36 protein-coding genes and 1 pseudogene are annotated in these 40,747 nt (G+C 72.9%); 29 read left to right on the top strand and 8 right to left on the bottom strand.

Going from position 1 to position 40,747, the window contains the following annotated elements:
* A pseudogene (locus AB0O21_RS36090) lies at nucleotides 1–691 on the top strand (hypothetical protein); the annotation flags it as partial.
* A gap of 156 nt (nucleotides 692–847) precedes the next feature.
* Complete coding sequence (locus AB0O21_RS36095) at nucleotides 848–1,681, top strand: tetratricopeptide repeat protein (RefSeq protein WP_365178852.1); 834 nt, start codon at nucleotides 848–850, stop codon at nucleotides 1,679–1,681.
* Nucleotides 1,682–1,736: 55 nt separating this feature from the next.
* Here the strand turns inward: AB0O21_RS36095 and AB0O21_RS36100 are convergent, their stop codons facing one another.
* Nucleotides 1,737–3,008, bottom strand: a complete 1,272-nt coding sequence (locus tag AB0O21_RS36100) for a DUF1015 domain-containing protein (protein WP_365178762.1) — start codon at nucleotides 3,006–3,008, stop codon at nucleotides 1,737–1,739.
* Between the two features lie 86 nt (nucleotides 3,009–3,094).
* Here AB0O21_RS36100 and AB0O21_RS36105 point away from each other — a divergent pair, with 86 nt between their 5' ends.
* The 4 genes from AB0O21_RS36105 (at nucleotide 3,095) to AB0O21_RS36120 (ending at nucleotide 7,127) form a co-directional block, all read left to right on the top strand.
* The gene (locus AB0O21_RS36105) at nucleotides 3,095–4,132 is read left to right on the top strand and encodes an HAD-IIA family hydrolase (protein WP_365178764.1); all 1,038 of its coding nucleotides are present in this window, start codon (nucleotides 3,095–3,097) and stop codon (nucleotides 4,130–4,132) included.
* A gap of 63 nt (nucleotides 4,133–4,195) precedes the next feature.
* Nucleotides 4,196–5,254, top strand: a complete 1,059-nt coding sequence (locus AB0O21_RS36110; RefSeq protein ID WP_365178767.1) for an iron chelate uptake ABC transporter family permease subunit — start codon at nucleotides 4,196–4,198, stop codon at nucleotides 5,252–5,254.
* Complete coding sequence (locus AB0O21_RS36115) at nucleotides 5,251–6,291, top strand: iron chelate uptake ABC transporter family permease subunit (RefSeq protein WP_365178769.1); 1,041 nt, start codon at nucleotides 5,251–5,253, stop codon at nucleotides 6,289–6,291. Before AB0O21_RS36110 ends, AB0O21_RS36115 begins: the two co-directional genes overlap by 4 nt.
* A 17-nt stretch (nucleotides 6,292–6,308) precedes the next feature.
* Nucleotides 6,309–7,127, top strand: a complete 819-nt coding sequence (locus AB0O21_RS36120; RefSeq protein ID WP_365178772.1) for an ABC transporter ATP-binding protein — start codon at nucleotides 6,309–6,311, stop codon at nucleotides 7,125–7,127.
* A gap of 71 nt (nucleotides 7,128–7,198) precedes the next feature.
* Here AB0O21_RS36120 and AB0O21_RS36125 read toward each other — a convergent pair whose 3' ends face one another.
* Nucleotides 7,199–7,546, bottom strand: a complete 348-nt coding sequence (locus AB0O21_RS36125) for an SCP2 sterol-binding domain-containing protein (RefSeq protein WP_365178775.1) — start codon at nucleotides 7,544–7,546, stop codon at nucleotides 7,199–7,201.
* Between the two features lie 64 nt (nucleotides 7,547–7,610).
* Here AB0O21_RS36125 and AB0O21_RS36130 point away from each other — a divergent pair, with 64 nt between their 5' ends.
* The 5 genes from AB0O21_RS36130 to AB0O21_RS36150 all read left to right on the top strand — a co-directional run bounded on the left by AB0O21_RS36130 (nucleotide 7,611) and on the right by AB0O21_RS36150 (nucleotide 12,724).
* Nucleotides 7,611–7,835 (top strand): hypothetical protein, encoded by a 225-nt coding sequence (locus AB0O21_RS36130; RefSeq protein ID WP_365178778.1) that lies wholly within the window; start codon nucleotides 7,611–7,613, stop codon nucleotides 7,833–7,835.
* Between the two features lie 7 nt (nucleotides 7,836–7,842).
* A complete protein-coding gene (locus AB0O21_RS36135) occupies nucleotides 7,843–8,658 on the top strand; it encodes a TlyA family RNA methyltransferase (protein ID WP_365178781.1) in 816 nt (271 codons plus the stop codon).
* Complete coding sequence (locus AB0O21_RS36140) at nucleotides 8,655–9,563, top strand: NAD kinase (protein WP_365178784.1); 909 nt, start codon at nucleotides 8,655–8,657, stop codon at nucleotides 9,561–9,563. The genes AB0O21_RS36135 and AB0O21_RS36140 overlap by 4 nt, the downstream gene beginning before the upstream one ends.
* 107 nt (nucleotides 9,564–9,670) lie before the next feature.
* Complete coding sequence (gene recN / locus AB0O21_RS36145; protein ID WP_365178854.1) at nucleotides 9,671–11,395, top strand: DNA repair protein RecN; 1,725 nt, start codon at nucleotides 9,671–9,673, stop codon at nucleotides 11,393–11,395.
* Between the two features lie 216 nt (nucleotides 11,396–11,611).
* Nucleotides 11,612–12,724 (top strand): glycosyltransferase family 4 protein, encoded by a 1,113-nt coding sequence (locus tag AB0O21_RS36150; protein ID WP_365178786.1) that lies wholly within the window; start codon nucleotides 11,612–11,614, stop codon nucleotides 12,722–12,724.
* Between the two features lie 245 nt (nucleotides 12,725–12,969).
* On the opposite strand, the gene AB0O21_RS36155 is transcribed toward AB0O21_RS36150, so the two are convergent.
* On the bottom strand, nucleotides 12,970–14,595 hold the full coding sequence (locus tag AB0O21_RS36155; RefSeq protein ID WP_365178789.1) for a PucR family transcriptional regulator: 1,626 nt from the start codon (nucleotides 14,593–14,595) through the stop codon (nucleotides 12,970–12,972).
* Between the two features lie 185 nt (nucleotides 14,596–14,780).
* Between AB0O21_RS36155 and AB0O21_RS36160 the strand changes: the two genes are divergently transcribed.
* Nucleotides 14,781–16,352 (top strand): APC family permease, encoded by a 1,572-nt coding sequence (locus tag AB0O21_RS36160; protein ID WP_365178792.1) that lies wholly within the window; start codon nucleotides 14,781–14,783, stop codon nucleotides 16,350–16,352.
* Between the two features lie 12 nt (nucleotides 16,353–16,364).
* A complete protein-coding gene (locus tag AB0O21_RS36165) occupies nucleotides 16,365–17,996 on the top strand; it encodes an NAD(P)/FAD-dependent oxidoreductase (RefSeq protein WP_365178795.1) in 1,632 nt (543 codons plus the stop codon).
* Nucleotides 17,997–18,002: 6 nt separating this feature from the next.
* Here AB0O21_RS36165 and AB0O21_RS36170 read toward each other — a convergent pair whose 3' ends face one another.
* Nucleotides 18,003–19,385 (bottom strand): FAD-binding oxidoreductase, encoded by a 1,383-nt coding sequence (locus AB0O21_RS36170; RefSeq protein ID WP_365178798.1) that lies wholly within the window; start codon nucleotides 19,383–19,385, stop codon nucleotides 18,003–18,005.
* 99 nt (nucleotides 19,386–19,484) lie between these two features.
* Complete coding sequence (locus AB0O21_RS36175) at nucleotides 19,485–21,296, bottom strand: glycoside hydrolase family 15 protein (RefSeq protein ID WP_365178857.1); 1,812 nt, start codon at nucleotides 21,294–21,296, stop codon at nucleotides 19,485–19,487.
* A gap of 453 nt (nucleotides 21,297–21,749) precedes the next feature.
* Here AB0O21_RS36175 and AB0O21_RS36180 point away from each other — a divergent pair, with 453 nt between their 5' ends.
* The 14 genes from AB0O21_RS36180 (at nucleotide 21,750) to AB0O21_RS36245 (ending at nucleotide 37,189) form a co-directional block, all read left to right on the top strand.
* A complete protein-coding gene (locus AB0O21_RS36180; protein ID WP_365178800.1) occupies nucleotides 21,750–23,402 on the top strand; it encodes a CTP synthase in 1,653 nt (550 codons plus the stop codon).
* 80 nt (nucleotides 23,403–23,482) lie between these two features.
* Complete coding sequence (locus AB0O21_RS36185; protein WP_365178803.1) at nucleotides 23,483–24,121, top strand: NUDIX hydrolase; 639 nt, start codon at nucleotides 23,483–23,485, stop codon at nucleotides 24,119–24,121.
* Between the two features lie 323 nt (nucleotides 24,122–24,444).
* Entirely contained in the window at nucleotides 24,445–26,418 is a 1,974-nt protein-coding gene (locus AB0O21_RS36190; protein WP_365178806.1) for a tetratricopeptide repeat protein, read from the top strand.
* A gap of 152 nt (nucleotides 26,419–26,570) precedes the next feature.
* Nucleotides 26,571–27,686: an alanine dehydrogenase gene (ald, locus tag AB0O21_RS36195; protein ID WP_365178809.1), complete on the top strand. Its 1,116-nt coding sequence runs from the start codon at nucleotides 26,571–26,573 to the stop codon at nucleotides 27,684–27,686.
* Nucleotides 27,687–28,054: 368 nt separating this feature from the next.
* Nucleotides 28,055–29,173: a ParA family protein gene (locus AB0O21_RS36200; protein ID WP_365178812.1), complete on the top strand. Its 1,119-nt coding sequence runs from the start codon at nucleotides 28,055–28,057 to the stop codon at nucleotides 29,171–29,173.
* The gene (locus AB0O21_RS36205) at nucleotides 29,158–29,664 is read left to right on the top strand and encodes a hypothetical protein (protein ID WP_365178814.1); all 507 of its coding nucleotides are present in this window, start codon (nucleotides 29,158–29,160) and stop codon (nucleotides 29,662–29,664) included. Before AB0O21_RS36200 ends, AB0O21_RS36205 begins: the two co-directional genes overlap by 16 nt.
* A 221-nt stretch (nucleotides 29,665–29,885) precedes the next feature.
* Entirely contained in the window at nucleotides 29,886–30,866 is a 981-nt protein-coding gene (locus tag AB0O21_RS36210) for a segregation/condensation protein A (RefSeq protein ID WP_365178860.1), read from the top strand.
* The gene (gene scpB, locus AB0O21_RS36215; protein WP_365178817.1) at nucleotides 30,863–31,486 is read left to right on the top strand and encodes an SMC-Scp complex subunit ScpB; all 624 of its coding nucleotides are present in this window, start codon (nucleotides 30,863–30,865) and stop codon (nucleotides 31,484–31,486) included. Before AB0O21_RS36210 ends, scpB begins: the two co-directional genes overlap by 4 nt.
* Nucleotides 31,486–32,844 (top strand): pseudouridine synthase, encoded by a 1,359-nt coding sequence (locus tag AB0O21_RS36220; RefSeq protein ID WP_365178820.1) that lies wholly within the window; start codon nucleotides 31,486–31,488, stop codon nucleotides 32,842–32,844. The genes scpB and AB0O21_RS36220 overlap by 1 nt, the downstream gene beginning before the upstream one ends.
* A gap of 166 nt (nucleotides 32,845–33,010) precedes the next feature.
* Nucleotides 33,011–33,607, top strand: coding sequence for a nicotinamide riboside transporter PnuC (pnuC, locus tag AB0O21_RS36225; protein ID WP_365178823.1), 597 nt, complete (start codon nucleotides 33,011–33,013; stop codon nucleotides 33,605–33,607).
* Complete coding sequence (locus AB0O21_RS36230) at nucleotides 33,604–34,683, top strand: AAA family ATPase (protein ID WP_365178826.1); 1,080 nt, start codon at nucleotides 33,604–33,606, stop codon at nucleotides 34,681–34,683. The genes pnuC and AB0O21_RS36230 overlap by 4 nt, the downstream gene beginning before the upstream one ends.
* On the top strand, nucleotides 34,680–35,420 hold the full coding sequence (locus AB0O21_RS36235; RefSeq protein ID WP_365178828.1) for an NUDIX hydrolase: 741 nt from the start codon (nucleotides 34,680–34,682) through the stop codon (nucleotides 35,418–35,420). Before AB0O21_RS36230 ends, AB0O21_RS36235 begins: the two co-directional genes overlap by 4 nt.
* Nucleotides 35,417–36,427, top strand: a complete 1,011-nt coding sequence (locus AB0O21_RS36240) for an ADP-ribosylglycohydrolase family protein (RefSeq protein ID WP_365178831.1) — start codon at nucleotides 35,417–35,419, stop codon at nucleotides 36,425–36,427. Before AB0O21_RS36235 ends, AB0O21_RS36240 begins: the two co-directional genes overlap by 4 nt.
* 3 nt (nucleotides 36,428–36,430) lie before the next feature.
* Entirely contained in the window at nucleotides 36,431–37,189 is a 759-nt protein-coding gene (locus tag AB0O21_RS36245) for a nucleotidyltransferase domain-containing protein (RefSeq protein ID WP_365178834.1), read from the top strand.
* 2 nt (nucleotides 37,190–37,191) lie between these two features.
* On the opposite strand, the gene AB0O21_RS36250 is transcribed toward AB0O21_RS36245, so the two are convergent.
* The 3 genes from AB0O21_RS36250 to AB0O21_RS36260 all read right to left on the bottom strand — a co-directional run bounded on the left by AB0O21_RS36250 (nucleotide 37,192) and on the right by AB0O21_RS36260 (nucleotide 38,803).
* Complete coding sequence (locus tag AB0O21_RS36250; RefSeq protein WP_365178837.1) at nucleotides 37,192–37,872, bottom strand: nucleotidyltransferase domain-containing protein; 681 nt, start codon at nucleotides 37,870–37,872, stop codon at nucleotides 37,192–37,194.
* A gap of 27 nt (nucleotides 37,873–37,899) precedes the next feature.
* Nucleotides 37,900–38,376 carry a Rieske (2Fe-2S) protein gene (locus AB0O21_RS36255; RefSeq protein WP_365178840.1) on the bottom strand — a complete coding sequence of 159 codons (477 nt, stop codon included), beginning with the start codon at nucleotides 38,374–38,376 and terminating at the stop codon, nucleotides 37,900–37,902.
* 82 nt (nucleotides 38,377–38,458) lie between these two features.
* Nucleotides 38,459–38,803, bottom strand: a complete 345-nt coding sequence (locus AB0O21_RS36260; protein ID WP_365178843.1) for a DUF952 domain-containing protein — start codon at nucleotides 38,801–38,803, stop codon at nucleotides 38,459–38,461.
* Nucleotides 38,804–38,939: 136 nt separating this feature from the next.
* Here AB0O21_RS36260 and AB0O21_RS36265 point away from each other — a divergent pair, with 136 nt between their 5' ends.
* Both AB0O21_RS36265 and AB0O21_RS36270 read left to right on the top strand, forming a co-directional pair.
* On the top strand, nucleotides 38,940–39,374 hold the full coding sequence (locus AB0O21_RS36265; RefSeq protein WP_365178846.1) for a YidB family protein: 435 nt from the start codon (nucleotides 38,940–38,942) through the stop codon (nucleotides 39,372–39,374).
* Between the two features lie 136 nt (nucleotides 39,375–39,510).
* Nucleotides 39,511–40,599, top strand: a complete 1,089-nt coding sequence (locus AB0O21_RS36270; protein WP_365178849.1) for a prephenate dehydrogenase — start codon at nucleotides 39,511–39,513, stop codon at nucleotides 40,597–40,599.
* Nucleotides 40,600–40,747: the final 148 nt, after the last annotated feature.

Here is a 40,747-nt window from a genome sequence, read left to right on the forward strand (position 1 = left end):
CCGCGGTGGTCGTGACGACCGTGGTGGGGACCGTCCGTCGTACCCGCGTCGTGACGACCGGGGCGAGCGTCCCTCCTACCCGCGTCGCGATGACGAGCGTGGTGGGCGTCCCTCGTACCCGCGTCGTGATGACGAGCGTGGTGGGTTCCGCGGTGGTCGTGACGACCGTGGTGGGGACCGTCCGTCGTACCCGCGTCGTGACGACCGGGGCGAGCGTCCCTCCTACCCGCGTCGCGATGACGACCGTGGTGGGCGTCCCTCGTACCCCCGCCGTGATGACGACCGTGGTGGGTTCCGCGGTGGTCGTGATGACCGTGGTGGGGACCGTCCGTCCTTCCCGCGTCGGGACGACCGGGGTGGCGACCGTCCCTCGTTCCGTCGTGACGACCGGGGCGAGCGTCCGTCCTACCCGCGTCGCGATGACGAGCGTGGTGGGCGTCCCTCGTACCCGCGTCGTGATGACGAGCGTGGTGGGTTCCGCGGCGGTCGTGACGACCGTGGTGGGGACCGTCCGTCGTACCCGCGTCGTGACGACCGGGGCGAGCGTCCCTCCTACCCGCGTCGCGATGACGACCGTGGTGGGCGTCCCTCGTACCCCCGCCGTGATGACGACCGTGGTGGGTTCCGCGGTGGTCGTGACGACCGTGGTGGGGACCGTCCGTCGTACCCGCGTCGTGACGACCGCGGGGGTGACCGTGGTGGGTTCCGTGGTGGCCGTGACGATCGCGGTGGCTACCGTGGTCGCGATGACCGCGGCGGCGACCGTGACTACCGTGACCGCGACCGGGACCCGGTCAAGCGGCTCCCGATCGACGAGGACGTCACCGGCCTCGAGATCGACGCCGACGTGCGTCAGGAGCTGCTGAGCCTGCCCAAGGGGCTGGCCGAAGAGGTCTCCAAGAACCTGGTCATGGTCGCGCGGCTGATCGACGAGGACCCCGAGCAGGCGTACGCGTACTCGCGCATCGCCCTGCGTCTGGCCTCCCGTGTCGCCGCCGTCCGCGAGGCCGCCGGCTTCGCCGCCTACGCGACGCAGAAGTACAGCGAGGCGCTGGCCGAGTTCCGTGCCGCCAAGCGGATGACCGGCTCGGTCGAGCTGTGGCCCGTGATGGCCGACTGCGAGCGCGGCCTCGGCCGTCCGGAGCGGGCGCTGGCCATGGCCGGTGAGCCCGAGGTGCAGAAGCTGGACAAGGCCGGCCAGGTCGAGATGCGGCTGGTCGCCGCCGGTGCCCGGCGGGACCAGGGGCAGCTCGACGCCGCCATCGTGACCCTGCAGAGCCCGGAGCTGGCCTCCAACACCGTCCAGCCCTGGACCGCGCGCCTGCGGTACGCCTACGCCGACGCCCTGCTGGCGGCCGGTCGTGAGGACGAGGCGCGCGAGTGGTTCGCGAAGACGCTCGAGGCCGACAAGGACGGGGCGACCGACGCCTCCGACCGCCTTGCCGAGCTCGACGGCGTCGAGTTCGTCGATGCCGCGGTCGACCTGGCCGACGACGCCGACCTGGACGACAGCGACGACGAGGACGACGAGGACGAGGACGCGGCGGAGGTCGCCGCGGCCGAGCGCGCTTCCGACGTCACCGAGTACTACGACGAGGACGACGAGGAGTACGAGCCGCTGGAGCAGTCCGCGGCCGACGCCGACGTCGATGCCGATGCCGAAGGTTCCGACAGGGGCTGACGCAGGGTGAAGTGAAGAAGGGCGGTACCCCGGTCGGGGTACCGCCCTTCTGCGTTCAGCCCAGGCCGCGCAGGACCAGGCCCGTGGCCGGTTTCGGGCCGAAGGAAGTGGACTTGCGGGGCATGGTGACTCCCTGGCGGGCCAGGTCCCGGACGACTTCCTCTCGTACCGGGTGCAGGAGGACGGCGGTGCCCCCGTGGCGCTCCGCCTGCTCCACGGTGGCCGCGGCGTCGTGGATGTACGCGATCTGGTCCGGGGTGTCCGGGACGTGCCACAGGGCGTCGAGCAGGGTCGCGTGCAGGACCGTCGCGTCCAGCCGGCGCCAGGCCTCGGGGCGGTCGTGGCGGACCGTGCGTTCGAGGAGGGCCAGGTCGGGGTCGGTGACGAGGTGGAAGGCGCCGTCGCCGGTGAGGAGGAAGGCGTTGCCGCGCTCCGCGGCGTCCGCGAGGGCCTCCAGGGCGAGGGGGAGGGGGCCGTCGACCCGGCGGACCCGGAAGCGGCCGGTGAGTGCCGCCAGGGCGTCCGCGAGCGGCAGGCGGCGCAGCATCCGGTGGATGGCGCGGACCTGGAGGGGGTAGCGGGCGGTGTCCACCAGCAGGACGAGGCCGAAGTCCCACGCGGTGGGGGAGCCGTGCTCCTCCTGGAGGCGCAGGTACGTGGCCCAGCGGTGGTGGCCGTCGGCGATGAGGGCCTGGCGGTGGCTGAGGTCGGCCGTCACGGTGGCCAGTTCGGCCGGATCCGTGATGGCCCACAGGCGGTGCTGGAAGCCGTCCTCGGTGGTGGTGGAGAGGAGGGGGGCGCGCGTTGCCGCCCGCTCCACTACGGCTGCCGCGCCCGCGGCGGGGTCGTCGCCGCGGTAGGTGAGGAGGAGGGGTTCGAGGTTGGCCGCCGTGGCCCGCATCAGGCCGGCGCGGTCGGTGACCACGTCCGGCATGACGTCCTCGTGGGGGAGGACGATGCCCTCCTCGGCGGTGGACAGGGCGAGGGCGCCGATGATTCCGCGCTGGAGCAGACCGGCCCTGCGCTGCTCGTACACGTACAGCGCGGGCTCGGGGTCGGCGCTGAGGATGCCTTCGGCGAGCCAGTGGTGCAGGGTGCGCGCCGCCTGTTCGTTGCGCGCGGCCGGGGTGCCGGCCTGCGGAAGGATCAGGCGGACGATGTTGTGCGGGTCGGCGGATTCGAGGTGGTCGACTCCGTCGGGGCGCACGACCACGTCGTAGGGCGGCGAGGTGACGGCGGCGAGGCTGCCGACCCGCTCCGGGACGTAGCGCAGGCCGTGGAAGGGGATCAGGCGCAGGCCGTGGTCCTCGGTGCCAGATGAGGTCATTAGTGCATGGTAAGTCGCGTCTCGCCATGCGGGATGATCGGGGGAGTGCGGAATCGGACAAGATCGATCGGATGAGGAGCGGACGGATGACCCGGCAGAGCAGGACCAGTCCCGCGGCGAGTGAGCGGAGACTGCACCAGGCGTACGACACCGCCCTGCTGGACCTCGACGGCGTGGTGTACGCGGGCGGGGAGGCCATCGCGCACGCCGTGGAGTCCCTCGCCGTCGCCCGGGCGGAGGGGATGCACCTGGCGTACGTCACGAACAACGCGCTGCGCACCCCGGACGCGGTGGCGGAGCACCTGGGCGAGCTGGGCATCCCGACCGAGGCGGGCGAGGTGATCACCTCGGCGCAGGCGGTGGCCCGGCTGATCGCGGAGCAGGTGGGGCCGGGGTCGAAGGTGCTGGTGATCGGCGGGGAAGGGCTGCGGGTCGCGCTGCGCGAGCGCGGGCTGGTGCCGGTGGAGTCCGCGGACGAGGAAGGGCTGGCGGCGGTCGTCCAGGGGTACGGGGGGCCCGACCTGGCGTGGGGGAGGTTCGCGGAGGCCTCGTACGCGATCAACCGCGGGGTGCCGTGGTACGCGTCCAACACCGACCTGACGATCCCGGGGGCGCGGGGGATCGCGCCGGGCAACGGGGCCGCGGTGGAGGTCGTGCGGATCGCCACGGGCGCGGAGCCGCAGGTGGCGGGCAAGCCGCTGCCCCCGATGCACCGGGAGACGGTGCTGCGGACCGGGGCGGAGCGGCCGCTGGTGGTCGGGGACCGGCTGGACACCGACATCGAGGGCGCCTTCAACGGGGAGGTGGACTCGCTGCTGGTGCTGACCGGGGTGACGGACGCGGCGCAGCTGGTGCGGGCCGAGCCCCGGCACCGGCCGACGTACGTGGACCGGGACCTCCGGGGGCTGCTGACCGGGCAGCCGGCGGTGGAGCCGGCCGGGGAGGGCTTCCGCTGCGGGGGCTGGACCGCGGTCGCGGTGGACGGCGGCGAGCTGGAGCTGCGCGGGGAGGGCGGGGATCCCGTCGACGGGCTGCGGGCCCTGTGCGCGGCGGCGTGGACGGCGGCCGGGGACGGGGTCTGCACGCTGGACGCGGCGAAGGCGCTGGCCAAGCTGGGCCTTTAGCGGCCGCAGCCGGGGCCGTTCGGGTGATCCGGAACGGGTGCAGGGTAGGCTAACCTAACTTGCGTGTTGGTCGAGAGTCCCCCTGAACCCGAACCGAGCGCGGCGCCCGCAGAGGCCGCCGTCGCCCGCCCGCGGCATGCCCCGCGCGTCGCCGGTCTGCTCGCGGCCCTGGCCGTGCTGGCACTGATCGCGGTGCTGAGCATCGCCGTGGGCGCCAAGCAGATGCCCCTCGACGAGGTCTGGCACGGCCTGTTCGGCTACGCGGGCACGCCCTCCGACGTGGTGGTGCGGGACCTGCGGGTCCCGCGCACCCTGCTCGGGCTGATGGTCGGGCTGGGCCTCGGCCTGTCCGGCGCGGTGATGCAGGCGCTGACCCGCAACCCGCTCGCCGAACCGGGCATCCTCGGCGTCAACGCGGGCGCGGCCGCCGCCGTGGTCTCCGCGATCAGCTTCTTCGGGGCGAGCTCGCTGAGCGAGTTCGTGTGGTGGGCCTTCCTCGGCGCCGCCGTCGTCTCCGTCGCCGTCTACGTCCTCGGGGGCAGCCGCAGCGCCACGCCGGTACGCCTCGCCCTCGCCGGTACGGCGGCCAGCGCGGCCCTCGTCGGCTACATCAACGCCGTGCAGCTGATGGACAGCAAGGCGCTGGACAAGCTGCGCTTCTGGACGGTGGGTTCGCTGTCCTCGGCCAACATGGACACCGTCCGCCAAGTGGCCCCCTTCCTGCTGGCCGGCGCGCTGATCGCGCTCACGCTGGGCCGCTCGCTCAACGCGATGGCCCTGGGCGACGACACCGCGCGGGCGCTCGGCGCCCACCTGACGCGGACCCGGATCGGCGCCATGGCCGCCATCACGCTGCTGTGCGGCGCCGCGACGGCGGCCTGCGGGCCCATCGTGTTCATCGGGCTGATGATCCCGCACCTGGTGCGGGCCTTCACCGGTCCCGACATGCGCTGGGTGCTCGCGTACTCGGCGGTGCTCTCGCCCGTGCTCCTGCTCGGCGCCGACGTCATCGGCCGTGTCGTCACCCGGCCCGCCGAACTCCAGGTCGGCATCGTCACCGCCCTGATCGGCGGGCCCGTCTTCATCTACCTCGTCCGGCGCAAGAGGATGGCCCAGCTGTGAACGCCAAGGCACGCAGGCTGAACCTTCCCGGCGGGATCTCCCTGCGCGTCGAACGGCGTGCGCTGGGCGTCGGGGTGCTGCTCGCCGTGGCCGCGTTCGCGCTGGCCGTGCTGCTCATCGGCACCGGCGACTTCCAGATCGCGCCGTGGGACGTCGTACAGACGCTGATGGGCAACGGCAGCCCCGCCAACGACTTCATCGTCAACGACCTGCGGCTGCCCAGGGTCCTGGTGGCGCTGCTCGTCGGCGCGGCCCTGGGGATGGCCGGGGCCGTCTTCCAGTCCGTCTCCCGCAACCCGCTGGGCTCGCCCGACCTGCTCGGCTTCGGCTACGGGTCGGCGGTCGGTGCGCTCGTCGTCATCGTCCTGTTCAAGGGCGGTGCCACCGAGGTGGCCGCCGGCGCGCTGCTCGGCGGCGTACTGGCCGGGGTCGTCGTCTACCTGCTGGCGTACAAGCGGGGCATCAACGGCTACCGGCTCGTGCTCGTCGGCATCGGCGCCTCCGCCATGCTCATCGCCGTGATCCAGTACCTGATCACCAAGGCCCAGATATTCGAGGCCACCCGGGCCACGGTATGGCTGACCGGTTCGCTGGCCGGCCGGGACTGGGCGCAGGTGTGGCCGCTGCTCGGGGTCTGTGCGGTGCTGTTCCCGGTGATCCTGGCCCAGGGCCGGGCCCTGCGGATGATGGAGATGGGCGACGACGCCGCGTACGCCCTGGGTGTACGGGTGGAACGCACGCGGCTGCTGCTGATGCTCGGGGCGATCCTGCTGACCACCGCGGCGGCCGCGGCGGCGGGGCCGATCAGCTTCGTGGCGCTGGCCGCACCGCAGTTGGCGCGGCGGCTGACCCGGTCGCCCGGGGCGAACCTGCTGTCCGCCGCGCTGATGGGGTCGGTACTGCTGCTGGTGTCCGACTGGGCCTCGCAGCGGGCGTTCGGCGCCGACCAGCTTCCGGTGGGCGTGGTGACCGGGCTCGTCGGCGGTGTCTATCTGCTCTGGCTGCTCGTCACCGAGCGCAAGGCAGGACGTATATGAACCTCAGGAGTACTCAAGTGCAGCGGCTGACCGCGGAGAACGTGACCCTCGGCTACGACCAGCGGGTCATCGCCGAGAACCTGTCGGTGGAGATCCCCGACAACTCCTTCACCGTGATCGTCGGGCCGAACGCGTGCGGCAAGTCCACGCTGCTGCGGGCCCTTTCGCGGATGCTGAAGCCGACGCAGGGGCGGGTGCTGCTCGACGGGCAGGCCATCGGGTCGTTGCCGGCGAAGAAGGTCGCCAAGACCCTGGGGCTGCTGCCGCAGTCCTCGATCGCGCCGGACGGGATCACGGTGGCGGACCTCGTGTCGCGCGGGCGGTACCCGCACCAGGGGCTGCTGCGGCAGTGGTCGCCCGAGGACGAGCGGATCGTGCGCGAGTCGATGGCCTCGACGGGGGTCGCGGAGCTGGCCGACCGGGCCGTGGACCAGCTGTCGGGCGGGCAGCGGCAGCGGGTGTGGATCGCGATGGCGCTGGCGCAGCAGACGCCGCTGCTGCTGCTGGACGAGCCGACCACGTATCTGGACATCCAGCACCAGATCGACGTGCTGGACCTGTGCGCGGAGCTGCACGAGGAGCAGGGGCGGACGCTGGTGGCGGTGCTCCATGATTTGAACCACGCCGCCCGTTATGCCACGCATCTGATCGCGATGCGGGGCGGGGAGGTCGTGGCCGAGGGGGCGCCGGGGGAGGTGGTGACCGCGGAGCTGGTGGAGCGGGTGTTCGGGCTGCCGTGTCGGGTGATCCCGGATCCGGAGACGGGGACGCCGCTCGTTGTGCCGGCGGCGCGTGCCGCGCGTGCCGGTGCGCGGGTCCGGGCGGGGGCCGAGTAGCGGGTGCGGGTCCGCTTCCCGGGGCTCCGCCCCGGACCCCGCGCCTCAAACGCCGGCGGGGCTGGATTTGGCTAGAGCAGGGACTTGAGGCGGAGGAGGTCGCGGAAGCCGGCTTCCAGTTTTACTCGGCCCGCCGTCCAGGCCTTGGCGAATTTGAGCTCGCCCGCGACCAGGGCGACCAGGTCGTCGCCGGTCATGGCCAGGCGGATCTCGGCCTTCGTGGCGGGTGGGCCCGGGGAGACCGCGTCCACGCGGATGCGGCCCCCGTCGAGGCGGCCAGTGAAGGTCCGGTCGAGGTCCGTGATGTGGCAGCTCAGGGAGCGGTCGAGCGCGGCCGCGCCGCGGACGCCGCCGTCCGCCCCGGCGAGGTTGTCTGAGAGTTGGTCGAGTGCGGCTCGGCACTCATCGATCGTAGCCATCGTGATCACGACGGTACCGCAGAGCCGTGCGTGGTCGCGGGGCGCTTCGGGGTAGCGTCTGGGCATGGACGACGAAGCCGACGAGGTCCGGGCCGCACCGCTGGGGCTCGTACGCACGCCCACCGGGCACGATGGCGTGGACGCGCACCTGGCGCGACTGGCGGACGCGGACCACCTCGCGGCGGACGGGCACGTCGGGGTGTACGAGGATGTGCACAGGGGACTGCGTGACGCGCTGGACGCGCTGGACGCACCGCCCGTCCTCGGACCTTACGAAAACAGGAGCTGAACCGAACGTGGCAGGAGTGGCACGCCGCCGCCTGGACGCCGAACTGGTACGCCGCAGCATGGCCCGCTCGCGCGAGCACGCCGCGCAGCTGATCGCGGCGGGCCGGGTGACCGTGGGCGGTACCACCGCGACCAAGGCGGCCACCCAGGTGGAGACCAGCGCGGCCCTGGTGGTGCGACAAGACGACAGCGACCCGGACTACGTGTCGCGCGGCGGCCACAAGCTCGCGGGGGCGCTCGCCGCCTTCCAGCCGCAGGGGCTGCTCGTGGAGGGGCGCCGGGCGCTGGACGCCGGGGCGTCGACCGGCGGCTTCACGGACGTGCTGCTGCGGGCGGGCGTGGCCCACGTCATGGCCGTCGACGTCGGCTACGGGCAGCTCGCCTGGTCGCTGCAGAGCGACGACCGGGTCACGGTCAAGGACCGGACGAACGTCCGTGAACTCACGGTGGAGCTGATCGACGGGGTTCCGGTCGATCTGGTGGTCGGCGACCTGTCCTTCATCTCCATCGGGCTGGTGCTGCCGGCGCTCGTGCGCTGCTGCGCGCCGGACGCGGACCTGGTGCTGATGGTCAAGCCGCAGTTCGAGGTCGGCAAGGACCGGCTGGGTAGCGGCGGTGTGGTGCGCAGTGCGGAGCTGCGGGCCGAGGCCGTGCGCGAGGTGGCGGCGCAGGCGTGGAAGCTGGGGCTGGGCGTGCTCGGCGTCACGGCGAGTCCGCTGCCGGGTCCCTCGGGCAACGTCGAGTACTTTCTGTGGCTGCGGGCGGGGGCACCGGCACTCGACCCGGCGGATGTTGACCGTGCAGTGGCGGAGGGGCCGCAGTGACAGATTCTTCGGGGGAACGGACTGTTTTTCTGCTCGCGCACACCGGGCGGCCGGCGGCCATCCGCAGTGCCGAGCTGGTGGTGAAGGGCCTGCTGCGCTGCGGGCTGGGCGTGCGGGTCTTCGCGCATGAGGCGGCGGACCTGCCGCTGCCGCCCGAGGTGGAGCTGGTGACGGAGTCCACCCCGGGCGTGCTCGACGGGTGTGAGCTGCTGATCGTGCTGGGCGGGGACGGGACGCTGCTGCGCGGCGCCGAGTTCGCGCGCGCCTCGGGGGTGCCCATGCTGGGCGTCAACCTGGGGCGCGTCGGGTTCCTCGCCGAGGCCGAGCGCGACGACCTGGACAAGGTCGTGGACCGGGTGGTGACCCGGGACTACGAGGTCGAGGAGCGGATGAGCCTCGACGTGGTCGTGCGCAGGAACGGCGACGTGGTCCACCGGGACTGGGCGCTGAACGAGGCCGCCGTCCAGAAGGTGTCCCCGGAGCGGATGCTGGAGGTGGTCCTGGAGATCGACGGGCGCCCGGTGTCCGGCTTCGGCTGCGACGGGATCGTCTGCGCGACTCCGACGGGCTCGACGGCGTACGCCTTCTCGGCGGGCGGGCCGGTGGTCTGGCCGGAGGTGGAGGCGCTGCTGATGGTGCCGATCAGCGCGCACGCGCTGTTCGCGAAGCCGCTGGTGACCTCGCCGGACTCGGTGCTGGCGGTGGAGGTGCAGACGGGTACCCCGCACGGGGTGCTGTGGTGCGACGGGCGGCGGATGCTGGAGCTGCCCGCCGGGGCCCGGGTGGAGGTCCGGCGGGGGGCGGTGCCGGTGCGGCTCGCCCGGCTGCACCACGCGTCGTTCACGGACCGGCTCGTCGCGAAGTTCGCGCTGCCGGTGTCGGGTTGGCGCGGGGCGCCGCACTGACGGACCCGAGCCGTGTAGTTAATAGCACATCCGTTCGGAGAACTTGGGGCGGGTGACGTCACATGGCACCGGTGAAACCTCGGTATCGTCGTCCCGTGCTTGAGGAGATGCGGATACGGTCGCTCGGGGTCATCGACGACGCGGTGGTCGAGCTGTCGCCCGGTTTCACCGCGGTGACCGGCGAGACCGGCGCGGGCAAGACGATGGTCGTCACCAGCCTCGGGCTGCTGCTCGGCGGTCGCGCCGACCCGGCCCTCGTACGGATCGGCGCCAAGGCCGCGGTGGTCGAGGGCCGCATCGTCATGCGCCCGGACGCCCCCGCCGCCGTACGCGCCGAGGAAGCCGGGGCCGAGCTCGACGACGGCGCCCTGCTGATCAGCCGGACGGTGTCCGCCGAGGGGCGCTCGCGCGCCCACGTCGGCGGCCGCTCCGTGCCCGTCGGCCTGCTCGGCGAGCTCGCCGACGACCTGGTCGCCGTCCACGGCCAGACCGACCAGCAGGGGCTGCTGCGGCCCGCCCGGCAGCGGCAGGCCCTCGACCGGTACGCCGGTGACGCCGTCGCCGTCCCGCTCGAGAAGTACGGGGCCGCCTACCGGCGGATGCGCGCGGTCGCCGTCGAGCTGGAGGAGATCACCACCCGGGCCCGGGAACGGGCCCAGGAGGCGGACCTGCTGCGCTTCGGGCTGGACGAGATCGGGGCCGTGGAGCCGGTGGCCGGCGAGGACACCGAGCTGGCGGCGGAGGCGGAGCGGCTCGGCCACGCCGAATCGCTCGCCTCGGCGGCGCAGCTAGCGCACGCCGCGCTCGCCGGCAATCCCGAGGACCCGGAGGGCATCGACGCGAACACGCTCGTCGCCGGAGCCCACCGCGCGCTGGAATCAGTACGCTCCCACGACCCGGCGCTCGGCTCGCTCGCCGAGCGGATCGGAGAACTGGGCATCCTGCTCGCCGATGTCGCCGGGGAGCTGGCGGGCTACGCCGACGACCTGGACGCCGATCCGCTGCGGCTGGCGGCGGTGGAGGAGCGCCGGGCCGCGCTGACCCAGCTGACCCGCAAGTACGGCACCACGGGCACCGTGGACGGCGTACTGGAATGGGCCGAGCAGGGCTCGACGCGGCTGCTGGAACTGGACGGCGACGACGAGCGGATCACGGAGCTGACCGCCGAACGTGACGGGCTGCGCTCCGAACTGTCGCAGCTGGCACAGGCGTTGACGGACGCCCGGGTGGAGGCGGCCACGCGCTTCGCCTCCGCCGTGACGGCGGAGCTGGCCTCGCTGGCGATGCCGCACGCACGGGTGACCATCGACATCCGGCAGGTCGAGGACCCGGAGGGCGTCGAGGTCGACGGCCGCCCGGTCGCCTACGGGCCCTCCGGCACCGACGAGGTCGAGCTGCTGCTCGCCCCGCACCCCGGCGCCCAGCCGAGGCCGATCGCCAAGGGCGCCTCGGGCGGTGAGCTGTCCCGCGTGATGCTGGCCGTGGAGGTCGTCTTCGCGGGCTCCGACCCGGTGCCGACGTACCTCTTCGACGAGGTCGACGCGGGAGTCGGCGGCAAGGCGGCGGTCGAGGTCGGCCGGCGCCTCGCGAAGCTGGCCAAGTCCGCCCAGGTCGTCGTCGTCACGCACCTGCCGCAGGTGGCCGCCTTCGCGGACCGGCAGCTGCTGGTCGAGAAGACCAACGACGGGTCCGTGACCAGGAGCGGTGTCACCGTGCTGGAGGGCGAGGACCGGATCCGGGAGCTGTCGCGGATGCTGGCCGGCCACGAGGACTCGGTGTCGGCTCGGGCGCACGCGGAGGAACTCCTGGCGGCGGCGCGCGCCGACGGGTGAGCGGTACTCGTGAAGGGCCCGGAGCGTACGCGCTCCGGGCCCTTCGCCGTGTCCGGAGGGGCGCCGGGGTGACGGCGCGCTAGCCCGTGTGGGTGAGCCTTCGCGGTGTCCGGCGGTATCTCTCACGGGATCCGCACCCGTATGGTCCCGGAACGCGCGTGCGGACTGGCATCCTGGGCGACGTCTCTGACTCCCCTCACCCTGGAGCTTCGGCCCGTGAGCAGCTCCCCGGTTTCCGCCTCCCTCCCGGCACAGCCCTACGGGCGGCCGCCGCTGCGCACCGTGCAGGTGCTCGGCGGCGCCGCCGGCACGGGCAGTTGCGCGCACGTGCGCTCCCTCACGACGGGGCTCGCCGCGCGCGGGGTCCGGGTCACGGTGTGCGCGCCCGTGCGCGCGGAGGGGGAGTACGACTTCACGGGCGCGGGCGCGCAGTTCGCGCCCGACGCGGTGAGCGTGCTGCGGGCCGCGTGCGCGGGCGCGGACGTGGTGCACGCGCACGGCGTACGGGCCGGGGCGCGGGCGCTGCTGGCCCTGCGGGGGCGGCGGGTGCCGCTGGTGGTGAGCTGGCACGGGGACGGCCCGGTGGCCGACGGGGGGCTCGGGCGGCTGAGCCGGCTGCTGGAACGGCAGGTGGCCCGTGCCGCGGCGGTGGTGCTGGGGGCCTCCTCCGACCAGGTCGACCTCGCCAGGCTGCGGGGGGCGCGGGACGCGAGGCTGTCGCCGGTCGTCGTGCCGGCCGGCTCCGCCGTGGCCGAACCGGGCAAGGCGCGGGCGGAACTCGGCGCGGTGGAGCGGCCGTTGCTCATCGCGGTCGGGAGCCTGGTGCCGCACCGGGGGTACTCCGTACTGCTGGACGCGGCGCGGGAGTGGCGCTGGCTGGACCCGGCGCCGCTGCTGGTCATCGCGGGGGAGGGGCCGCTACGGGCCGAACTCGCCCGGCGGATCGAGGCGGAGGCCCTGCCGGTGCGGCTGCTGGGGCGGCGCCGGGACGCCGCGCGGCTGCTGGCGGCCGCGGACGTGGCGGTGCTGCCGAGCCGGTGGGAGGCGCGGGCCCTGCTGGCGCAGGAGGCGCTGCGGGCCGGGGTGGCGCTGGTGGCCACGTCGGTGGGGGGAGTGCCGGAGCTGGTGGGGGACGGGGCGGTACTGGTCCCCTCCGGGGACGCGGGGGCGCTGGCCGAGGCCGTGTCCGGGCTGCTGGCGGATCCCGGCCGGCGGGCGGCGGTGGCCGCGGCGGGGCTGGCGCAGGCCGGGACGTGGCCGTCGGAGGACGACACGGTGGCGCAGGTCCTGTCGGTGTACGACGAGCTGATGGAGCGGGCCCGACGGTAGCCGCCTGCGGCGCCGCCGCCGGGGCGCTGCCCCGGACCCCGCTCCTCAAACGCCGGAGGGGCTGGATTTCGCTGCCGTAGTCCGCCTGGCGCGGCTGGGTTGCCCGCAGGAGCACCATCCAGCCCGTCCGGCGTTTGAGGACCGGGGTCTGGGGCGGAGCCCCAGGGAACGGTGGAAGGGCGGGTAGGGGACGGCTCCGCGCAGCGGCGGCCCGCAGACGGCGGCCGGACGACGGACGGAGCGCGTCAAGAAGGAGAAGGCACGTGCCGGCGGGCGCGGAGGGCCAGGCTGAGGGAGAGGACCGTCTCGGGGTCGTCCAGGTCCGTGCCCAGGAGCTCCGAGATGCGGGCCAGCCGGTTGTACAGCGTCTGCCGGTTCAGGTGGAGCTCGCGGGCCGTCTCCGCCTTGCGGCCCGCGTGGGCCAGGTACGTCTCCAGGGTGGGGAGGAGGGGAGGGCGCGAGGACGCGTCGTGGACGCGCAGCGAGCCGATCGCGCGGTCCACGAAGGCCGCCAGGTCGGGGTGCTCGCGCAGCCGCCACAGCAGGAGGTCGATGTCCAGGCGGCGGGCGTCGTACCAGGGCCGGGCCGGCAGGCCATGGGCCGCCGTCGCGGTCTCCGCCGCGTGCCGCAGCCCCGCGGAGGCGGCCGCCCAGCCGCCCGCGACGCCGACGACCACGGCCGGCGGGGCGACCGCGCGCTCCAGCCCGGCCCGCTCCACGCCCGCCCGCAGCGCGGCCGCGACCCGGTCGGCCACCGCCGTGCGCTCCGATTCGGAACGCAGGGAGACGAGGAGGGGCACCCGGCCCTCCACCGGGCGGACGCCCAGCAGCACCGGGACCCCGACCGAGGCCAGCTCCTCCAGCACCGCGCGGGCCAGTACCGCCCAGTTGCCGGACGGGCCGAGGTCCGAGCCCAGCCGCATGACGACCGGGAGCAGCGGCCCGGCGCCCGGTTTGAAGCCGAGCACGCGCGCCTGTGACGGGGCGTCATCGGCGCTGATGCGGCCTTCCGCGAGGTCCGTCAGGAAGTCGCCCCGGCCGCGCGCCGCCAGTTCCTCCTCCTGCCGTGCCTGCATGAGGACCACGGCCAGGACGCCCGCCGTGCGTTCCGCGGCCATCCGGTGCACGGGCTGCAGCGGGGTCGTGACCCCGACCAGGACCACCCGGGCCCGGACCGAGCCGGTGCCGTGGCCCCCGCCCGGTACGTCGATCACCACCGTGTTCCCCGACGGCTCGGCCTCGCGCTGGCCCCGTAGCCCCTCCCACACCTGGAGCGGGTCCGCGCCCGCGTCCGCCGCCGAGCTGCCGGCGGCGTACAGCAGCTGCCCGTCGGGGGTTTCCAGGAAGACCGGGTTGCCCGTGAATCCGGCCAGGATCCGCAGGACCTGCGGGATGCCCCCGCCGCCCAACAGGGCCTCGGTACATCGCCGGTGGACCTCCTCGGCGCGCTGGAGCAGGGCGTAGTGGTGGTTGACGATCTCGGTGTGGATCTCCTCCGTCACCGCTACGAAGGGGACTTCCCGGTGGAGCTGGACGAGCGGGAGGCCGGCCGCGCGGGCCGTTTCCACGAGGGTCGCCGGGAGCCGGGTGAAGCGCGGGCCCAGCTCGACCACGAGCGCGGCGATGCCCCGGTCCGCGAGACGGCGTACGAAGGCGCGCTGTTCGGCGGGCCGGGTGCCGAGGCCGAGGCCCGTGGTCAGGAGCAGCTCGCCGCCCTTGAGCAGGGAGGCGATGTTCGGCACCTCGCCCGCGTGCACCCAGCGGACGGTGCGCCCGAGGCGGTCGGCGCAGGCCACCACCTCCGGCAGTCCGCTGCGCAGCCCCGGCAGCTCAAGTGCCCGCTGAACTGTGATCCCGCCCTGGTCGTCCATATGGCGGGACGGTACCGGCCTGGTTGTTCCCACGACATCACCTACGGGTTACAAATGCCGCGCTCTGCCCCATCCGGACCGACAACTCGTCTTCCCCGCAAGGAGATTATCGGACCACATGCCGATTGTGGTCTGCGTCACGCGGGGAGAGAGTGGCGGCCACCCATTCACAGGAAGAGGACGCCATGAGCATAGGCACGACCAGCGGGTCATCAGAGACACCCGCGGCCCCGCAGGTGCAGCGACTCAAGGCCAACTCGGTCGGGCTGGTCGGCGTCGTCTTCATGGCCGTCGCCACCGCCGCCCCGATCACGGCGATGACGGGCAACCTGCCCATCGCCGTCGGCTTCGGCAACGGCACGGGCGCCCCGGCCGGTTACCTCTTCGCCACCGTCGTGCTGACCGTTTTCGCGGTCGGTTACGTGGCCATGGCCAAGCGGATCACCGCCGCCGGAGCCTTCTACGGATACATCTCGCACGGCCTCGGCCGGATCGCCGGCATGGCCTCGGGCATGCTCGCCGTCCTCGCGTACATCGTCTTCGAGGCCTCGATCGTCGGCGTGTTCTCCTACTTCACGAAGACCACCGTCCACGACCAGTTGGGCATCGACCTGCCCTGGATCGTCTACGCGGCCGGCATGCTGGCCATCACGGCGGCCCTCGCCCACTTCGACATCAACCTGACCGCCAAGGCGCTCGGCGTGATGCTCGTCGCCGAGATCGCCGTGCTGTTCGCGGTGGCCACCGCAGTCCTGATCGCGGGCGGCGGCCCGGACGGCATCCCGCTCGAGCCGGTCAACCCGAAGAACGCCTTCACCGGCACCTCCGCGGGCCTCGGCCTCTTCTTCGCCTTCTGGTCCTGGGTCGGCTTCGAGTCCACCGCCATGTACGGCGAGGAGTCCCGCGACCCCAAGCGGGTCATCCCCAAGGCCACCCTCATCTCCGTCGTCGGCGTCGGCCTCTTCTACATCTACGTCTCCTGGATGACCATCGCGGGCAACGGCCTGGCCAAGTCCGTCGAACTGTCCGCCTCCACCAGCCCCCTCGACCTCTTCTTCGCCCCCACCCAGACGTTCATCGGCGCCTGGGCCGTCGACGCCTTCCAGTGGCTGCTGCTCACCGGCTCCTTCGCCTGCGGCATGGCCTTCCACCAGTGCGCCGCCCGCTACCTGTACGCCATCGGCCGCGAGGGCTTCCTGTCGCCGAAGCTGGGCCACACCCACGCCAAGCACGGTTCCCCGTACATCGCCTCGGTCGTGCAGACCGCCATCGCCACCGCGCTCGTCGTCGGCTTCTGGCTCACCGGGCAGGACCCGTACCTGCACCTCTACACGCTGCTCGCGATCCTCGGCACGATGGCGATCCTGATCGTCCAGACGCTGTGCTCCTTCGCCGTCATCGGCTACTTCCGCAAGAACCACCCCGAGGACCGGCACTGGTTCAAGACCTTCACCGCCCCGCTCCTCGGCGGCATCGGCATGACCGCCGTCGTGGTCCTGCTGGTCCTCAACATGGAGACCGCGGCCGGCAGCGCGGCCGGATCCGTCTTCTTCAAGCTGATCCCGTGGATCGTCGGCGCCGTCTTCCTCGGCGGCCTCGGCCTCGGCTTCTGGCTCAAGGCGAAGGCCCCCGCCCGCTACGAGATCATCGGCCGGATCGTCCTGGAGGACGCCGCCGAACGCGCCGACGACGGCCGGCCCGGGCTCTCCGCGGTGCCCGCGCCGACGTCGACCGACACCCCCACCGCGAACCTCTGAGGAGCCACCGCCATGGCCCGTACCCCCCTCATGCACGCCCTGCGGCGGCTCGCCGCCGAGCACGCCGCCGCCCAGCGCCTGGGCATGCCCGCCGCCGAGGTCCGCGGATCCACCCGCCGCGAACTGCTCGGCCGGGCCGCCGCCCTCGGCCTCGGCACCGCCCTCGCCGGCTCCGCCGCCGGGGCCGCGTACGCCACCGAGACCACCCCCGACAAGAAGCCCGTCGCCCCCGCCCGCGTCGCCGTGGTCGGCGCCGGCATCTCCGGCCTGACCGCGGCCCTCACCCTCAAGGACGCGGGCGTCAACTGCACCCTCTACGAGGCCAACCCGAGCCGGGTCGGCGGCCGCATGTGGACCCAGCGCGGCCACTGGGCGTACGGGCAGACCTCCGAGATCGGCGGCGAGCTGATCGACACCAGCCACAAGAAGATCCTGGAGCTCTGCCGCCGCTTCAACCTGCCCACCGAGGACTTCCTCGGCGGCGGCCCCAACGGGGCGGAGGAGGTGCTCTGGTTCAACGGGGAGTACTACTCCCGCACCCAGGCCGACGAGGACTTCAAGGCCGTCTACCAGGCCCTGCGCCGGGACCTCTCGGAGGCCGGGGAGGTCTCCTGGAACAACACCACCCCCACCGGCACCGCCCTCGACAACATGACCCTGTACGAGTGGATCGAGACCCGGGTCCCGGGCGGCCACGGTTCCCAGCTCGGCCGCTTCATCGACGTGGCCTACAACGTCGAGTACGGCGCCGACACGCAAGCGCAGTCCGCGCTCGCCCTGGTCCTGCTGATGGGCTACCAGCCCAACCCGGGCAACTTCAACGTCTGGGGCCTGTCCAACGAGCGCTACCACATCACCGGCGGCAACGACCGGCTGCCGAACGCCATCGCCGCCGCCCTGCCCGCCGGAACGATCGTGATGGGCCGCGAGCTGGTCGCCGTACGCGCCAACGCCGACGGCACCCAGACCCTCACCTTCAACGACGCCGGCGCCACCCGCACCGCCGTCGCCGACCACACCATCCTGTGCCTCCCGCTGCCGATCCTCCAGCGCATCGACACCTCGCAGGCCGGCTTCGACCCGCTCATGCGGAACCTGCTGCGCGACGCCCGGATGGGCTACTGCACCAAGCTCAACATGCAGTTCACCGCCCGCCCGTGGCGCGGCACCGGCCCCTGGCCCGGCGTCTCCGCGGGCGACTGCTTCACCGACTCCGACGTCCAGCAGACCTGGGACACCACCAAGGTCCAGCCCGGCACCGGCGGCATCCTGCTCCAGTACGGCGGCGGCTCCCTCGCCGGGGCGCTCACCCCCGGCAGCCCCTTCGCCACCGAGGCCGACCCGTACGTGCGCGACCTCGCCGGCCGCATGCTGACCGGCATCGACGCCTTCTACCCGGGCACCAAGGCCGTGTGGACCGGCAAGGCCCAGCTCTCCGCCTGGCACCGCAACCCCTACTCGCTCGGCGCCTACTCGTACTGGCCCACCGGCTACCTGCACCGCTACGCCAAGTACGAGGGCACCGCGCAGGGCAACGTCCACATCGGCGGCGAGCACTGCAGCTACGACTTCCAGGGCTTCATGGAAGGCGGCGCCACCGAGGGAGAGCGGGCGGCGCGGGAGGTGATCACCGCCCTCAGCTGACGGGTGTCAGGCCGGCTGGATGTTGTGGTTGAAGCGGAAGACGTTGTCCGGGTCGTACTGCCGCTTCAGCGCCGCCAGCCGCGCCATGTTCTTCTCGCCGAGGCCCGAGACCACCCGGTCCGGGCCCTCGTCGCCCGTGAAGTTCAGGTAGACCGCGCCGGTGCTCCACGGCCGGACATCGGCGCGGACGTCCTTGACCCACTGCCGGCACCGCTCGTCGTCGGCCTCGTCCTCCCAGATCCCGAACGGGTGCACCGCCCAGGGCGCGTCGCGGAACGGCACCGGATAGTCGGCGGGGCCGGAGGCGACCGCGCCGCCCTGAGGCCACACCACGTGCTGGGTGCCCGTCGGCACCGGCATCGAATCGGCCCGGGCGCAGAACACGTCCACGAACGCGTCGGGCACCCCCGTGAGGTACTCCGCCGACCAGTAGTTCCGCATGTCCGGCGGGTCGTCGAGCATGCACTGCAGCTCGGCGTAGGGGAGGGCCGTCACCATCTCCGCCTCGTGCGGGATCGCCAGCAGCGGCGCGACCAGCCTGCGCAGCTCCTCCTCGGGACCCGCGTACGTCACCAGCGCGCCGCACACCAGCAGCCCCACCAGGTGCGGCGGCACGAACTCCTCGGGCGGGCCGGTCATGTAGATGGCGCCGCCGGCGGCCTCGGGCGGGCCGGCCTCGATGACGTCCCGGTACGTACGGACCACCTCGGGCCCGCGCTCCGGCAGGTACAGCAGGAACGCGATCGACATCACCGGCAGTTCGTGCAGCCGCAGGGTCAGCGAGGTCGCGATGCCGAAGTTCCCGCCACCGCCGTGCAGTCCCCAGAACAGCTCCGGGTGGTCCTCCGCCGTCGCGTGCACCAGCTCGCCCTCGGCGGTGACCAGCTCCGCGCCCAGCAGGTTGTCCACCGCCAGCCCGAACTTCCGGTCGAGCCAGCCGCTGCCCCCGCCCAGGACGAAACCGCCGACCCCGGTGGTGGACGCCCGGCCGCCGGTGGTGGCCAGCCCGAACGGCTCACAGGCCCGGTCCAGGTGGCTCATCGTGGCCCCGCCGCCGATGTACGCCGCCCGCGCCGCCGGATGGACCGTCACCTCGTGCATCCGGCGCAGGTCCACGACCAGGCCGCCGTCGTTCAGCGACATGCCGGCCACGCTGTGGCCGCCGCCGCGCACCGCGATCTTCAGGTCCAGCTCCCGGGCGAACCGCACGGCCGTCACCACGTCGGCCGAGCTGTCGCACTGGGCGATGACGGCGGGCCTGCGGTCGATCATCGCGTTGAAGACCGTGCGGGCCTCGTCGTACCCCGGATCGTCCGGAGCGAACACCTCACCGGACAGATCCTCGCGGAGCGCGGTCAGCGCCGCGCCCGCCTTCGAGAGGGGAGCCATGGCTGCCCCCTTCCACGGAGGGAGGGCATAGGACCCTTCCAGGGTAGGCGGGGGCGATCACCCCGGCGCGGCGAGAAACTCCGCGCCCCGGGCGTGCCGCTAACCTCCGTACGCCCCGCTCGCCGTGAGCCGCAGCGCCGTGTCGATCAGCGGAACGTGGCTGAAGGCCTGCGGGAAGTTCCCGACCTGCCGCTGGAGGCGCGGGTCCCACTCCTCCGCCAGCAGACCCAGGTCGTTGCGGAGCGCCAGCAGCTTCTCGAAGAGGTGCCGGGCCTCGTCCACCCGTCCGATCATCGCCAGGTCGTCGGCCATCCAGAACGAGCACGCGAGGAAGGCTCCCTCGTCGCCCTCCAGGCCGTCCACGCCCGCCTCCTCGCCCGCCGTCGGGTAGCGCAGGATGAAACCGTCGGGCGTCGACAGCTCGCGCTGGATCGCCTCGATGGTCCCGATGACCCGCTTGTCGTCCGGCGGCAGGAAGCCCATCTGCGGGATCAGCAGAAGCGAGGCGTCCAGCTCCTTCGACCCGTACGACTGGGTGAAGGTGTTGCGCTCCTTGTCGAAGCCCTTCTCGCACACGTCCTGGTGGATCTCGTCGCGCATCTCGCGCCACCGCTCCAGCGGGCCGTCCGCGTCCCCGCTCTCGATCAGCTTGATCGTGCGGTCCACGGCCACCCAGGCCATCACCTTCGAGTGCACGAAGTGGCGGCGCGGGCCGCGCACTTCCCAGATGCCCTCGTCCGGCTGGTCCCAGTGGGTCTCCAGGTAGCGGATCAGCTTCAGCTGGAGCAGCGAGGCGTAGTCGCTGCGGGCCAGGCCGGTCATGTGGCCCAGGTGCAGGGCCTCGGTGACCTCGCCGTACACGTCCAGCTGGAGCTGCCCGGCGGCGCCGTTGCCGACGCGGACCGGGCGGGAGTCCTCGTAACCGGGCAGCCAGTCCAGCTCGGTCTCGCCGAGCTCCCGCTCGCCCGCGATCCCGTACATGATCTGGAGGTTCTCCGGGTCCCCGGCGACCGCGCGCAGCAGCCACTCGCGCCAGGCGCGGGCCTCCTCGCGGTAGCCGGTGCGCAGCAGCGAGGAGAGGGTGATGGCCGCGTCCCGCAGCCAGGTGTAGCGGTAGTCCCAGTTGCGGACCCCGCCGATCTCCTCCGGCAGGGAGGTGGTCGGCGCGGCCACGATGCCGCCCGTGGGGCCGTACGTGAGCGCCTTGAGGGTGATCAGGGAGCGGACCACCGCCTCCCGGTAGGGCCCGTGGTACGTGCACTGGTCGACCCACTCGCGCCAGAACTCGGCGGTCGACTCCAGGGCCGCCTCGGCGTCGGGGGCCTCCGGCGCGTCCTTGTGCGAGGGCTGCCAGCTGATGCTGAAGGCGATCCGCTCGCCGGGCCGCACGGTGAAGTCGGAGTAGGTGGTCAGGTCCTTGCCGTACGTCTGGGCCTCGGTGTCCAGCCAGACCGAGTCGGGCCCGGCGACGGCGACGGTACGCCCGTCGACCTTGTGCACCCAGGGCACGACCCGCCCGTAGCTGAAGCGCATGCGCAGCGCGGAGCGCATCGGGACCCGCCCGGTGACCCCCTCGACGATCCGGATCAGCTGGGGCGCGTGGGTCTCGCGGGGCGGCATGAAGTCGATCACCCGGACCGTGCCGCGCGGCGTGTCCCACTCCGACTCCAGGACCAGCGAGTCGCCGCGGTAGCGCCGGCGCGCGGCCCGTGGGGCCTCGGTGCCGGCCTGGAAGGCCGGGCCGATCCGCCAGAAACCGTGATCCTCGGTGCCGAGAATGCTCGCGAACACGGCGTGGGAGTCGAAACGTGGCAGGCACAGCCAATCGACTGCCCCGTCCCGGCAGACCAGCGCCGCGGTCTGCATGTCCCCGATCAGTGCGTAATCCTCGATGCGCCCGGACACGTGCATCTCCAGTCGAACGGCCACGTCCGCCCCGAAGGGCGCTTGCAATGCGCGGTTGCGCGGTCTCCTGTGTGCAGGGATCCCCGCGTTGAGCCCATGATTCCGCATAGCGGCTCGGTTAGGCCGTCTGACGGACTGCTCGGCGGCGATGTGTGCGATATCCGAGCAGGATATGACGGCACCCTAGTGATCTCCTTAAGCGGCGGAAGAATGCCACTGCGCCAAACGGGTGAGCTGCGGATACGTCGCCGGCCACCTTCCCCGGCGGGTCCGCGGCGCGTGGCCGGAGGCGGACCGGCCGAGGCGCTGATAGGCTGGTACCCCGTGGACCGGTGGTCTGCCTGTGCGAATCAGGAGCCCCGAAACCGCAGCTTCGGCGCCCCCTGAGACCCTTCCGGATCGACGGTGGCCGGTGCCGGACGCACCTCACTTCGCGACCACGGGAGCCCCCTCTTGGCGATGCCGCCCAAATCTCTGACGACCAAGCACATCTTCGTCACCGGGGGTGTCGCTTCGTCCCTCGGCAAGGGCCTGACGGCCTCCAGCCTGGGTGCGCTGCTGAAGGCGCGGGGCCTTCGGGTCACGATGCAGAAGCTCGACCCGTACCTGAACGTCGACCCGGGCACGATGAACCCGTTCCAGCACGGCGAGGTGTTCGTCACCAACGACGGCGCCGAGACCGACCTGGACATCGGCCACTACGAGCGCTTCCTCGACGTGGACCTCGACGGCTCGGCCAACGTCACCACCGGCCAGGTCTACAACACGGTCATCGCCAAGGAGCGCCGCGGCGAGTACCTCGGTGACACCGTGCAGGTCATCCCGCACATCACCAACGAGATCAAGCACCGCATCCGCCGCATGGCGACCGAGGACGTCGACGTCGTCATCACCGAGGTCGGCGGCACCGTCGGCGACATCGAGTCGCTGCCGTTCCTGGAGACCGTCCGCCAGGTCCGCCACGAGGTCGGCCGCGACAACGTCTTCGTCGTGCACATCTCGCTGCTGCCCTACATCGGTCCCTCGGGCGAGCTGAAGACCAAGCCGACCCAGCACTCGGTCGCGGCCCTGCGCAACATCGGCATCCAGCCCGACGCGATCGTGCTGCGCGCCGACCGCGACGTCCCCACCTCCATCAAGCGCAAGATCTCGCTGATGTGCGACGTGGACGAGGCCGCCGTGGTCGCGGCGATCGATGCCAAGTCGATCTACGACATCCCGAAGGTGCTGCACACCGAGGGCCTGGACGCGTACGTCGTGCGCAAGCTCGACCTGCCGTTCCGCGACGTCGACTGGACGGTGTGGGAGGACCTCCTCGACCGGGTCCACAACCCCGACCACGAGGTCAAGGTCGCGCTCGTCGGCAAGTACATCGACCTGCCCGACGCCTACCTGTCGGTGACCGAGGCGCTGCGCGCCGGCGGTTTCGCCAACAAGGCCCGCGTCCAGATCAAGTGGGTCACCTCCGACGACTGCCGCACCCCGGCGGGCGCCGCCGAGGTGCTCGGCGACGTGGACGCGATCTGCGTGCCCGGCGGCTTCGGCGACCGCGGTGTCAACGGCAAGGTCGGCGCGATCACCTACGCCCGCGAGCACAAGATCCCGCTGCTCGGCCTGTGCCTGGGCCTGCAGTGCGTGGTCATCGAGGCCGCGCGCAACCTGGCCGGCATCGAGGACGCCAACTCCACCGAGTTCGACGCCTCCACCGCCAACCCGGTCATCTCGACGATGGAGGAGCAGCTCGCCTTCGTCGAGGGCGCGGGCGACCTGGGCGGCACCATGCGCCTGGGCATGTACCCGGCGAAGCTCGCCGAGGGCTCCATCGTGCGCGAGGTCTACGGCGACCAGGCGTACGTGGACGAGCGCCACCGCCACCGCTACGAGGTGAACAACGCCTACCGCGGCGAGCTGGAGAAGAAGGCGGGCATCGTCTTCTCCGGCACCTCCCCGGACAACAAGCTCGTCGAGTACGTCGAGTACCCCCGCGAGGTGCACCCCTACCTGGTGGCCACCCAGGCCCACCCGGAGCTGCGCTCGCGCCCGACCCGCCCGCACCCGCTGTTCGCGGGCCTGGTCAAGGCGGCCGTGGAGCGGCAGCAGTCCGCGAAGTGACGCACTGACCGCATAACGTAGACAGCCGGGGTACGGAAGATCCGTACCCCGGCTGTCGCGCGTTGTGGAGGGCATTCGGCATGGGCATCGTCATCAAGGACACGTCGGAATCCTGGGAGATGCTGTCGACCCGGCGGCCGTTCCAGGGAGCCAAGACGGCCGTGGACTCCGACGAGGTGCGGATGCCGGACGGATCGGTGGCCCGCCGCGACTACCAGGTGCACCCGGGATCGGTCGGCGTGCTGGCCCTCGACGAGGCCGGCCGGGTCCTCGTCCTGAGCCAGTACCGGCACCCGGTGCGGCGGCGGCTGTGGGAGCTGCCGGCCGGGCTGCTCGACGTGCCGGGGGAGAACCCGCTGCTCGGGGCGCGGCGGGAGCTCGCCGAGGAAGCCCACGTGAAGGCGGAGGACTGGCGGGTGCTCGCGGACTTCTACGCCTCCCCCGGAGGCTCCGACGAGGCCATCCGGATCTTCCTTGCGCGGGGCGTCTCGGAGGCGGAGGGCGAGCGGTACGCGGAGACCGGGTCGGAGGAAGCCGACATGGAGGTGACCTGGGTCCCCCTGGCCGACCTGGTCCGGGGCGTCCTGGCGGGCGAGCTGGGCAACCCGGGCCTGGTCACGGGCGTACTGGCCCTTTCCGCGGCGCTGGCCTCCGAGGGAGGTCTGGCCGCCCTCCGCCCGGCCGACGCCCCCTGGCCGGCCCGCCCGTACGAGGCGTAGCCCCCGCCGCCGGTCCGGTGCGGCTCAATGACCCGGGGCTCTGCCCCGTACCCCGCTCCTCAAACGCCGGAGGGGCTGGAACCCCCAGCCTCGCCGGCGTTTGAGGCGCGGGGTCTGGGGCGGAGCCCCAGGGAACGGTGGAAGGGCGGGTAGGGGACCGCTCCGCGCAGCGGCAACAGCCCGCAGACGGCCGGCGTCAGGGAAAAGCGGACCATCGGCTGATCCGATCAGGGGATATGTCCGCCGCGCTCCACACGGGTCGTCGCTCTGCGTGAACTACGCTCGGGATCCCCGAAGGGCAGGGGCAGGAGAGGAGCGGATCCGTGACGGATTTCGTCGGGCGGCGGCGTGAGCTCAAGGAGCTGCGCGAGGACATCGCACGGACCGGGCTCGACACCCTCTCCGGCCGCAAGGCAAAGGCGCCCCGCGCCCGGGTGCTGCTCGTCGCCGGGCGCCCCGGATCCGGCAGGACCGCCCTCGCCGAGGCGTTCGTGCGGGAGGTCGCCGAGGAGTACCCCGACGGGGTCCTGCGAACCCGGCTCACCGCCCCCGGCGGGGAGACCGTGGCCACCGAGCGGGCCGTACGCGGGCTGCTGGAGGCGCTGGGCCACCGCACGCCCCCCGGAGCCGGGGAGGACGAGCTCAGCTCAACCCTGCGCACCGCGCTCGACGGCCGGCGCGCGATCATCCTGGTCGACGACGCCGCCGACCCGCACCAGGTCGACGCCCTGCTCCCGGACACCCCCGAGTGCCTCGTCGTCGTCACCGCCGAGGGGCCGCTCACCGGCATCCCGGACGTACGCCCCTGCACCCTCGGCGGGCTCGACACCCCCTCCGCCGTGCGGATGCTCGTCCACCGCATCGGCGACACCCGCGTGACCGCCGACCCCCGCGCCGCCGAAAGCCTCGCCGAGGAGTGCGGGGGACAGCCCGCCGCGCTCGTGCTCGTCGGCGGCTGGCTCGCCGCCCACCCCAAGGCCTCCGTCGCCGACGTGGCCAAGCAGCTCCACGACATGCCGGCCGCCGCCGCAGCCGCCGGCGGGCCGCTCGCCCGCTGCTTCCGGCTCGTCTACGAGACCCTGCCGCAGCCCGCCCAGCGGACCCTGCGGCTGCTGCCGCTGGCCCCCGCCGGGATCATCGACTCGCACACGGCCTCCGCCCTCGCCGGCTGCTCCGTGGCAGCGGCCCAGTCGACGCTGGACGACTTCGCCGCGCTGGGCCTCGTACGGCACGGCCACGACGGACTGTTCTTCCTGCCCGGCTGCCTCGCGCCGCTGCTCCAGGCCCTGCTGGAGGCCAAGGAGCGCCCGGCGGAGGTGCAGCTGGCCCGGGCCCGGATGCTGGAGCGGACCGTACGGCTGCTGCACTCCTGCCAGGCGATGGCCGATGAGGACGAGGAAACCGTGCGGGAGGTGCTGGACGGGCTGCCGCGCGCCCTGCGCTTCCCCGACCGGCGGGCCGCCGCCACCTGGCTGGACACCCGGCTGCCCGCGCTGTCCGCCGCCGCCTCCCTGGCCGTGGCCGACGGGGAGCTGGACACGCTGGCCCGGCGGCTGGTCGCGGGCCTCGTACGGGCCCTCGCGGAGCACCGCGGGACCGCCGAGGCGGCCCCCGAGCTGTACGGGCTGCACCGCCTGGTGCTGAACGTGGCAGAGCGCCGCAGCCTGCACCGGGAGCAGGCCGCCGCGCTGCTGAACCTGGCCGATCTGGACGCCGAGACCGGCCGGACGCAGGAGGCACTGGAGCGCTACCGGGCCGCGCTGGACGCCGGGAGGGCGGCAAATGACCCGTACGCGAGCGGCCGCGCGATGGAATCCGTAGGCGGTGCCCATCAGGAGCTGGGGGACTGGCACCGGGCCTCCGACTGGTTCGGCCGGGCCCTGTCCCAGGCCCTCGCGCGGGGGGAGCGGGCGGACGAGGCCAGGCTGTACGGGCGGCTCGGGAACGTGCACACGTACGCGGGCCGCTACGGGGATGCGCTGCGCAGCTGGCGGGCGGCCGCGGCCGGGTACCGGAAGCTGGCCGATGTCCCGGGCCAGGCAAAGGCGTTGAGCGAGATGGCGCGGGTCCAGGAGTACGCCGGACGGCCGGAGGAATCGCTGCACACCTGCCGCGAGGCGGTGGAGCTGGCACGCCGCGCCGGGGACCAGCGGCTTCAGGCCGCGCTGCAGGTCCGGCTGGCCGACACGCTGGACCGGCTGGGCGACCCGGCGGCCGCGCGGCTGCACCGGTCCGCGGCCGACAGATTGCTGGGGGACGACCCCGCAGCCTGCGAAATCCGCAGTGGATCCGACTAAGATTATTTGTTTGCAAGGCTAGACACGCGCCAGTCCTTCAATAAACTGGGTTCACCACGTCATCCGTGGTGCATCCCGTTGCGCGTTCTTGTGGGCGGGTATGTATGGAAGTGCCCCGTTCAATCCCCCTGAGTCAAGGACCGTGATCGACGATGAAGGTCGGCATCCCCCGCGAGGTCAAGAACAACGAGTTCCGCGTGGCCATCACCCCCGCCGGTGTCCACGAGCTCGTCCGCAACGGCCACCAGGTCTTCATCGAGCAGAACGCCGGTGTGGGCTCCTCGATCACGGACGCCGAGTACGTCTCCGCCGGCGCCGAGATCCTCGGCACCGCCGACGAGGTCTGGGCCACGGCCGACCTGCTGCTGAAGGTCAAGGAGCCCATCGCGGAGGAGTACCACCGCCTCCGCAAGGACCAGACCCTCTTCACCTACCTGCACCTGGCGGCCTCCCGTGAGTGCACGGACGCCCTGCTGGAGTCCGGCACCACCGCCATCGCGTACGAGACGGTCGAGCTCGCCAACCGCGCGCTTCCGCTGCTCGCCCCGATGTCCGAGGTCGCGGGCCGCCTGGCCCCGCAGGTCGGCGCCTACCACCTGATGCGCTCGGCCGGCGGCCGCGGCGTGCTCCCCGGCGGTGTCCCCGGCACCCACGCCGGTGAGTGCGTGGTCATCGGCGGCGGCGTCTCCGGCTGGAACGCCGCGCAGATCGCCATCGGCATGGGCTTCCACGTGACCCTGCTGGACCGCGACATCAACAAGCTCCGCGAGGCCGACAAGATCTTCGGCACGAAGATCAAGACGATCGTCTCCAACGCCTACGAGCTGGAGAAGGCCGTCATCGAGGCCGACCTCGTCATCGGCGCGGTGCTGATCCCGGGTGCGAAGGCCCCGAAGCTGGTCACCAACGAGCTCGTCGCCAAGATGAAGCCCGGAAGTGTCCTTGTCGACATTGCGATCGACCAGGGCGGCTGCTTCGAGGACTCCCGTCCGACCACCCACGCCGAGCCGACCTTCCAGGTCCACAACTCGGTCTTCTACTGCGTCGCCAACATGCCGGGCGCGGTTCCGAACACCTCCACCTACGCGCTGACGAACGCCACGCTGCCCTACATCGTGCAGCTCGCGAACCTCGGCTGGGTCGAGGCGCTGCGCCGTGACCCCGCGCTCGCCCTGGGCCTCAACACCCATGACGGCCAGGTCGTTTACGGCCCGGTCGCCGAGGCCCACGGTCTCGAGACCCTCGAGCTGAGCACGCTGCTCGGCTGAGTCGTCAACGATTGACGTCAATCTCACGTATCCGGCCGGACCTTGCCCGCAAGGTCCGGCCGGACGCGTTTGCGAGGAGGCCGCGGATCCCCCTCAACTCGCCTCGAACGTAACCCTTTAACCCTTTCGCACACCCGCGAAACTTCGCGGCGAGAGTCCGTGCGCCCTTGACAGAGTGTTGTTCGGTTGCCGACACATCGTGCCGGGTCCGGCGGATTGTGTTGCCGCTGAGTGGTGACACGCCATAGAGTCGCCAACCGTCGGCATGGTGCCACGCTGACCTATCGATAAGTGTCCTGGTCACGTCCGAGGAGGTAAGACGACTTGTGAATGAGTCGACATTTGCTCCTGGGGGTGGTCGAGCGGGGATGCCCGCGCGGGGCGAAAGCCCTGCCGGGCTCGAGGCTGTCGGCTCCGTCGCAGTACGCACCTTCGCAAACCACCAGCACCTGACGACGCCCCAAAAGAGCATGGACGGCCTAGACGTGAACTCCACGGCCGGCGACCGAAGCGGCGATACGCCCATTGGACTCGCCGACTACGACCAGGTGCCCGAGGGGCACTTCTACGACCCCGACGCGGAGTACGAGCCCGACCCCGAGTACGCGGCCACCCTCGCTCCCGACGCTGCCCGTCAGCGCCGCGAGCGGATCGGCCCGACCGGACGTCCGCTTCCGTACTTCCCGATCCCGGGTCCGCTGACCGACCACGGTCCGGCGAAGATCATCGCGATGTGCAACCAGAAGGGCGGCGTGGGCAAGACCACGTCGACCATCAACCTGGGTGCGGCGCTCGCCGAGTACGGGCGCCGCGTGCTGCTCGTCGACTTCGACCCGCAGGGCGCGCTGTCCGTGGGTCTCGGCGTGAACCCGATGGAACTCGACCTGACGGTCTACAACCTGCTCATGGAGCGGGGCATGTCGGCCGACGAGGTGCTGCTCAAGACGGCGGTCCCCAACATGGACCTGCTGCCGAGCAACATCGACCTGTCCGCTGCGGAAGTGCAGTTGGTCAGCGAGGTCGCGCGCGAGTCGACGCTGCAGCGGGCCCTGAAGCCCCTGATGGCCGACTACGACTACATCGTGATCGACTGTCAGCCCTCGCTGGGTCTGCTGACCGTGAACGCCCTGACGGCGGCTCACAAGGTCATCGTCCCGCTGGAATGCGAGTTCTTCGCGCTGCGCGGCGTGGCGCTGCTGACCGAGACGATCGAGAAGGTCCAGGAGCGGCTGAACCCGGAGCTGGAGCTCGACGGCATCCTCGCCACGATGTACGACTCCCGCACGGTGCACAGCCGCGAGGTGCTGGCGCGCGTCGTCGAGGCCTTCGACGACCACGTCTACCACACGGTCATCGGCCGGACGGTGCGCTTCCCGGAGACCACGGTCGCCGGCGAGCCGATCACCACGTACGCCTCCAACTCCGTCGGCGCCGCCGCCTACCGCCAGCTGGCCAGGGAGGTGCTCGCCCGGTGTCACGCCGAGTGAGTCTGCCCGGAGCCGACGAACTGTTCCGCACGACCGGGGGGATGGCCCTCCAGTCGTCCTCGCCGCGGCGAGGGGCCGACGAGGCGTCAGCCGGGGTCGGGGAGCACTCGGCCGCCTCGGCGGAGGGCACGGCGGGGGAGGGCCGCAGCCGGGAGGCTGAGGCCGGTACGGAGCCGGTCGTGGGCGCACCGCGACGGTCGCAGGAAGGTTCTGTCAACGGAACCGCCCCCGCGGCCGGCCGCGGCAAGGGCCAGGGCCGGGGTGCGAACCGCCGGCCCAGCGGGCGCGAGCGGCACGACGAGAAGATCACGGTCTACGTCTCCGCGGAGGAGCTCATGGACCTGGAGCACGCCCGGCTCGTGCTCCGCGGGGAGCACGGCCTGGCGGTCGACCGGGGCCGCATCGTCCGCGAGGCGGTGGCGGTGGTCCTGGCGGACCTCGAATCCCGCGGCGACGCGAGCATCCTGGTCCGCCGCCTCCGAGGTCGCTAGCCGCCCTCCCCCTGCGGGGGGCTTGGCCGGGCAGGGGCTCACCACAGCGGCCTGCCGGCCGCCCCGGGGCTCCGCCCCGGACCCCGCTCCTCAAACGCCGGAGGGGCTGGATCGCGGCCCCGGCGCAGCCCCGCGGGCCCGCCGGCTGGTTAGGCTGCTCGTGGCCGCCGGGTGTCATGCCCGGGCCCCCGCCGCCCTCCTTGCGCACCACCTGGACCGTCATGCCCCTGCCCGCCGATTCCGGCCGCCCGCCCCGCCGCCTGCTGGGGCGGGGCCCCGGTGCGCCGGGAGCGGCCCCGGAGGCCCCTGTCCCCGCTGGGGAGCCCCAGGAGGCCCCCCAGGCTCCTGAGGGGCCCGCTGCGCGCGAGGAACGGCCCTCCGGGCCGGACGGCACGGCCGGAGGCGACGGCCGGTTCACCCTGCGGCTCGACAACTTCGAGGGGCCGTTCGACCTGCTGCTGCAACTGATCTCGCGGCACAAGCTCGACGTCACCGAGGTCGCGCTGTCCCAGGTCACCGACGAGTTCATGGCCCACATCCGGGCCATGGGGCCCGACTGGGACCTCGACCAGACCACCGAGTTCCTCGTCGTCGCCGCCACCCTCCTCGACCTGAAGGCCGCCCGGCTGCTGCCGGCCGCCGAGGTGGAGGACGAGGGCGACCTCGCCCTCCTGGAGGCCCGGGACCTGCTCTTCGCGCGGCTGCTCCAGTACCGGGCGTACAAGAAGATCGCCGAGATTTTCGAGGGGCGGGCCGAGGCCGAGGGCAAGCGGTACCCGCGGACCGTCGGGCTGGAGCCGCACCACGCAGACCTGCTCCCCGAGGTCGTCATCAGCATCGGTGCCGACGGGTTCGCCCGGCTCGCCGTCAAGGCCATGCAGCCCAAGGCGAAGCCGCAGGTGTACGTGGACCACATCCACGCACCGCTCGTCAGCGTGCGCGAACAGGCCGGGCTCGTGGTGCGGATGCTGAAGGCGCGCGGGGAGGCCACCTTCCAGGAGCTCACCGAGGACACTGGGGACACCCTCACCGTCGTCGCCCGCTTCCTGGCCCTCCTGGAGCTCTACCGGGAGAAGGCGGTGGTCCTCGACCAGGAGGAGGCCCTGAACACCCTCACCGTGCGCTGGAGCGGCGGGGACGGCGACGGCATGCCGACCGTGACCGACGAGTTCGACCAGATCATCGTGGAGGCGAAGGAATGAGCGACGTGGCCGGGCTGGAGCTCAAGCCCGCGCTGGAAGCCGTACTCATGGTCGTGGACGAGCCCGCGACCGAGGCGCACCTCGCCAAGGTGCTGGAGCGCACCCCGCGCGAGGTCGCGGACGCGCTGCGCGAGCTCGCCGACGAGTACACGGTGCAGAAGCGCGGCTTCGAGCTGCGGCTCGTGGCCGGCGGGTGGCGGTTCTACACGCGGGCGGAGTACGCCCCGGCCGTCGAGGGCTTCGTGCTGGACGGCCAGCAGGCCCGGCTCACGCAGGCGGCGCTGGAGACCCTGGCGGTCGTCGCGTACCGCCAGCCGGTGAGCCGGTCACGGGTTTCCGCGGTCCGCGGCGTCAACTGCGACGGGGTCATGCGGACCCTCCTCCAGCGGGGTCTGGTGGAGGAGGCGGGGACGGAACCCGAAACAGGTGCGATCCTGTACAGGACGACGAACTACTTTCTGGAGCGGATGGGCCTGCGAGGCCTGGACGAGCTCCCGGAGCTCGCGCCCTTCCTCCCCGAGGCGGACGCGATCGAAGCCGAGACGCAAGAAGGTGTGCCGTCGTTCGATCCGGACGCACCGGATACCGATGAAGACGACGACAAGACGACGGACATTTGATGCGAAGCAGCGGCAACGGCAACGGTGGCAACAGGAACAGCGGCGGCGGTGGCGGCGGCGGGCGCGGTAGCGCCCGTGGCGGCGGCTCCTCCGGCGGCGGTGGCTACCGCGGCGGCGGCTCCGGCGGTGGCAGCGGCAGCGGTGGCGGTGGCTACCGGGGCGGCTCCTCCGGCGGCTCGGGCGGTGGCGGCGGCTACCGCGGCGGCTCCTCCGGCGGTGGCTCGCGCGGCGGCAGCTCCGGTGGCTACCGCAGCGGCGGCTCCGGCGGCTACCAGGGAGGCGGCTACCAGGGAGGCGGTTCCGACCGCGACCGCGAGCCGGCGCCCCGCATCAAAAACCCGCGCCCTGAGGAGCGCCGCTACGACGTGGGCCCCGAGGGCGAGCGCAGCGGCCGCAGCGGCCCCAAGGCCGGCGGCGGCGGTGCCCGCGGCGCGGCGGCGCGCGGTGGCGCCAAGGGCGGCCCGAAGGTTTCCAAGACCCCCGGCATCGGCGGCGCGGGCGGCCCGCGCCGCGGCCCCGGCAGCCGCAGCGGCCAGTCCCGCCCCCGCGAGCTGGACGCGCGCATCGAGGAGCGCGTGCGCGACCGGTACGCCGACAAGCCCGTGATCAAGACCCCGAAGACCTTCCCGGGTGCCGAGCAGGAGGGTGAGCGCCTGCAGAAGGTGCTCGCCCGGGCCGGCATGGGCTCGCGCCGCGCGTGCGAGGAGCTCATCGAGCAGGCGCGCGTCGAGGTCAACGGCGAGATCGTGCTGGAGCAGGGCAAGCGCGTCCAGCCGAAGGACGAGATCAAGGTGGACGGCCTGACCGTCGCCACGCAGTCGTACCTGTTCTTCGCGCTGAACAAGCCCGCCGGTGTCGTCTCCACGATGGAGGACCCGGACGGCCGCCAGTGCCTCGGCGACTACGTCACCAACCGTGAGACGCGTCTCTTCCACGTCGGCCGGCTCGACACCGAGACCGAGGGCATCATCCTGCTCACCAACCACGGCGAGCTGGCCCACCGCCTCACGCACCCGAAGTACGGCGTGCAGAAGACCTACGTGGCCGCGATCACCGGCTCGCTGCCGCGTGACATCGGCAAGCGGCTCAAGGACGGCATCGAGCTGGAGGACGGGTACGCCCGCGCCGACAACTTCCGCGTCGTCGACCAGGTCGGCAAGAACTACCTGGTCGAGGTGACCCTCCACGAGGGCCGCAAGCACATCGTCCGCCGCATGCTGTCCGAGGCGGGCTTCCCCGTCGACAAGCTCGTCCGGACCGCCTTCGGTCCCATCGAGCTGGGCGACCAGAAGTCCGGCTGGCTGCGCCGCCTGACCAACACCGAGGTCGGCATGCTGATGCGCGAGGTCGGTCTGTAGTCCGCCTGACCGCCTGACCGCCTGACCGCCTGACCGCCTGACCGCCTGACCGCCGAGCGCGGGAGAAAGCCCGCAGTGCCCCACGGCACTGCGGGCTTTTCCCTTGTCCGGACCCCCTCCCCCTGTTTATAGTCAACCTGACTATTAAAGGAGCGAGGGGTTCGTCATGAGCTGGACCGAGGTACTCGGATTCGCCACTGGTGCCCTGTGCGTCTGGCTCGTGGCCCGCCGGCACGTCGCCAACTGGCCGATCGGCATCGCCAACAACGTCTTCTTCATCGTGCTCTTCACCCGGGCCGGCCTCTACGCCGACGCCGGGCTGCAGATCGTCTTCATCGCCCTCGCCGCGTACGGCTGGTGGTCCTGGACCCACGGGGGTGGACCAGGAACCTCCCAGGCCCTGCCGGTGCGCCGCACCACGCGCACCGAATGGGTCTGGCTCGCCGCGGCGGGGGCGGTGGGGGTCCTCGCCCTCACCCTGCTGCTGGACCGCGCCACCGACTCCACCGTCCCCTTCTGGGACGCCCTGACGACCGGGCTCTCGCTCGCGGCCACCTACGGCCAGTGCCGCAAGCTCGTCGAGTCCTGGTGGCTGTGGATCGCCGCCGACCTCGTGTACATCCCGCTCTACGCGTACAAGGGCCTCTACCTGACCGCGGTCCTCTACGTCGGCTTCCTCGCGCTCTGCGTGGTCGGGCTGCTCGGCTGGCGGCGGACGCTCCGGGCGCCGGGCGCCCGTACGACGCTGGAGGCCACGGCATGAGGCGCTACGGGCACGGCCTCGTACTCGGCAAGTTCTACCCGCCGCACGCCGGCCACCACCACCTGGTGCGCACCGCCCAGGACCGCTGCGACCGGCTGACCGTGCTGGTCTGCGCGGCCTCCGTGGAGTCCGTCCCGCTCGCCGACCGGGTGGCCTGGATGCGCGAGGAGCACCCCGGCGCGGACGTCGTCGGCGCGGTCGACGACATCCCGGTCGACCTCACGGACCCGGCCGTCTGGGAGGCGCACATGGCGATCTTCCGGGACGCGGTCGGCGGGCCCGTCGACGCCGTGTTCACCTCGGAGGACTACGGCGCCGAGCTCGCGCGGCGGTTCGGCGCCGAGGAGGTCTGCGTGGACCCGGCACGGACCCTGTTCCCCGTCTCCGGGACGGCCGTCCGGGCCGACCCCGCGGGCTGCTGGGACTTCCTGGGCCCGGCCGTACGGGCCTCCCTGGCCCGGCGGGTCGTCGTACTCGGCGCCGAGTCCACCGGCACGACCACGCTGTCGCGGGCGCTGGCTGAGCACTACCGGCGGCGCGGCGGGATCTGGACCGGGACGGGCTGGGTCGCCGAGTACGGGCGGCAGTACAGCGAGGAGAAGCTCGCGGCGGCCCGCGCCGCCGACCCGGACGCCGACTGGGCGGACATCACCTTCACCTCGGAGGAGTTCCCCGTCATCGCGCGGCGGCAGGACGCCGAGGAGGAACGGGCCGCCCGGCTCGGCTCGCCGGTGCTGTTCTGCGACACCGACTCCTTCGCGACCGGCATCTGGCACGAGCGCTACGTCGGCGGACGGAGCGAAGAGGTCGATAAGACCGCCTCCCTCACCCGGCGTGACCTGTACCTGCTGACGGACGACGCGGACGTGCCCTTCGAGGACGACGGGCTGCGCGACGGCCCCCACCTGAGGCCCTGGATGACCGGACGGTTCCGGGAGGAACTGGAGCGCACCGGCCGGCGTTTCCTCGTCATGCGGGGCGGCCGCGAGGAACGGCTGGCGGCCGCGGTGGCGGCGGTCGACGGACTGCTCGCCGAGGGCTGGCACTTCGCCGACCCGCTGCCGGAGACCCGATGAGTGGGGCGCCGCCCGCGGGCTACGACCCGCACGCCTTCGCGCCGTTCGCGGTGACCGTCGACCTCGCGGTGTTCACCGTACGGGCCGGGCTGCTGCACGTCCTGCTGATCCGGCGCGGCCGGCAGCCGTACGAGGGGGCCTGGGCGCTCCCCGGCGGCTTCGTCCTGCCCCGGGAGTCCGCGGAGACCGCCGCCCGCCGCGAACTGGCCGAGGAGACAGGCCTGGCGCAGCCCCTGGTGGACGCCCTGCACCTGGAACAGCTGCGCACCTACAGCGAGCCGGACCGGGACCCCCGGATGCGGGTGGTGTCGGTGGCCTTCACGGCCCTGGTCCCCGACCTGCCGGAGCCGGCGGCGCAGGGCGGCGGCGACGCGGCGCACGCCCGCTGGGTGCCGGTGGGGGAGGTCCGGAAGCTCGCCTTCGACCATGCGGTGATCCTCGGCGACGCCCGGGCGCGGATCGGCTCGAAGCTCGAGTACACCTGCCTGGCCACCGCCTTCTGCCCGCCCGAATTCACCCTCGGGGAGCTCCAGGCCGTCTACGAGACCGTCTGGGACACCACCCTCGACCGCCCCAACTTCCGCCGCAAGGTGCTGGCCACACCCGGGTTCGTCGAAGCCGTACCGGGCGCCGCCCGGCTGACCGGCGGCCGCGGCAAACCGGCCGCCCTCCACCGGGCCGGCCCGGCGACCACCCTGCACCCCCCGCTGCTCCGACCGGAAGGAACCACGCGATGACCAAGCGAGCCGCTACCGGCGCCATGATCGGGCTGGCCCTGGGCGACGCCCTCGGCTTCCCGACCGAGTTCAACGACGTGCCGTCGATCCTGGCCAAGACCGGCCCCTGGCGGGAGATGAAACTGCCCCGCCCGGCGATCGTCACGGACGACACCCAGATGACCCTCGCCCTGGCGCGCGGCATACGGACGGCCGCCGACCGGGGCCGGGTGGGCCCGCTGCGCCTCGCCCGCCCGGTCCGGGAGGAGTTCGTCGACTGGTACCAGTCGCCCGAGAACAACCGCGCCCCGGGCAACACCTGCCTGCGGGCGTGCTCGCTGCTGAAGCACCCCGACCGGGACTGGCGGGACGCCAGCCAGCTCGGCTCCAAGGGCTGCGGCGCCAACATGCGGGTGGTGCCGGTCGGGCTGGTGCCCGGCTGGACGGAGGAGGAGCGGGCGGGCGCGGCCCAGCTCCAGTCGGCCCTCACCCACGGCCACCCGACGGCGCTCGCCGCCTCCGACCTGACGGCCCGCGCGGTGTACCTCCTCGCGGCCGGCACCGAGGTGACGGGCCTGGTCGGGCTGCTGCGCTCGTACGCCCTGGAGAACCGCACCCGCTACCACGAGCGCTGGCTCGGCGACCTGTGGATGCGGACCGCCTCCGACGCCTCGCCGGAATCCTTCATCGCGCGCGGCTGGGACGAGTGCCTGGAGGTCCTGGACCGCCTGGCGGCCGCCCTGCGCACCCCGTCCCCGGAGACCGACCCCTGCCTGACCACGGGCGACGGCTGGATCGCGGAGGAGGCCCTCGCCACCGCCCTCCAGTGCTTCCTGATCTTCCCCGACGAACCCCTCCTCGCCCTGCGCCGCGCGGCCTGCACCCAGGGCGACTCCGACTCCATCGCCTGCCTCGCCGGAGCCTTCGCGGGGGCCCACCTCGGCGCGGACGTCTGGCCCCGCGACTGGGAGGGCCGCATCGAGTACCGGGACGAACTCCTGGCCTTCGGAACCCTCTGGGATGCTTGACCCATGCTGGACGCACTGAGTCTCGACCTGGCCCCCGTCGTGGCGGAGCAGCCCGACCCGCTGCTCTTCGCCACGGTCTCGGGCGCCCACCTGTACGGATTTCCCTCCCGGGACTCCGACATCGACCTCCGCGGCGCACACCTCCTGCCGGCCGGCGCCCTCCTCGGGCTGCGCGAGCCGGAGGAGACCCGCACCCGCATGTGGGACCGGGACGACGTGGAGATGGACCTCGTCACGCACGACCTGCGCAAGTTCGTCCGCCTGATGCTGAACCGCAACGGCTACGTCCTGGAGCAGCTGCTGTCCCCGCTCGTGGTCCACACGACGCCGGCGCACGAGGAGCTGATCGCGCTGGCCCCGGGGGTCCTGACCTCCCACCACGCCCACCACTACCGGGGCTTCGCCAACACCCAGTGGCGGCTCTTCGAGAAGGCCCGCGAACTCAAGCCGGTGCTCTACGCGTTCCGGGCCCTGCTCACCGGCATCCATCTGATGAGGTCCGGCGAGGTGCAGGCGCACCTGCCGACCCTGCTCGGCGAGGTGGCCGAGGCGCCCCCGTACCTCGGTGCCCTGATCGAGGCCAAGGTGGCCGCCGAGCACGGGGGCTACCGGGGGCCGGACCTCGGCGGGGTGCGGGCGGACTTCGAGGCGCTGCACGCGGTGCTGGACGCGGCGCAGGCCGCGTCGGCGCTGCCGGAGCACGCCTCGGCCCACGACGCGCTCGACGAGCTCGTCGTACGGCGCCGGACCATGAACGACTGAGGCTACGCGGCCGACGCGCGGCGGGTGCGCAGGAGGAAGTCCTCCACGCGGGCCAGGTCCGGGGCCTCGGGCAGGGGCGTCCTGGTGAGGGCGGCTTCGGTCTCCTCCTGGAGGCGGGCCATCCACGCGTCGACCTCGTCCCAGCCGGCCTCGCCGCGGCGCACCGCCAGCAGGCGCTCGCGGTGCGGGCCCGCGTCGATGGTGAGGCGGCCCGTGCGCAGCAGGTCGCGGCAGGACAGGAGCAGCCGCAGCAGGTGCATGGCGTGCTTCCAGCGCGGGGCGCCGTGGACGCGGACGTCCGCGAGGAGTTTGCCGCGCTGGGAAGCCGCGTACCGGCTGAAGCTGGTGTGGGCCCGGCGGGAGAGGAACGCCTCGCGCAGGGAGAGGAGTTCCTCGCCGACCGGGGTGGTCTCCTCCACGAGGGGGGAGTGCAGGCACTCCAGGATGTTCGGGTTGGCGCGCAGGGCGAGCTCGCAGAAGCGCTCCAGCTCCCAGGAGAACTCCTCGTCCCGAGGGCCCTCCACGTGCGTGGGGGGCTTCTCGAACCGCCAGAACAGCGGCGTCGGGGCGAGGTAGACACCGCGCCGGTCGGTGTCGCTCGCCTCCGTCGCCAGCCCGAACGCCCGGGACCCCATCACGCACCGGTAGACCGTGTGGTCGCGTACCAGTGTCAGATCGTCCATCCCGGGAGGTTAGGCGTCGCGGCCGCGCTACGCGAGCGAGATACTGCCGTCCGCGGCGACGGTGATCTTCTGCTCGGCCAGCGGCCGGGTGGCCGGGCCGTGGGCGACCGCGCCGTCCGCGACCTTGAACTTGCTGCCGTGGCAGGGGCAGTCGATGGTGCCGTCCGCCACCTTGTTGACCAGGCAGCCCTGGTGCGTGCAGACCGCGGTGAAGCAGCGGAAGGACCCGGCCGTGGGCTGGGTGACCACCAGCTTCTCGTCCTTGAGGACCGTGCCGCCGCCGACCGGAACGTCCGCGGCCTTGGCGATGGCCTTGCCGCCGGCCGCCTCCGCGGGCGCGGACCCGCCCGCGGACGGGGTGGCCGCGCTGCCCGATTCGCTCTTGGGCTGCTCCTTCTTGCCGCTGTCGCCGCTGTCACCGCACGCGGCGAGGGTGCCGCCGGCCAGGGCGGCCGCCCCCACCGCCAGTACGGTGCGCCGGGCAGTGCTCGTGGGGTCGCTCATGGCATGTCTCCTCAGCTGTGTGCGGTCGGGCGAGCAGCATCCTGGCCTGCGGCGGCCCCCAGGTGAATCCCGCCGCGCCGGTTCAGTGGGCGGCGGGCCGCCATGGGGCCATTGAGGCAGGGCTGCCGGGTGTGCGTACGACTTCCCACACGCGGATCACCGCGTCCCGGTTCAGCGGGCCGTGCACGTGCGGGTAGCGGCCGCCGGATTCACCCTCACGGCGGACCTCCGCGGTCAGGGCGGCCTCGTCGAGCTCCACCGCCAGCAGGGTCCCCGGCAGCTGCCGGTAGCGGGCCTCGACGATCGCGAGAGCCGTCGCCCGGTCGGCCGAACAGTGCACGAAGCCCTCGGAGTCGAGCGAGGGCGGGGCGTACGGAAGGTCGGGCGCCGTGGTCCAGTCGGCGAGCGGGACGATGTGGAGGATCATGCCGATCGTTCTACCCCAGCGCCCGGGGGCTGTGCGCCAGGTGGCGGCATGACCCGGTATGGGTGACATTGTCGGTGTCTCGAAGCCGGGTACGGCGCTGTCCGCGCGGCCCGGTCCCTCCTCGAAAGGCATCACCATGGCGGGTAACGACCTCGGCTCTCTTCTCGGCGGCCTCCTCGGTGGCGGCAGCGGTCAGGGCGGTGGCGGCGGCAACATCCTGGGCTCACTGCTCGGCGCGCTCATGGGCGGCGCCGGCGGCGGCGGTGCGCAGGCGTCCGGCAACGGCAATCCGCTCGGCGGCCTGCTGGACATGCTGACCAAGTCCGGCCTCGTCGACCAGGCGCAGTCCTGGGTCGGCACGGGCGAGAACCAGCCGGTCAGCGGCGCGCAGATCCAGGAGGCGCTGCCCGCCGACACCCTGCAGAAGGTCGCGCAGGAGGCGGGCGTCAGCCCGGAGCAGGCCGCCGACCAGATCGCGCAGACACTGCCGCAGGCGGTCGACAAGCTGACGCCCAGCGGTCAGATGCCGTCCGGTTCGCTGGAGGACATCATCAAGGCGCAGGCTCTCTGACCCCACGTCAGGGCAGGGCCCGGCGGCCCCCGTCCCACGGGATGGGACGGGACGGCCTGCCGGGCCCTCGCGGTGCCCTCTCTGGCTACTCTGGCCTGCAGAGTCCGTGATCCCGTACGCACCCCTGGAGCGCCCCGTGAGAACCGCCGTCGTCATCGGAACCGGACTGATCGGCACGTCCGCGGCGCTCGCCCTGACATCCCGCGGGATCACCGTCCACCTCGTCGACCACGACCCGGCCCAGGCCCGTACGGCGGCCGCCCTCGGCGCCGGCACGGACGAGCCCCTGGAGGGCCAGGTCGACCTCGCGATCGTCGCCGTACCGCCGGCCCACGTGGCGGCGACCCTGGCCGACGTCATAGGGCGGGGCGTGGCCCGCGCGTACGTGGACGTGGCCAGCGTCAAGGGCGGACCGCGGCGGGAGCTGGCGGAGCTCGGCGTGGACCTCACCTCCTACATCGGCACGCACCCGATGGCCGGCAAGGAGCGGTCGGGGCCGCTCGCGGGCTCGGCTGACCTCTTCGAGGGCCGCCCCTGGGTGCTGACCCCGACCCGGGACACCGAGCACGAGGTGCTGAACCTGGCCCTGGAGCTGGTCGCCCTGTGCCGGGCCGTCCCCGTGGTGATGGACGCGGACGCCCACGACCGGGCGGTGGCGCTGGTCTCCCACACCCCGCAGCTGGTCTCCAGCATGGTCGCAGCCCGGCTGGAGGAGGCCGACGAGACGGCCGTGCGGCTGTGCGGGCAGGGGATCCGGGACGTGACGCGGATCGCGGCGTCCGATCCGCGGATGTGGGTGGAGATCCTGTCGGCGAACCCGGGCCCGGTGGCGGACGTCCTGGCCGGGATCGCGGCCGACCTGGAGGAGACGGTCGAGGCGCTGCGGGGCCTGCAGTCGGCCGACGAGGAGAAGCGGCGGGGCGGCGCCGCCGGGATCGAGGACGTGCTGAAGCGGGGGAACGCCGGGCGGGTGCGGGTGCCGGGCAAGCACGGTGCGGCGCCGACGGTCTACGAGACGGTGGCCGTGCTCATCTCCGACCAGCCGGGGGAGCTGGCGCGGATCTTCGCGGACGCCGGGCGGGCCGGGGTCAACATCGAGGACGTGCGGATCGAGCACGCCACGGGCCAGCAGGCCGGCCTGGTGCAGCTGATGGTGGAGCCGCGGGCCGTCGCCGGCCTGACGGCCGAGCTCCGGGAGCGCGGCTGGGCGCTGCGGCAGCAGTAGGCCCTGCCCTTGCCCTGCGGGGCGTGCCGATGGGGGTGGGCGGGTGCGGCGCCGTTGCGGGGGGGGGGGGCCCCCCCCCCCCCCCCCCCCCCCCCCCCCCCCGGGCGCGGCGGGGGGGGGCGGCCCGCGCTCACCCGGCGCGAGCGAC

It is taken from the genome of Streptomyces sp. NPDC091371, from assembly GCF_040684275.1.
Lineage (GTDB): Bacteria > Actinomycetota > Actinomycetes > Streptomycetales > Streptomycetaceae > Streptomyces.

Excerpts from the sequence above, each read along its gene's own strand:
- AB0O21_RS36100 (WP_365178762.1), bottom strand. The coding sequence starts at position 3,008 with ATGACCTCATCTGGCACCGAGGACCACGGCCTGCGCCTGATCCCCTTC.
- AB0O21_RS36105 (WP_365178764.1), top strand. The coding sequence starts at position 3,095 with ATGACCCGGCAGAGCAGGACCAGTCCCGCGGCGAGTGAGCGGAGACTG.
- AB0O21_RS36125 (WP_365178775.1), bottom strand. The coding sequence starts at position 7,546 with ATGGCTACGATCGATGAGTGCCGAGCCGCACTCGACCAACTCTCAGAC.
- AB0O21_RS36130 (WP_365178778.1), top strand. The coding sequence starts at position 7,611 with ATGGACGACGAAGCCGACGAGGTCCGGGCCGCACCGCTGGGGCTCGTA.
- recN (WP_365178854.1), top strand. The coding sequence starts at position 9,671 with ATGCGGATACGGTCGCTCGGGGTCATCGACGACGCGGTGGTCGAGCTG.
- AB0O21_RS36155 (WP_365178789.1), bottom strand. The coding sequence starts at position 14,595 with ATGGACGACCAGGGCGGGATCACAGTTCAGCGGGCACTTGAGCTGCCG.
- AB0O21_RS36160 (WP_365178792.1), top strand. The coding sequence starts at position 14,781 with ATGAGCATAGGCACGACCAGCGGGTCATCAGAGACACCCGCGGCCCCG.
- AB0O21_RS36165 (WP_365178795.1), top strand. The coding sequence starts at position 16,365 with ATGGCCCGTACCCCCCTCATGCACGCCCTGCGGCGGCTCGCCGCCGAG.
- AB0O21_RS36170 (WP_365178798.1), bottom strand. The coding sequence starts at position 19,385 with ATGGCTCCCCTCTCGAAGGCGGGCGCGGCGCTGACCGCGCTCCGCGAG.
- AB0O21_RS36175 (WP_365178857.1), bottom strand. The coding sequence starts at position 21,296 with ATGCACGTGTCCGGGCGCATCGAGGATTACGCACTGATCGGGGACATG.
- AB0O21_RS36180 (WP_365178800.1), top strand. The coding sequence starts at position 21,750 with ATGCCGCCCAAATCTCTGACGACCAAGCACATCTTCGTCACCGGGGGT.
- AB0O21_RS36185 (WP_365178803.1), top strand. The coding sequence starts at position 23,483 with ATGGGCATCGTCATCAAGGACACGTCGGAATCCTGGGAGATGCTGTCG.
- ald (WP_365178809.1), top strand. The coding sequence starts at position 26,571 with ATGAAGGTCGGCATCCCCCGCGAGGTCAAGAACAACGAGTTCCGCGTG.
- AB0O21_RS36200 (WP_365178812.1), top strand. The coding sequence starts at position 28,055 with ATGCCCGCGCGGGGCGAAAGCCCTGCCGGGCTCGAGGCTGTCGGCTCC.
- AB0O21_RS36210 (WP_365178860.1), top strand. The coding sequence starts at position 29,886 with ATGCCCCTGCCCGCCGATTCCGGCCGCCCGCCCCGCCGCCTGCTGGGG.
- scpB (WP_365178817.1), top strand. The coding sequence starts at position 30,863 with ATGAGCGACGTGGCCGGGCTGGAGCTCAAGCCCGCGCTGGAAGCCGTA.
- AB0O21_RS36220 (WP_365178820.1), top strand. The coding sequence starts at position 31,486 with ATGCGAAGCAGCGGCAACGGCAACGGTGGCAACAGGAACAGCGGCGGC.
- pnuC (WP_365178823.1), top strand. The coding sequence starts at position 33,011 with ATGAGCTGGACCGAGGTACTCGGATTCGCCACTGGTGCCCTGTGCGTC.
- AB0O21_RS36230 (WP_365178826.1), top strand. The coding sequence starts at position 33,604 with ATGAGGCGCTACGGGCACGGCCTCGTACTCGGCAAGTTCTACCCGCCG.
- AB0O21_RS36235 (WP_365178828.1), top strand. The coding sequence starts at position 34,680 with ATGAGTGGGGCGCCGCCCGCGGGCTACGACCCGCACGCCTTCGCGCCG.
- AB0O21_RS36240 (WP_365178831.1), top strand. The coding sequence starts at position 35,417 with ATGACCAAGCGAGCCGCTACCGGCGCCATGATCGGGCTGGCCCTGGGC.
- AB0O21_RS36245 (WP_365178834.1), top strand. The coding sequence starts at position 36,431 with ATGCTGGACGCACTGAGTCTCGACCTGGCCCCCGTCGTGGCGGAGCAG.
- AB0O21_RS36250 (WP_365178837.1), bottom strand. The coding sequence starts at position 37,872 with ATGGACGATCTGACACTGGTACGCGACCACACGGTCTACCGGTGCGTG.
- AB0O21_RS36255 (WP_365178840.1), bottom strand. The coding sequence starts at position 38,376 with ATGAGCGACCCCACGAGCACTGCCCGGCGCACCGTACTGGCGGTGGGG.
- AB0O21_RS36260 (WP_365178843.1), bottom strand. The coding sequence starts at position 38,803 with ATGATCCTCCACATCGTCCCGCTCGCCGACTGGACCACGGCGCCCGAC.
- AB0O21_RS36265 (WP_365178846.1), top strand. The coding sequence starts at position 38,940 with ATGGCGGGTAACGACCTCGGCTCTCTTCTCGGCGGCCTCCTCGGTGGC.